We start from the raw sequence: 45,680 nt of genomic DNA on the forward strand, positions 1-45,680 counted from the left end.
AATGAAGATTTAACCTCTATTATCAGTGTCTTGCAGGATATTACACAGAAAATGCTTGGATTTAGGTGCGAAAGTTAAGTTAACTATAAAATAAACGATTAGAAGAAATGACATAACAAAACAGAATATCCAATAAATTACATAACGGAAAATTATCGGCTATCCTTTCTTGTTCCCATGTTTTACATGTAAATTTATACATCAGCTTATGTGTTTGTTGTTGATATATATGTATGCATCCCCATGCACAGAATAGGAACGAGTTAAATCGCGGGTTAATATTTCTAAAGATATCTGTTATGCTCAAAAAACAAATATGCTATAATACAAAAAACAAAGGAAGGTAAATGGCAGTAGTAAAACAAGAAGCACAAAAGATGATTCAAAATCTTCCTAATAATTGTACTTATGAAGATATCCAATACCACCTTTATGTTGTAGAAAAAATCAAAAATGGAATTAGTCGTGCAGAGAATGGTGAAACTTCATCACATCAAGATGCAAAAGGAAGAATGACTAAATGGCTTTCAAACTAGAGTGGTCTGAAGAGGCTTTAGAAGATATTGAGTCTATTGCCACTTACATAGAAAAAGACTCCCCTTTTTATGCAAAATCTGTTATATCAAAGTTTTTTGAAAAAGCTGAAATTTTAAAAGATTTTACAGAGCTTGGTCGAGTTGTTCCTGAAATCAACGATAGTAACATTCGAGAAATATTTATTTATAGTTACAGACTAATTTATCAAACTAATGAAGACACAGTTCTATTTGTAGCTATAGTACATGGCAAGATACTACTTGAAAATCATCAATAAAATATAACTAAATATACATTAAAACACAAAAGTTCTACATAGCAGGAAATAAATATAGAGGAGTTATAAGATGAATATCAAACCTATTAAAGATGAACGAGATTATGCACATACATTATGTCAAATAGAAAACCTAATCGATGCAAAGCCAAATACATCTAAAATGGATGAATTAGAAGTATTTACAACTTTAGTTGAAGCTTTTGAGGAACAACAATTACAAGCTAGAAGCTCCAGACCATATTGAAAGTCTTTTTCTTGATTATAAAACTGACTGTGCTTAAATTTCTACAAAATACTACAAAAATTAAATAGGAAACATATATGTTCATTTACGACTCTGTACAAAAAACAAAACGCGAGTTCATCCCATTAGAAGAGGGTAAAGTTTCTCTGTATGTTTGTGGTCCAACGGTTTATGATGATGCTCACTTAGGTCATGCTAAATCAGCTCTTGTTTTTGACCTACTTACTCGCGTTTTATCTGCCAATGGTTACGATGTTACTTATGCAAGAAACATCACTGACATAGATGATAAAATCATTAAAAAAGCGCTAACTCTTAATCAAGATATTAAAGAGATTACAGACTTTTATACAGCCGCATTTCATAAAGAGATGGATGCACTTGGTGTAGGTCGTCCAGACATAGAGCCAAAAGCAACAGAATCTCTAGAAGCAATGCACGAGATGATGCAAAAACTTATAGATTCAGGTCATGCTTACGCCACAAAAGATGGTGATGTTTACTTTGACACATCGAGTGATAGCGAGTATCTAAGTCTCTCTAAACGCCATCAAGACGAAGACGATAAACAAGAAAGAGTCGCTTCTTCTTCTTTAAAAAAGAATCCTACTGACTTTGCTATGTGGAAGAGTGTAAAAGACGACTCTTTAACATATGAGTCCCCTTATGGAAAAGGACGACCAGGATGGCATCTAGAGTGTTCTGCTATGATAGAAAAACACCTCGCACAACCTAACACTGCGTTTGCTGTAGATATTCACGGTGGAGGAGCTGACTTACTGTTTCCTCATCATGAAAATGAAGCAGCACAAACAAGATGTTCTTCAAACCATGAACTTGCAAACTACTGGATGCACAATGGTTTTGTAAACATTGACGGGGAAAAAATGTCTAAGAGTTTAGGGAACAGTTTTTTCATTAAAGACGCTCTTAAGGAGTATGATGGAGAAGTACTGCGTTTTTACCTTCTCAGTACTCATTACCGTTCAAACTTTAACTTTAACAGTGAAGACTTAAGCACTGCAAAAAAAAGACTTGACAAGATTTACAGACTTAAAAAACGTCTTTTTGGTTTAGCTGAAAACTCTGAAACAACTCCATTTAGAGATGAACTTCTCAAAGTCTTAAGTGATGACATGAATGTCTCTGCAGCACTTGCTCTCATCGATGAGATGATTTCAAATGCAAATGAAACTTTAGACACAGCGGGAAAGCATAAGGTTCTTAAACGCGAGACCATTTCTAACCTCGCTTACATAAACTCTCTTTTAGGCTTTGGAGTAAAAAACCCTTTTAAGTATTTTCAATTTGGAATGAATGAAGACACTAAAGAAAGAATAGCCTTATTAATAACTAAACGTGGTGTTGCTAAAAAAGAGAAAAACTTTGAAGCTTCAGATACACTTCGTGATGAGATCTTAGCATTTGGAGTAACCCTTATGGATACTCCTACCGGTACATTTTGGGAAAAAGTGTAGTTTATGTTTCAAAAATCACTACTTAAAAATTTTATAAAATTTTTCAATACTCCAAATTCAAATGATGTCATTAAACTAATTACAAAAAATAAATTTATAGCAGAAGATGCAAATGGTGCTGAGTTTATAACTCTATTATCACAAATGTTAAATTGGACTAATTGTATCAGAGAAGTTAAAAACGATACAGATATGAAGAAAGCTGATGGTGTTGTTTATAATGAAAATAATGAGCCAATAGCAATTATTGAGCTAAAAAGCAGTGATAAAAAAATATCAAACAGAGACATAATTGCCCAAGGGTTTAGATATAAAAATGAAAAATCTACATGTAAATATGTGATAGTTTCAAACTTTTAACAACTAGATATCTATAGTGAAAGTAGTGATGTTTACTTTAGTTTAGATATGACATCTGCACAGAGTTACGCTACTCTTTATGCTCTTCTAAATCAAACATCATTAGAAACAAATGAGATAGCAAGACTCAAAAAAATCTCAAAATCTCAAGAAGAGATAACAAAAGAAGTTTATAAAGAGTATAGTAGTTTTAAACTAAAGCTTTTAAATAATCTCATAGAAAACAACAAAGACCTATCTCGTTAGGGCACATCTTTGAACAATCTTTAAACGACTTAGAGAAGATAAAAGAGTCTCTTTTTGAAGGACATAGGATAGTAAACACTAGAAAAAAAGATGGTGTTTTTTATACTCCTAAGTTTATAACTGAGTACATCATAAACAACACCGTAGCCAAACTTTGTGAAGAGAAAAAAGAAGAACTTTCACTAAATGTAGAGATAAAAGACACAAAAAAAGCAAACGCAGGACTTTTTGACTACCACGGCATAGACAAACAGATAATCGAAAAGAATCTTTTTGGAGTAGATATAAATGGGGCAAGTGTAGGTATAGCAAAGCTCTCTTTATGGCTTCAAACTGCTAAAAGAGATAGACCTCTTAGTAATCTGATGGGTAACATTAAAAGTGCAAATAGTTTAACAGCAGATTGGGCTAAGTTGTTTCCTGAGATTATGGCAAATGGTGGGTTTGACTGTGTTGTTTGGAATCCTCCGTATGTAAGACAAGAAAGCATAAAAGAGTTAAAACCAGCACTTAAAGAAATTTATAGTGTGTTTACTGGAACTGCTGATTTGTTTGTATATTTTTATGAGTTGGCTCAAAATATTTTAAAAACTAATGGTATGAATGGCTTCATCTGTTCAAATAAATTTTTTCGTGCAAAATATGGACAAAATTTAAGAGAGATGATTTTAAGTAAAACAACTATTAAAAGCATAGTTGATTTTAAGGCTGTTGTTAGCTCATCATCTTTATTTTCCATTGATAATCAAAAATCTTATTTATTAGATACAAGTTGGTTTATAGATAAAGGAGATAAATTTTTACTAGCTTGTTTAAATTCTAAAGTTGTTTGGTATTATTTAAAGTTTATTACTTCTACTTTAGGAAATGCTTCTTTACGATTGAAAAAAATATTTATGGAAAAACTACCAATCCCAAACATACCAAAAGAAGAACAAAAACCATTCATAACCCTAGTAGATACAATCATAGAATCAAAAGAAAAAATAGTAAAATTCAATAAACACTTTGATAACCTAAACGCCGTTGATAAGATAGAGATAAAAGAAGAGATAGAAAAGCTAGAAACTTTGGTTTTAAATAGTGTAAATGAAATTGACAGTTTAGTTTATGAGCTTTATGGCTTAAATGGTGATGAAATTAAGATTGTGGATGATGCAAGATGAAACAATCCGAGCGATTAGATTTAATTAATAGTATAGCCTATAATTTACAAGAAATAATGACATTTACGAATATTAAAAGTTACTTTGGAGGATTTAATATAAATTGCATAAATCATACTCCTAGTTTTAATAGTAAAAGAGTTTTTATTCAAGAGGTTTTAGCTAATGAAACAAGTGATTTAATCTCTAAGATAGCTAGAGATTTAGGTTTAATTAAACAAGTGGTTAATAAAAATATAGAAGTGTTTGTATCAAAAAAATTTAATGAATGTATTACCGAAGATAATGAAGAATATATAGCTAATTATTTATTTCAATATATGAATGATAAAATATCATCTAATAATTCTTATGGCGGTCATTATAATGCTCATGAAAGTAAAGAATTACTTAATACAATAGAATTAAAAGATAAATTCCAGCAAGTTTTTAAAAATACAGGATATGCTTTTGTTATAGATACAGAGTATCTAAAAGTAATTAGTGAATGTGAACAGTTTTTAGTAAAAAGTGGTGGAAGTAGCATACCAGATAATTTTAATAAAATTAATATTATTGAAGATAGACCTATTATAAACTTATTAGACTTATCAGAAGAAATTCAAAAAGAAGTATCAATAAATATTGAAGAGCAGAATATTAATAAAACAAATACAAATAAGCCTAAAAATAAAGTTTTTATTGTTCATGGACATGATGATGCAACAAAACAGGAAGTAGCTAGATTTATTGAGAAAATTGGACTAGAATCAATAATATTACATGAACAAGCAAGTATGAATAAGACTATTATAGAAAAAATAGAACATTATACACAAGAAGCTGATTTTGCCATCATTTTATATACTCCTTGTGATAAAGGAAGGGGAGCATTAGAAACTAATATTGAAGCAAGAGATAGAGCAAGACAAAATGTGGTCTTTGAACATGGTTATTTAATGGCAAGAATTGGAAGAAAAAATGTCTGTGCATTTGTAAAAGGGAATATAGAGACACCTAGTGATATAGCTGGTATTGTTTATACACCTTTAGATGAATTTGGTGGATGGAAAAATAAATTAATAATGGAACTTGAAGTTTGTGGGTATGCGGTTAAATATATATAAATACCTTGTATGAATACAGACCATTCATAACTGGGATAAAATCATAAAAAGGATTAACTCATAATGCACCAATATGATAAATTGAATGAAGTAAAAAAAGAGACCCTAAAAAATAAAAGGAAATTAGGTATAAAATCGAGAGAAATATTTTGGGTTAAAATAGGACAAAATATAGGAGATGAAGAGTATGGAAAAGGCGATATGTTTTCAAGACCTATTATCGTAGTAAAGCAACTTACTGGTGATCTGTTTTTAGGTATACCTCTGACAAGCACACTCAAAAATGATGACTATTTTCATTCATTTGAATTTAGTACTAAAAAAGGAATTGTTCAAAATAGTGCTATGATTCTACAGTTAAAAGCTTTTAGTAAAAAGAGAATTACGGACAAAATAGGAAAAATAGATACAGTAGAATTTAAAAAAATTCAAGATAAATTAGTAAAGATGATTATTCCCACCTGAAAGGTGGGTGTGCCGTTAGGCGAATTGTAAAGATATTATAACATAATAAAAGTAAGATACAAAATATAAAAAAGGTCAAAAAATGAAAAAAATCATGATTACAACACTCATCCTAGTAGGAAGCTTTCTACTTGCAGATGATTCAGACATTAAAAATAAAATAGAAAATACTCCAATGCTCAAATCAATCGGTGTCAAAGTAACTAAAGTCATTACACATGATGGTGTACATCAGTTTAAAGGTGTTGTTGTAGGAAAAAAAGCTGGAAAACTTGATGGCTTTATAACAACTGACTTTAAAACACTTATAATGGGGAAAGCCTACAGTACAAAGACAGGAACTGAATTAATCATCCCTTTTGATATAGACATAAATGTACTCAAACAAATAGCAGCCTACAAAACTGGAAATGGAAAAGATGAATACTTTGTTTTTACAGACCCTGAATGTCCCTACTGTCAAAAACTTGAAAAAAAGATAGTTGCTGTGAAAAAGAATGTAACTCTCTATACAATTTTATTTCCATTAAAATTTCACAAAAATGCTAAAATTATGTGTAGATATATCTTGAGTCGAAAAGATAACAATGCAAAAGCAAATGCGATGAAAGAAATAGCAAACAAAAGTACTCAATACCAAAAAGAGAAATACTCCCAAAGCGAACGAGCAGAACTTAATAAACTTATCCAAAAGAGTTTAAATGAAGTAAACAGAATTGGTATCAATTCCACACCAACAATATTAAATGCTAAAGGTGTTCGAGTACCTTCACAAATCATAATAAAGTAGAGATTATGAACATTAGTGATATCCATAGATTTATTAATGAATCAGCTAAAGATTCAACAGAAGAATTTAAACGACTATTTCATGGTCGTGGTGGTCTATATGAGGGTTGGAAGCATCTAACAATTGACTCGATTGATGATGTTTTAAGTGTTGCATTATATTTTAAAGAATCAAGCGAGAGTGAACTACTAGATATGCTTACTGCGTTTGTTAAGAACTCTAGATATAAAACATTAGTAGTACAAAAAAGATATATGCAAGGTTCTCCAAGTGACATTCTAGTTGGTGAGTTAACTGATGATGTTTATGTCATTGAAAATGGTATAAAAATAAAACTCAACCTCCTTTCAAATAAGAACAGTGGCTATTTTCCCGATATGAAAAATGGTCGTGAATTTGTCAAAGAGAATTCAAAAGACAAACGAGTTCTTAACCTCTTTTCGTACACTTGTGCATTTTCTCTTGCGGCTAAATTTGGTGGTGCTTATGAGGTTGTTAATGTCGACATGAATAAAAATGTACTCAAAACAGGTATGGAGAATCATGCTCTAAATAACCTTGAACCAAGAGGTGTTGGCTTTCTCTCATATAACATTTTGAAATCTTTTTCTAGTCTCAGACGTAAGGGTCCATATGATTTGATTATTATTGATCCACCTACTTTTCAAAGAGGAAGTTTCGAAGCAACAAAAGATTATGAAAAAATAATCAAAAAACTTTCTCAAATAGCAAGTGAGGATTGTATTTTACTTTCATGTTTAAACTCTCCAGAACTAGAGAGTGAGTTCATTTTAAACATGATAAAAGAGTGGGCACCTGATTTTGAGTTTATCCAGAGACTAGAGAATGTAAAAGAGTTTGCAAGTGTAGATGAAAACACTAGTCTCAAAAATCTTGTATTTAAAAGAAGTATTGTAACTAAGTAATATTTGAGTATAATTAAAGAATATTAAATCACATAGGTACTTAAAAAATATGATAAATTATCAAGCTATAAAACCACTTTTATTTAAACTAGAACCAGAAACTGCACATCATGTAGTAGCATGTATACTGCGTTTACCAAATCTATGTCAACTTCCATTTAACTTCTTTTTAGAATCACACTTTATAAATGACCCTGTTTTAAAGCAAGAAATCTTTGGTCGTGAGTTTTTAAATCCAGTTGGGTTAGGAGCTGGTTTTGATAAAAATGCGACTATGATTCGTGGTATGCAAATTTTAGGTTTTGGTTTTACTGAAATCGGAACCGTCACACCAAAACCACAGGCTGGAAACCCTAAACCAAGAATGTTTCGTCACATCGAAGAAGAGACTATTCAAAACGCGATGGGTTTTAACAATGAAGGCTCAAAGAAAGTCATAAAAAGACTTAAAGAACGTTTTCCATTTAGTACACCCATCGGTATAAACATTGGAAAAAACAAACTTACACCTGAGAGTGATGCTATAAGTGACTATACACAGCTTATAAAATCTTTTGATGGTTTGGGTGACTACTTTGTTATTAACATCTCTTCTCCAAACACTCCAGGCCTCCGTGACTTACAAAATGAAGAGTTTATAACAACACTTTTTAAAGAAGCAAAAGCACTTACAAAAATGCCAATTCTCTTAAAAATAGCACCAGACATGGAAGTAGAAGATGCCGTTACTCTTACAAAGATGGCTGTTGCATCTGGAGCAGATGGAATCATCGCGACAAATACAACTATAGACTACTCTTTAGTTCCTCACCCTAAAGATATTGGTGGTTTAAGTGGAGCAGTTCTTAAAGAAAAAAGTTTTAAGATTTTTGAAGCAGTAGCAAAAGAACTTTACGGTAAAACTCTTCTTATTTCAGTAGGTGGAATTGACTCGGCTGAGGAAGCATACAAACGCATTAAAGCAGGTGCTTCACTTGTACAAATATATAGCGGTCTTGTATTTCACGGTCCCGATATGATAATGAACATCAATAAAAAACTTATAGAACTCATAAAGCACGATGGTTACGATAACATCACACAAGCCATCGGTGCTGATAGAAAACTAAGCACTAAATGCTGAGTCGTAAATGAAAATAATCTTAACAACAATATTAACCCTAGGAACACTTATGGCATCTTCTTTACCAAAATACGAAACAAAAACACTTAAAAATGGGCTACAGATAGTAGTAATTCCTCTTAAAAATGAAACTAATGTAGTTAGTACTGACATCTTTTACAAAGTTGGTAGTCGAAATGAAGTAATGGGGAAAACGGGTATTGCACATATGCTTGAGCATATGAACTTCAAAAGTACAAAGAACCTTCCAGCTGGAGAGTTTGACAAGCAAGTAAAAAGTATAGGTGGAGTAAACAATGCTTCTACTAGTTTTGATTATACGCATTACTACATCAAGTCTTCTACAGATAACCTCAAAAAGTCTATAAACCTTTACTCTGAACTTATGCAAAACCTAAAACTCAAAGATGAAGAATTTCAACCTGAGAGAGATGTTGTAACAGAAGAGAGACGTTGGAGAACAGATAACAATCCACTTGGCTTTTTATACTTTAGACTTTTTAATAATGCTTACCTTTACCACCCATACCATTGGACACCAATCGGGTTCATGAACGACATAAGAACTTGGACTATTAACGATATTAAAGATTTTCATAAGACATACTACCAACCAAACAATGCCATATTAATGGTAACAGGTGATGTAGACCCCAAAGAGGTCTTTAAGTCTGCTAAGGCCGCTTTTGGTGATATCAAAAACAATGGAAAGATTCCAAAAGTTAAATTTGTAGAGCCTGAACAAGATGGTGCTAAACGTGTTATCGTGCATAAAGATAGTGAAGTAGAAATGCTTGCTATAACTTTTCATATACCTGATTTTAAAGACCCAGACCAAGTGACACTCAGTGTTATCTCTGAAATTCTTTACTCTGGAAAGAGTTCAAGACTTTATAGAGAGCTTGTGGACAAAAAAAGTCTTGTAAATAGTGTGTATGCTTACAATATGGAAAACATAGACCCCGGTCTTTTTATATTTATGGCGACTTGTAACCCTGGTGTAAAAGCTGAGGAAGTTGAAAAAGAGATCATCAAACAGATAGAAATCATCAAAACTACAAAGGTTACAAAAGCTGAACTAGACAAGGTGAAGATAAATACAAAAGCAGACTTTATCTACTCTCTAGAGAGTTCAACAAGTGTTGCTAACCTTTATGGTTCATACTTAGTTCGTGGAGATATGGCACCACTTATGAGTTATGAAGAAGATGTTAAAAAAGTAACAGCGAAAAAAGTACAAGATATAGCAAATAAATATTTTAACTTTAACAAATCAACTACAATGATTTTAAAAAAAGGTGAGTAGGTTTTTTTAAACCTCTCTTCTGTCCACTTCTCTCTAACCTCCTCCATTACATTAAAAGATACTATTAAATATTTTTCGCTATAATTTCACACTTATTTATTAACAACTAAAGGCAAGATATGGACATAGTTACAGGTTCTTCAACCGCAATTATTACACCATTTAAAAATGGTAAACTAGATGAGCAGAGTTATGCTGCTCTCATACAACGTCAAATAAACAATGGTATGGATGCAGTCTGTCCCGTTGGTACAACTGGAGAGAGTGCAACTCTCTCATCAGATGAAGATAAAAGATGCATGCAAATCGCTGTAGAAGTTTGTAAAGGTACTAACACTAAAGTACTTACAGGTGCTGGAAGCAACTCTACTTCAGAAGCAATACTTGCTGCTAAAAATGCACAGGAGTGTGGTGTTGATGCTATATTTTCTGTTGCACCTTACTATGTTAAACCATCTCAAGAGGGACTATACCAACACTATAAAGCAATTGCTTCTTCAGTACCTGAGCTTCCTTTTATGCTTTACAATGTTCCAGGACGCACGGCAGTTGACATTAGTGCTGACACAGTTATAAGACTTTTTGACGACATACCAAATATCTATGGAATTAAAGAAGCTACTGGTTCCCTAGAGCGTACTGTTGAACTTTTATCTCGTAGACCAGACTTAAAAGTATTTTCAGGTGATGATGCTATTGACTACCCTATTCTTGCAAATGGTGGAGCGGGTATCACTTCTGTAACTTCTAACCTTATGCCTGACCTAAAATCTGAACTTGTGCGTTTAGCACTTGCTGGTGATTTTGCTGGTGCAAAAGCTATTAACGATAAACTTTACCCTCTTAACTCGGTAATGTTTTGTGAAGCAAACCCACTTCCTATAAAGGCTGCTATGTACATCGCTGGACTTATAGACACACTGGAGTATAGACTTCCTTTAACTCCTCCAAGTTTAGAAAGTATGAAAAAAATCGAAGAAGTAATGAAAAATTACGATATTAAAGGACTATAAAATATGAGCGAAAAGACAATGACTGGAAAAGTATTATTTATCTCCGGTGGTACTCGTGGTATCGGTAAAGCAATCGTTTATGAGTTTGCTTCAAAAGGCTGTGATGTTGCGTTTACTTATGCTTCATCTGCAGATACTGCAAACGAAATCGTTGCTGATTTAGAAGCTAACTATGGTGTAAAATCTCGTGCTTATAAACTAAATATTTTAGAACCTTTAACATACAAAGATGTATATAAAGAGTTTGACGAAGATTTTGATAGACTTGACTACTTCATCTCAAACGCTATCATTTCTGGTCGTGCTGTTGTTGGTGGTTTTGCTCCGTTTATGAGACTAAAGCCTAAAGGTCTTGGTAACATCTTTACAGCTACTGTTGAAGCATTTGTTGTTGGTGCACAAGAAGCTGCAAAACGTATGGAACTTACAGGTGGTGGTTCTATCATCTCTATGAGTTCTACAGGTAATCTTGTTTACACTCCTAACTACTCAGGTCACGGAACAAACAAGGCTGCAGTTGAAACTATGGTTAAGTATGCAGCTGCTGAACTTGGTGAAAAAGGTATTAGAGTAAACGCAGTAAGTGGTGGTCCAATCGATACTGACGCGCTTAAAGCATTCCCTAACTACGAAGAAGTAAAAGCAGAAGTTGTAAAACGTTCTCCACTTTCTCGTATGGGTGATGCAACGGACTTAACAGGTGCTTGTTCATTCCTATGTTCAGATGCATCTTCATGGTTAACAGGACAAGTTATCGTAATCGACGGTGCTACTTCTTTTCAATAGAACTAAAAATCTAATGGGGCTAAATATATTAGCCCTATTCCAATACCTATCACTTCTTCTTAACTTCCATAAACAATTTTTCAAATAAAACTAACTTAATCTTAAAATGGTAGAATAGTCATAATTAAATTAAGGATTTTACCATGAATAGAAGAGAAGCAATAAAACTCACAACAGTAGTGGCACTTGGCACGGCAGTCAGTCTTGATGCACATAATTCTCCTAAAAAAAACAGAATAGTTATGACTCCAAAAGATGCTAAAAACCTTACAAAAGGAGAGTTAAAACACACTCCTCAAATTACCCTAGGTCAGAAAGATTCTAAGGGTTACACTTTAGTTGAGATTACTGTTGGACAAGGTGGTATCATCCATCCAAGTACACATACTCACTGGATTGACTTTATCACATTATCTGCAAATGGCAACAAAGTCGGAACTTCAACTTTAGAAGCTGAAATCTCTCGTGGCACTGCTTCATTTAGTGTTAAACTTGATGGTGTTAAGACATTAACGGCAGAGTCAGGATGTAATCTACATGGTATATGGACAAGTAATTTAGCTCTTTAAGAGCTAAATTTTATATTTTGCCCTCCCCCTTTTTCAAACATTCACTTATAAATATAACAAACTGTCATATTATGAAGATACCTTCAAAAACTTTACTATTATTACAGATATAAAATTACGGAGTCTATTATCATGGAAGGAAAAATCATTGTAACTTATAAGGTCTTATGTAAATCAGATTTAAACAAGAGTATATCTCTCGAAGAATTACTCTCAAACGAAAAAGTTCAAAAAGTCATCAAAAGTGAATTTGCAAAAGGTTTAAGAAATATAGAATTATCTTCTTTAAATGAAAATGCATCTCTAAGAGTTGGAACCATCAAAGAACACCATACATTTGAAGTGACTAAAAATGACTTTGCAGATATATTAGCATTAGCAGAAGACGATGCAACTACTAAGAAATTATTGAAAAAAGATTGTGACAGAGTTGAATTACTTAATATAGAAACACTAGATATTTAAAAACACAAAGTTCCTCTCAAAGGCTATATTAAGAGCAAAAAGCTAAAATTAGCTATTAATTAATTAAGGAAATTTATTGTTAAACCTTCCCAATGCTCTAGCATCACTTCGTATACTCATAGCCCCTTTTATGTTCTGGATTATACTAAATCCTCAGCTTTTTACAGACAATGGTTTTGACATCACATGGAACTACTATTTCGCTTCACTATTATTTGTATTAGCAAGTGCTACAGACTTTTTTGATGGCTATATTGCAAGAGAGTGGAACCAAATGACTATGCTTGGAGCTATACTTGATCCACTTGCAGACAAGATGCTTACTCTTGCTGCGTTTATCGGTCTAATGATGATTGGAGAAGCTTCTGCTTGGGCTATTTACATCATTATAGTTCGCGAGTTGTTTATAACCGGCATACGAACCGTTGCTGTAAGTGAAGGCTTAGATGTAAAAGCTTCATGGGCAGGAAAAGTAAAAACAGTTGCACAAATGATAGCAATAGGTTTTTTACTTATGCACTGGCCTTTTGCAGACTTACTTCTTTGGTTTGCAGTTTTTCTTACACTCTACTCAGGTTTTGAGTATCTCTGGGGCTTTAGAGCATCTTTACAAAAAGGAAGTATCTAATGGGTATGGTTGTATCACTCCTGGTTCTTAGTGGACTTATCTTTTTTCATGAACTTGGTCACTATATGGCGGCTCGACTTATGGGTGTTTATGTAGAAGTTTTCAGCATTGGTTTTGGTAAAAAACTTTTTAGCTTTAGAAAGTGGGATACGGAGTGGAGTATTTCCGCGATTCCTCTTGGTGGTTATGTTCGTATGAAAGGGCAAGATGATTCTGACCCAACAAAAAAAAGTTATGATGATGACAGCTACAATGTAAAAACACCTTCGCAGAAGATATTTATACTGCTTGCTGGTCCTGCATTTAACTTTATACTTGCATTTTTTCTTTACTTTGCAATTGCCCTCGGTTCTCCACAGATTTTATCTCCAGTAGTTGGAGAAGTTGTTAAAGACTCTCCCGCGTTTATAGCAGGTTTAGAGTCTAATGACACTATAACTTCAATAAACTCTATGAGTATAACAACATGGAAAGAAATGGCGAAAATTATCGAATTTACCGAAGGTTCACTTGACCTTGAGATTAAACGCGATGGTTTTTTAGAACATAAAATTCTTACACCCAAACTAAATGAAGCACAAAATATGTTTGGAGAAATAATACAAAAAAAGATGATAGGTATAAGTTCTGCAGGAGTGATGCATCCACTAGAGCTTTCACTGAGTGAGACTTTCTCGTATGCAACTGAGCAGACTATATTTGCTTCTACTATGATATTTACCGGTGTTAAAAAGCTTCTATTTGGGGAAGTTCCGGCTAAAGAGTTAGGTGGTGTTATAAGCATAGTTAAACTCACATCTGATGCGACAGATAGTGGTTGGATGAGTGTACTTTTCTTCGCAGCACTCATAAGTGTAAACCTTGGAGTACTTAATCTCCTCCCTATTCCAGCACTTGATGGTGGACATATAATGTTCAATATTTATGAACTTATATTCAGAAGAGAAGCGAGTGAAGCCGTTATGATAAAGTTCACCATTGCTGGTTGGGTCATACTCTTTGGGCTTATGGGACTTGGACTCTTTAACGATATTAATAGATTAATAGGATAATTATGACAAAAATAGAACATAAATTATATATAGACGATGTGATACGTCGCGTTGAGACTGCGCGTTTATCTGTGAGTGGACATCTCATTGTAAAGATTGTGGCAGTGTCAAAGTACTCTACGAGTCAAGATATATCTGACCTCTATTCTATAGGTCAACGTGGCTTTGGTGAGAACAAAGTACAAGACCTAAAAAGTAAAGCATTAGAATTAGATGAACTCCCACTTGAATGGCACTTCATCGGAAATCTTCAAAAAAACAAGATAAACAATCTTTTAGAAATAGACCCTACTCTCTTCCAAGCACTTGATTCACTAGAGTTAGCTGAAGAGCTTCAAAAGAAACTCGTAGCTAAAGACATGACACTAGATTGTCTTATGCAAATAAACTCAGCAAAAGAAGAATCTAAACACGGTTTTATGCCTGAAGTTGCCCTTTCTAGTTACGAAAGTATCATTGGAAACTGTCCCAACATTAATATAAGAGGTGTTATGAGTATTGGTGCACACTCAGAAGATACTGAACTTATAAAGAAAAGTTTTATAACTACTTATGAAATATATAAACAAATTCCAAACGCAACAATTTGTTCTATGGGTATGAGTGGAGACTTTGAATTAGCCATTGAGTGTGGGTCGAATATGATTCGTCTGGGCTCTATAATGTTTCCTGATTAAGTAAATATACTAAAAATCATTTTGGAGTTCTTCAAAAAGAAGTTGGAGGGCTCATCTTTACTCATAAAGATAATAAAGATAAGTTTCAATAAATTTCAGACTTAAAAAATATTACATTTGGAGCAGTGAATAAAAAGTCTCTTGGTGGATGGCAAATGGCTTGGAAAGAGCTAGTAAACAATGGGATAGATATTAGTGACTTCAAGTCTTTAGAGTTTCAAGGTACACATGACAAGGTTGTTTATGCTGTTTTAAACAAAGAAGTAGATGTAGGTACTGTTATAGCAGCTTTTGAGACATTAAACTCTTTTGCTATAGTTAGCATGCTTTGGGTCTCTTTCATCTGTAATACATTTTTTACTGCTTTTTCTTTAAATGCTTTACTATATTTCATTGTCTTGATCCTTGATAAGATTTTATATCATAAGTTTCGGACAACTATCCTGACACAGGGGGACTACAGAGAGTGATTTTGAAAATATATAGATAATACACTAGAAACTTCTAATATCATACTTAAAACCTAAGCCGTGTAGCAAACCTATTTGACCCATTCCTTACAACTCCAAGAGGAAGTGGCCATAATGCACATATCATTTACAATTTAGTAACCCTAAAACTTTAGGGAACCATGCAAGCTGTTTCCCAAGTATACAAAGGGCTTAAATATACTATGAAGTTCAGAAATATAAAGTGTTTGTAGCCTAATTATGATAGGATAAACTTATCTAATAAAATAGAGGATGTAAAGATGAGTGATTTGATAGAAGGTTACATTGGGAAAACTACAAACGGTAAAAAAAGCCGTATACCAGCAAAACTAGACTATATTCAAAGTTTAACGGGTGGATTTTTAGCAATTTTCATGTGGGGACATATGATGATGGTTTCTTCCATTCTTGTCTCCAAAGATTTTATGTATTATGTGACAAAATTTCTTGAGGGTAGTTTCATCATAGATGGGGGAAGTCCTCTTATGGTAAGTATTTTTGTATTTATAGTTTTTGTAATTTTTGTCGTACATGCCGCTCTGGGTATGCGTAAACTTCCTTCTAATTTTAAACAGTACCAAGTCCTTAAAGCACATACAAAAAGTATTCAACATCAGGATACTCAACTCTGGGGCTATCAGGCATTTACAGGTTTTGTAATGTTTTTCTTAGGTTCTATTCACCTCTACATCATTATGACAAACTCTGCCGATATTGGACCTTATGCTTCAGCAGATAGAGTTTGGAGTGAGTGGATGTGGCCTTTATATATCGCACTTCTTTTAGCTGTAGAGTTTCATGGGACTATCGGTCTTTATAGACTCTGCATTAAATGGGGATGGTTTGATGGAAAAGACCCTCAGGCAACAAGAAAAAGATTAAAAAAAGTCAAATGGGCACTTACAGGATTTTTTCTAACTTTAGGTTTTGCTGCACTTATAGTTTACATGAAAATCGGTATGGAACATGCAGACAAAGTAGGTGAAAAATATGTACCTACTTCAATGATAAAAGAGGCTAAATAATGAAAATAACTTACTGCGATGCTTTAATAATTGGTGGTGGACTAGCTGGTCTTCGAGCAAGTCTAGCTGCACAGAAAAAAGGTTTAAATACCATCGTTTTATCTCTAGTTCCTGTTAAACGCTCTCATAGTGCAGCAGCACAAGGTGGTATGCAGGCTTCACTAGGAAACTCGAAAATGTCTGAGGGAGATAATGAAGACCTTCATTTCTCAGATACAGTAAAGGGGAGTGACTGGGGTTGTGACCAAGAAGTCGCTCGTATGTTTGTTCATACCGCTCCAAAAGCCATTCGTGAACTTGCTGGCTGGGGTGTTCCTTGGACAAGAGTAAGAGAAGGCTCTCGCGAAGCTGTAATTAATGCAAAAAAAACAACAATAACAGAAGATGCAGATAGACACGGACTCATCATGTCCCGTGACTTTGGTGGCACAAAAAAATGGCGTACTTGTTATACATCAGATGCAACAGGTCACACAATGCTTTTTAGTGTGGCAAATGAAGCACTAAAGAATGAAGTCGACATAAGAGATAGAAAAGAAGCTATAAGCCTTATACATGAAAATGAACGCTGTTATGGTGCTATAGTTAGAGACTTAATTACTGGTGAACTTGAAGCTTATATATCCAAGGCAACTTGTATCTCTACTGGTGGTTATGGGAGAATCTATAAACAGACTACAAATGCAGTTATATGTGAGGGAATGGGTGCAGCGATTGCATTAGAAACAGGAATAGCAACTTTGGGAAATATGGAAGCCGTTCAGTTTCACCCTACCCCTATAGTTCCATCGGGAATTCTTCTCACTGAAGGATGTCGTGGTGATGGTGGAATTTTAAGAGATGTTGATGGGCATAGATTTATGCCAGACTATGAACCTGAAAAAAAAGAACTTGCTTCTCGTGACGTTGTAAGTCGCAGAATGATAGAACACATCAGAAATGGCAAAGGCGTTCCCTCTCCTTATGGCGACCATATTTGGCTCGATATTTCCATTCTTGGACGTGAACATATAGAAAAAAATCTTCGTGATGTTCAAGAGATTTGTAAGATATTTAACGGAATTGACCCTGCTGAAGAAGGTCCAAAAGGTTGGGTTCCTGTTCTACCAATGCAACACTACTCAATGGGTGGGATTCGTACGAAAAAAACAGGTGAATCTCAAAAACTAAGTGGACTTTTCTCTTGTGGAGAAGCAGCATGTTGGGATATGCATGGATTTAACAGACTAGGTGGAAACTCGGTGAGTGAAACTGTTGTTGCTGGTATGATTGTTGGAAACTACTTTGCCGATTACTGCATAGACAATGAGTTAGATATCAAAACAAGTACTATTGATAAGTTTTTAGCAAAAGAAGAAAAAAACATAAATACTATTCTTTCCCTTGATGGTGATGAAAGTATTTTCAAAATAAAAGACACAATGCAAAGACTTATGGATAAAAAAGTCGGTATATTTAGAGATGGTGTACACTTAGGCGAAGCGGTTGTACAACTTGAAGAGTTACTTAAAAAAACAAAAAATATCAATGTAAAATCAAAAGCAAAAGCAGGAAATCCAGAGCTTGAAGAAGCATATAGAGTTCCAAAAATGCTTAAACTTGCTTTATGTATAGCAAAAGGTGCCCAACAGAGAACTGAGTCTCGTGGAGCACACTACAGAGAAGACTTCTTAAAACGCGACGATAAAAACTGGCTCAAACGTACACTCAGTTCTTGGCCTAATGAAAATGACACTATGCCTACAATCTCTTATGAAGATTTAGACATAATGAAGATGGAAATGCCTCCTGCATTTAGAGGGTATGGAGCAAAGGGTATGATTATAGAGAATGAGCTCTCTACGAAACGCCAAGAAGAAGTAGATGAACTTCGTGAAAAGATGGAAGAAGCAGGCAAAGATAGACACCAAATACAAGATGCTATGATGAACTTTGACCTTCCAATGAACTATAGAGAAAAAAACGAAAGAATGGGAGAAAAATAATGTCAAGAGATATAACAATATCGGTACTCAAGTTTAATCCAAGAGATGAGGACTCTAAACCAGAATTTGTAGAATACAATCTCAAAGAGACACCTGGAATGACTCTTTTTATTGCCCTTACAAAAATCCGTGAGGAGATAGATGCAGACCTTTCATTTGACTTTGTTTGTCGTGCAGGAATTTGTGGTTCATGTGGAATGGTAGTTAACGGTGTACCAACACTCGCGTGTAGAACACTTATAGAAAACTATCCTGATGGAAAACTTCAACTTATACCTATGCCTGCATTTGAACTCATTAAAGACCTTTCTGTTAACACAGGAAAGTGGATGGATAACATGTCAACAAAGGTTGAATCCTGGATAGTTTCAAATGATGAGGTTGATATCACTAAAATAGAAGAAAAAATGGATCCAGATACTGCTGATGCAGTCTTTGAGTTAGATAGATGTATAGAATGTGGAATTTGTGTAGCATCTTGTGCAACCGCTCTTATGCGTCCTGACTTTGTAGGGCCTGCTGGACTTAACCGTATAGCAAGGTTTTCTATTGACCCAAGAGATAAACGCACAGATGATGACTTTTATGAACTCATTGGTGATGACAATGGTATTTTTGGTTGCATGTCACTACTTTCATGCGAAGATCATTGCCCTAAACATCTCCCTCTACAGAATAAGATTGCCTACCTTAGAAGAAAACTTGTCTCTGTAAAATGAGTCTAAGGTATGAGTTTAACTTCTAACTACTTTTTACTATATCATGGAATCAACCTTAAAGATGGCTCTTGTGATATACAAATAAACACTAGTACCAATGATGACTTTTTTACAAGTTTAGCCATTATATTGATAGTGTTTAGAAAAGATTTTGAGAAGTTTACTATCTTAAAATCTTTTCTTGTCTTTTTTGAGACTTTAAATATTCCTGTCCCACGGACAATTGAAGAACTTTACTCCATACAAAATTCTATTACTAACTATCTCGAGTCCAATACTACACAAAAAAATATTGATATATTAAATAATACATTTAACCACCTAAAAGAAGAATCTATTTTAAACTACGATAATCATAAAAAAATCCTTTCACTTTTTGAGAAAGTTTCCTTTCCAATAATTACAAAACAAATAACAAAACAAAATAACTTCTCTTTTAAAGATAAAAAAAAAAGAGTTACATTACTCATAGAAGAATTTCAACGACAAGTAAAGGATAAAACAAAAGACGATGAGCTCCAAGAGATACATAAGTACTTAGAGGCACAAAAGTTTTCCATTGGTGTAACAGGTGTCATAAACGCAGGAAAATCAACCCTTCTCAATGCTCTTTTAGGAAAAGAACTTCTAGGGAGTGCAGTCATTCCAGAAACACTCAACCTGACCCTTATAAAATATGCTTCAAAGGAAAATGCAAAGGTTTTTTACTGGAGTAAACAAGAATATACTGAAATATTTGGTGAGACTTCAAATGAGTGTATACAAGAGAGCCCGAGAGAACAAAACATAGAAGTTAGCGAACTTTCTACATACACATCTGCAAAGAGTGAAAAAAAAGTTTCACAATTTATAAAGTATGTAGAGCTTGGTGTAGACCTCCCCTTTTTAAGCAATGGTGTAGAGATAGTAGATACCCCAGGTTTAGATGACCCTGTTGTTAAACGCGAAGAAGTGACAAAAGAGTACATCAGCCGATGTGACATGATGTTACACCTTATGAATGTTTCTCAAAGTGCTACAAATAAAGACGTTGAGTTTCTCATAGATGCTCTCTTATACCAAAACATCTCCAAGCTTTTAGTCGTCATAACAAGAGCCGATACAGTTGGTAAAAAAGAGTTGGACGAAGTCATACACTACACCAAAGAGTCTATAAAACAAGAGTTAATCAGACAAAACAAAAACTCGAAACTTGACTTCATACTTGATACAATAGAGTTTATCCCTATCTCTGCATATATGGCTTTAAATCATAGAATCGGGAAAGAGCAAGAAGCACTAGATGCAGGGTACACTCTAGAAGATACAGGAATACTTGAAATAGAAAAGTACCTCAATAAAAATCTATTTGGCTCTTCAAGTGTCAAGGGCGAGCTCATCATAAAGTCTGCTCTCTCACAAATAAAGCATAGCATAGATCAAGAAAGTCAAAGACTTCACTTTGAACTGCAGATGAGTTCAAAATCCCAAGAAGAACTAGAGCTAGAGTTAGTAAACTTGAAAGCTAAACGCGAAGAAGAAGAGAAACATATATTTGAAAAACTCGAGAACTTAGAGTATGAAAACAAAAGAACACAAGAGTATTTACACTCACTTCAAAACTTTTTAAAGAGTGAACTTCTTGAGCTACAGACAACCATAAGACAAAGAGTTGTCACAGATGTAAGATACTCTCTTGAACAGACAAAAAAAGTCCCTCAAAACTCTAGAATAACTTCTATTGTAGAGACTGCATTTAAAGATGGCATCATAGACATCGTAAGAGACTACAGATATAAACTCATCAAAAAGCTACAGCTTTTAACGCAGAGTGATGTAGATAAAAGTTATAAAGAGTCCATAAAACATGGGTTTTTAGTGATGAGTTTAGAACCACTTTTACAAACTCTTGTCAGCTTTACTTCAAATGCAAGACTAAAATCCATTAATGACTTAGACATACAGATAAACACAAGACTCAAAGAGTACTTTTCTAACATTGAAAATAAAATATATACAAGAGCCGAGTCATTGGCACAAGTGCTTATTCAAGAATTTTTTCATTCTTTAAAAGAACCTCTACTTCAGATAAAAGAGAAACTTGCACAAGATGAAGAGAGTTTGAGTAAGTACTTACAAACAAATAGCTTATCAAATGCAGTTGAGCATTCATTAGATATCCATGAAAAGATAAAAAGCCTTGAATTACTCAATGAAAAGATAGAGGTGATGCAATAATGAATCAAATATCACCTCTTTTAAGTAGTTTCGTTGATGAGTATAAGCAAGAGCACCAAACACAAGATGTCATCTATGAAAATTCCCTAGTTGGTGATATAAAAAAGATAAGCGACAAACTTCTTGATGAACGATTCCTTCCCTCTTTACAACTAAAACAGATACTTGATAAACAGATACGTCGTGCAAGGTATCCAATTGAAGTGGCTATAACAGGTCAGTTCTCATCTGGAAAGTCTACCTTTTTAAACGCCTTACTTAGTAAAGACATACTCCCAACTGGTATAACACCTGTTACTTCAAAAGTGAACTTCATCAACTATGGTGAGGAGTATAAACTAAAAATCACCTATCATTCAGGAGCGCAGGAGTACCACTCCATAGAGAACATTTCAAAGTATACAGACCAAAGAGTTCAAAATATAGACAACATAAAGTACCTCACCATCTATGCACCCATGGAGATACTAAAAGACATATCTTTTGTTGATACTCCAGGTTTAAACTCTCAGTCACTTCATGACACACAAACTACAAAAAACATACTCAGAGATGTTGGTGGAATAATCTGGTTGAGCATGATGGACAATGCTGGGAAGTTAAGTGAAAAAGAGATTTTAGATGAGTATATGCCTCAGTTTAAAACAAAATCTCTCTGCGTTTTAAATCAAAAAGATAAGTTTACAGAGGAGCAGATAAATACGACTCAAAAGTATGTAGAAGATAAGTTTAGCAACTACTTTGTTCAAGTAACCGCAATCTCTTCAAAAATGGCACTTGATGGACGAGTGGATGAGCAATCAACACAGATAGACAACTCCATCGAGTCTCTCATAAAAAAGTTTAGTAGAAACATCAAAGAAAATGTAAATGAGAATAACTTGGAGTTTTTCAGCAAGGACTTTTCTACATTTCAAAAAGAAATACATAAGATCAAAGAACAAGATATAAGCCAAAACGCACAACTCATAAAAGAGTCTAACATACAAGAAGTTTTGGAGTTTATAAATACTGTCATGAGACCAAATGCAAATCGTTCCAAAGAGTTTGCAATCAAAAAAGACATAAAAAACATGTGTGGCATCTTGTCAAATGAATATCAAGCGATGATAGCAGTTTATACCTCACTAAAAACAATACTGGGGTCACAAGAAGAACCTACACTGCTCGCGTTTGATGAGATAAATAGACAATACTCTCTAGAACTAGAAAAGATTTATAAGTACATAGAAGAGATACTACAAAAAATAGCACAAGAAATTTATGAAAATATAAATGAACAAATGTCAGAACGCTATGAATCTTCAAAAGCCCTCTTTAGTCAAAAGCATAAGTTTGAAAAGTTTGACTACTCCACCTTTTACATAGATAGTGATACCATCTTTAAAAATCTTTTTTACGATAATGATAGACTTAAAAAAATGCTCAAACGCTCAATGAAACTACTTCAAACTGTTGAGGATGATATCAACACTGCGTTTGAGAGTATTTACTTCAACATAGAAAAAAAAGTGGTCTCTTGGCAAAGTCGCTATGAACTCATAAAGAAAAACAGAGAAATATCTTCGGACTTAGAATTTGCCAACATAAGAAAGTTTGCTTCACAAACGCATGAAAACATTCTCAACTCTTACCATATAGCGATGCTTCAAGACATAGGAAGTTTAAAAGAGAAAAATGCACACTTTAACGCCCTCCTCTCATATTCAAATGAGCAAAAAGTTCAAGCAACTCTCATGTACTTTGAACAACAAATCCAGCAATCTCAAGAATTACACACATCTGACCCCTCTAGGTTTAATATTCAGAGACCTAGTGAAGATGAAATACTTCATAAACTCAAGGATAGTTACTCCTTTCATATGATAGAAGAGTTTTTAAACACTAAGCGCAACTACCTATTTAAAGTTATAAAAGCATCTAAAGAGAACTATGAAGCTATAAACAAAGGAAAAAAAGAGTTTTTAGATGAAAGAGTAAAGCCTTATGAAAAGAAGTTGATTGTCTTAGGAGATATAAAAGTTAGTATAAAGTAAGACTTGGGATTAATCATGGAGTATATAAACTAATAGGGAGTACTCTCTTTTTTACAAGAAACACAAGAACTATTACCCTAGAAAAATTAATTTACTGGTCTGAAAAAAGGGAACCATTATACTATCGTTTTGTACTCTCCATTTTTAATCCCTATATCTTCATCTTTTTATTCTAACATCTTGGAATTAAAAAATAAGATTTACTGGTTAATCTTTAGGGGTTCATTATAGCTTTTAATGATTCCATCTTTACAATATACTGTTTTATTTTTTTGTTTTTTCAACATTAAATCAAAATTATTTTTATGTGCTTCTTTTCTATCTGTTCTGTCATGATTTAAATGAATTAAATTAGCAGCATACCTGCAAGATTTATTTTTTACACCTATAGAATTTAGTCTCCATTCCACATCAATATCATCAGCGATATCACCACTTGGATATGACTCGTCAAATCCATTTATTTTCAACATATCACTTTTAAAAGCAGAGAAGTTACATCCTACTAAAGTTTTTTTCCTATCAAGTAATTTTATGAGTAATACATATAAAATATTTTTTGGAGATAGATAAATTCCCTGTTCAATATGTCGAGCACCATCTGCTTTAAAACGACTCCAAAAGCTAAAAAAATCTTTTTCAATTTTTGTAATACTTAGTACTTTTTCTCTTAACTGCTGAGTCATCATATCCCCAGTATTTACTCTTCTTCCACACAGAACATTATTTGGTTCACTTAATTTCACATGTCCATCCACAAAAGTACTATAAGGTAAACAATCTCCATCAAAGAAAATTAGGTATTCTCCTTCACTAAGTAATATTGCAGCATTTAATGCTCTTGCTTTTTTCCATCCTTCATCTTTTTGAGAGTGATGTTTTATAACAAAACTAGAACTATATCCCACTAGAAAATCACTCACTTCCTTCGAGTCATCATCTTCTGCGACAAGAACTTCAAAGTTTTTATATGTCTGCAACTGCAAAGCATCGAGTATTAAACGAAGTGCTTCAACATCCTTATATGTAGGTATAATAACTGTTACTAGCATACTAACTCATTTTGAAAAATTTCCGCTAAAGCTTGAAACTGTTTTTGACTATTAAACAGTCTCAAGCTTTTTTTCTGTCCCTTTGCTCTGATATTATCCAAAAGAAGAGTATCCCGCATCAGTAATTCTAGCTTATTCGCCAAGTCTTCAGAGTCTTGTGATTTAAATAAAAGTCCAGTCTCTTTATCATCAATTATTTCAATAACACCACCAGTATCAGCACCTACTACTGCACATTTATGCATCATCCCTTCTACTAGAACTAAACCAAATGTCTCTCTTTTTGAAGCGAGGACTATAACATCGCACAACTGATAAAAATCACTTGGGGCATCCATAAAACCTAAAAAAGCCACATTACTTTCTAACTCTTTATTTCTTACATTTACCTGTAAGGATTCTAAATAACTATCTTGCATAGCGTTTCCAACGAAGTAAGCATTTACATTTAAGCTTCTTTCTTTAAGAAGTTCTATTGCTTCTATTAAAAGATACTGGCCCTTATCTCTATTAATTCTTCCAACCATACCTATATTAAATCCTTGTGAATTAAAACCAAGTCTTTTTTTTAAACTTATTTTTTCATTTTCACTTAAAAATTTATTTACTTTTGCCCCAGGGTAAAGAGAAAAAACTTTTGGTCTAATATCATTAGGAATAAATCTCTCTATTTGTTCTTGAACTTGCTTCGTTACGGATAACATCATGTCAACTTGTCTATATAAAAAACGATGATACAAGTCATCTTTAAATCTTGTCATTGTCATATGTCTACTTTGGACAATTTTTGGTTTTCTTTTTGAAATCAGTTTAGCTAAAACAGCTAAAGGCAAATCTTTTGTCCAGTGAATATGAACAAGTTCTACACAATTATTATCTATTATTTTAGCAATCTTTTTTGCACTTAGATAGATAGAAAACTTTGACTTACTATGTACTTTTAAATAGTTTTCATCCACTAAATACTCTTCAAGTTTAGATTTTTCATTAATAATGGAAATCACATTAAAGCAAGAACTTAAGAATTTTGCGGCTTCTGCCATATACAATTCTAGCCCGCCTAAGTCAGGAGACATGCAAAGTTCTATAATTGTTTGTTTATTTACATCTTTTTTCATTAAACTACTTTATTCTCTTTTTTACTATCTCATCTTTATCCACATAAAGTTCCAAGTAACCAGCAACACCACACAAGTCTTTTCCACATACAACATATTTATTTTCATCATGTTTCATATTTGAGATATCATATCCTAAGGTTGTTGCCACTTGTTTAGATATCTTATAGTGAGATGTGTATTTGCTATTTACTTCTTTTTTGAACCTATTATTTACATTTAATGTATATACAAAATATGGTACTTCATAATTTGAAGCTAACTTCAAATTTCCATGTCCACGATGAGTTTCAATTCCTTCCCCATGATCAGATGTAAAAAAAACATATGTAGGTTTTTTTGTTTTATTCTCTAATGTCTTTATTATTTTAGTGATTATGTAATCGGTATATAGAATACTGTTTTTGTAACTATTTCTATCATATTTATCATCTTTATTTGATTTGAACTTTGCAAACTCTTTTGGATATCTTAACTCATATGGAGAGTGTGAACCTATCTGATGTAAAACAATAAAATTAGACTTTTTAAAATTTACATTTTCAAGTCTATCCACTAGCACCTCATCTAAAGCATTCTTTTTCAATTCGTGAGTATCATCTGTTCCATCCATATAATTATCTACCGCATTTAAACAAAGGTAACTTTTAATATATGCTAAACCTATTTGACTCTGCGAACTATAAAAGTAGGTCTCAAAACCATTATCTTTAGCCATTTTAAAAAGACAAGTATTTGTACTTATAATTTGTTCTGTACTGTCAGGTTCATATAAAATATTAAAAAATGAGGGAAGTGCCACATCTGTCACGATACCAGAAGTGAAAGCTATTTGTTTAAAAAAGTTTTTATCTGTACTCAATTTATCTAAGTTTGGGGTGGTGATATCTTGCTCCCCGAAAAGTGACATTTTAGAATGTGTTAAAGATTCTCCCATTATAACGACTATGTTAATATCAGGTGTTTTTTCAATAATAGTTGGTGTTTTTACTATATTTTTAGATAAATTACCTGTTCCAAATAATTTTTGAGGAGCTATTCTTCCAAGGAAGTATCCCATCGTTTCAACACCATTAACGATAGCCGAAACTTCTATGTTTGGCCTTGCACCTTTTTTTGATTCTTTTTTGACATAAACTCGCAAAGGAATAAATAATAAAAACAATATCATAACAAATGAAAGGTATTTCAAAGTAACTCTTTGATTATTTAATTTTTTTAGTAAGAAAAAAACAATAAGACTTGTGGGTAACATTATTAAAATAGGAATAACTGTAATTTCTAAAACTGTACTAAAAGTATCTAATGTTTCCGTAAATTTAGTAAATAATAGAAGATATTCTAATGGAAATATCCAAGTGCCATAATAGTTAAAATGCAAAAATTGCATAAACATAAATATAAGTATGAAGGTAAAAAGTCCTTGTATTGCTTTTTTACTTACTAATAATAATAGAGTAAAAGATATTGCAAACTGAACAATTACTTTATGCGAATCAAGGTTAAATACTAGAAGAGGATTACTCAATCTAAAAAGTTGTTCTGCAATGAGGAGAAAAAGGCTAGTCGAACTAGCAATAATAAAATTATTTTTTATTTTTATTAAAAAATTATTTATCATTTGCTTCTATTTCTATCATAAGAGCATATTTCATATAAGAGCTAAATGCAGATATAACTGCGACATTCCATCCATTTACACCATGAAACAAGCCACCTTTAAGGATAAGACCCTTAAAAAGTGCTCCTGCCCCATGCAATAAAGGGTCTAGTTTAGAAGCACGTTTACCATCTTCATATGAAATCCGAGCTCCACGAGTTATAAACTTATGGGAGGTCTTTATCATCTGTGAATAGTTGTCATATGAGTAATGGAGCATATCTGCTTTTAAATCACATACATTATCAGTATCAACCTTAGCATGACCACCAACTGTTGAATAAGAACAAAGTTTTCTATTATAGAGTCTCGTAACTCTATCTGGGTACCAAAGCTTTATAAAATTTTTACCTACATATGTTTTGCGGCTAAAACTATAAGCAGCATAATTTGTTGTTTCTAAATTAATGTTTTTAATCTCTTTAAGTGCATTTAAGTCAAGTCTCTCATCGGCATCTATACTTAAAATCCAATCATACTTTGCCAATGGTGCCCCAAATGCTTTTTGTACCCCATCTCCAAGATACTTTTGCTCTACAACTTTAGCACCTAAAATGAGTGCAATTTCACGAGTTCTATCATTACTTAAAGAGTCAACAACAAGTACCTCATCACATACTTCCTGAACAGACTTTATGACATCTTCTATATTATTTTCTTCATTTAAAGTAATTATATTTGCTGTTATTTTCATTTTATACTTCTATATTACTATTTTCTAAAGATTTCTTTTCTAACTCACTCTGATATGCGATTATACTTAACAATATAAAGAATATTACATATACATAATTCAAAGGTTTCAAGGACAATGTTTTATTTGCGAAGGATACAAAGAAGAGTGTAAGAAAAATGCTTAAAGATATGTAGAAATATAGACCTTTGTCTTTTAATTTATAAATTAACAATACAACAGCTGAAAAAATCAAAATATATCCAATAAAACCATATGCCGTTAATATTTCCATATGCTCACTATGAAAATGTTTAATTACTACAGCTTTATACTCTTTATCTGCTTTTTCCATCTCTACTAACTTATGTCTATTATCCGCAGGACCCATACCAAGGAAGAAGTTATCTTTGATGATTTCGATTCCTGCCTTGTTAAAATATAGTCTTGCACCAAAAGAACCCGAATAAGTATGATCATTATTTATACTTTTTATTTCTGTTACAGCAGTATTAAATCTATCGATCATTTTTTCATTTTGAGAAAAGATAAATACTATGCCTATTAAAACCGAAAGACTTATTAAAATAAGCTTTTTACTTTTCATAGAGAACATTACTACAAAAATAAAAAAAATTAATAAAAATGCTAATTGAGCTGTTCTACCATTGTTTACTAACAAGGCTAACAATGACAAGAAAGCTGCAAGTATAAATAATATTTTTTCTTCTTTTAGCTTTGAATAAAATACAAAAAATAACGAAGAAAAGAAAGTTATTACCATATATTGAGTAGAAATTGAGTATCTTAAAATTCCTCTTGGATTCAGTGATGAGCTTCCAGCTATTGTAATCAAATCAAAATAAATTATGATACTAAATATTGAATAAGCGGTAAAACTCATAAGTACTACCTTAATTGCTGTTAATGCTTGCTCTTTATTTAAAGATATTAATAACGCTGTAGCAAAAAGCATTTCATACTTATGAAAATTAAAGACTCTTTTAAAGCCTTCAGAAAAAGAGTCACTCCAAAAAACAGCTATTAAACAAAATAAGACAAAAGATATCCACAATAATAAAGGTTTAAATTGCCATAAAATTTTAATTTTTTCAAAAATTACAACTTTATATTTAAAAAATCCCCAAATAACAAGAATTATAGAAAAAAATGCAACCTGAGACTTAATCAAATTCCAAGGAGTTAAAAATAAAAATAGATAGACAAATAAAATATATTTATCTTTATTGACAAAATAGTTCTTTATGGTGTTGTTCATTCTAATCCTCTATATGTTATAAAGATAATAATAACTAACAACTTCATAAAAGTAGATTAATTACAACTCACATTAACACTCTTATTTATTATTAATGATATAATGACAAATAAGATACAAAATTAAGATTAATTACAATTAGGAAAGAGATGAAAATATTAGTAACTGGTTGTGCTGGATTTATTGGTTATTTTTTGACCAAAAGATTACTTCAAAGAGGCGACACTGTTATTGGTATTGATAATTTAAATGATTACTATGATGTAAATCTAAAATATGGTAGATTAAATGAACTAGGTGTTCAAATATCTACACAAGATATTTTTTCTAAACAAGAATCTGTAAAATACTCGAATTTTTCATTTAACAAAATCGATATCTTTGATACAGAAGCTATAGATAATATCTTTAAAGAGGAACAATTTGATGCAGTATGTAACCTCGCGGCACAAGCTGGTGTAAGATACTCCATAGAAAACCCTCATGTTTATATAGAAAGTAATATTTTGGGGTTTTTAAATATACTTGAAGGTTGTAGAAACCATAATGTTAAAAATTTGTGTTTCGCCTCGAGTTCATCTGTTTATGGTTTAAATAAATCTCAGCCTTTTAAATCAAGCGATACTACGGATCATCCTGTAAGCCTATATGCCGCTACAAAAAAGTCCAATGAGATGATGGCACATAGTTATGCTCACCTCTATGGAATACAAACTACCGGTGTTAGATTTTTTACAGTATATGGACCATGGGGAAGACCAGATATGGCACCTGTACTTTTTACTGATGCAATACTTAATAATAGACCAATTCAGGTATTTAACAATGGAGAGATGAGTCGAGACTTTACCTATGTAGAAGATATAGTCGATGGCTTAATTAAGATAATTAATAATCCGTCTTCTATAAACCCTAATTGGGATGCCAATAATCCAAGACCGGATAGTTCTTCGGCAGCATATAAAATATACAATATTGGCAATAATAAAAGTGTGAAACTCCTTGACTTCATTAAAACAATTGAATTGCACCTTGGAAAACAAGCGCAAAAAGAGATGCTTCCTATGCAGGATGGAGATGTAAAGTCAACATTTGCTGATGTTAGTGGATTAGTCAATGATTTTAATTATAAACCATCAACTGATATTAATGAGGGAGTCGAAAAGTTTATAAAGTGGTATAAAGAATTTTATAACTTTAAAGAAGAAAAATGAGAATCGTTACTGTAGTAAAAAGCCTTCAAATAGGAGGAATGGAAAGAGCTGCTATTAACCTAGCAGACACATTTGCAAATGAAGGCCATGAGAGTCATTTAATATATTTTAAATCAAAAAAAAGACTGCTATCTCCTAATGAAAAAGTGAAAGTGCATCTCTTCAATCTTGAACAAATACTAAAATTTACTATTCTTGGTGCAATATTAAATTTATTTTCAAAGTTAATTAATGGTATCGCTAGACATAGTTATTTTTATTTTCAAGGTCTATTACTTACACCTATATTCAAGTATAAACTTAATAAATTAGAAAAAAGGAATGGAGAATTCGATTTAATAATCATAAGAGGTCAAGGTACTTTTGAAATGATTTGGCCTTACAACAGTAACAAACTAATCATTCAGCAAGTTAATGTACTACGAAAATACGAAACACCTCTTAACAACTTTTTCAGAAAGACTATATTTTCTAATAAAAATATAGTCTGTAATGCTCCTGCCGTTTTTAGAGAATTACAAAAAGACTTTGATGAGAGTAATGTTCATCCAAAAACTCTAAAAGTAATTCCAAGTCCTATAAATAAAGAGTTAATTCAAAAAAAATCTCTCGAATATATCCCAGATATTAATGAAAAGTACATTATTAATGTCGGAAGACTTGAATCTGTAAAAAATGTATCTTTATTAATAGAATCATTTGCATATGCAGTTGAAAATTTTGATTTTGATTACAGCCTTGTTATTGTTGGTAGTGGTAATCTACTTGAAAACTTGCAAAGCTTATCCAAGCAATTAAATATTGAAGATATAGTACACTTTACGGGTATATTACCAAACCCATACCCGTGGATTAAACATGCAGAACTTTTTGCTTTTACATCAAAAAATGAAGGATTGCCTAATGTTTTACTAGAATCTTTATCCTGTAACACAAATATTATCTCAACAAAAGGTCGTGGTGGGACACTTGATATCATGAGTGGAGATTTAAAAAACAATCTAACCTCCTTTGATGTTAAAGAATTTGCAAGTAAAATGGTTGAAGTTTTAAAATCAGAGAGTACTACTGACTTCGATAAACATTTACTTGAATACACCCCATCTTCAGTAGTTGAAAAATATTTAGAATATATTAAAAAGGTTAAATTTGTCATACAAACTACAAATAAATAAAAAATATAAAAACTTTGAACATGAATTAATAAATATACAAAAAATATTTACTACAGCTGATGAAACTATTCACAAAGCCAGAAATGAACTAAAAATAATAGAAATAAATGGTCTCAAATGTGTTGTTAAGTCATTTAAAATTCCTCATCTTATTAATAGAGTTGCTTACACTTATTTTCGTGATGGTAAAGCAAAAAAATCTTTTAATAATGCCCAAAAACTAAGCGAGCTCAATGTCAACACTCCAGAGCCAATCGGTATTATTGAATTTTTTAATTTTGGTCTACTTAACAAGAGTTATTTTATATCACTCTATGAACCATATAACTTTACAATAAGAGAAGTCTTTCATCATAAAGTCGAAGATACACAAGAGATATTAAAACAATTTACAAGATTCACATATGAACTTCATAAAAAAGGTGTTTGGCATGTTGACTATTCCCTTGGCAATATCCTTATCACTAATACTAATGATACTTTTAAGTTCTCATTAGTAGATATAAACCGAATGCAATTTAAAGAGATATCAGCAAGTGAAGGATTAAAAAATTTTAATAAGTTTTGGGTAAAAGAGAAAAATGATTTAGTAATTATTGCAAAAGAGTATGCTTCTCTATCTAGTTTCGATGAATCTACTGCTATCCAAATAATTCAAAGTGAGGCTCAGAAATTAGAAAAAAAGGTAAATCTGAAACGAAGAATAAAAGCTAATATATAACCTTAATTTTAACTATCGCTATTAAATATATCACGAGTATATACTTTATCTTTTACATCGTTTAGTATATCTTCAAGTCTGTTTGCTACTATAACGTCACTCATCTTTTTGAACTCTTCTAAGTCTTTTATGACTTTAGAGTGAAAGAACTCATCTTCTTGCATTACAGGTTCATATATGACAACTTCTATACCCTTTGCTTTTATGCGTTTCATGATGCCTTGGATGGCACTTGCTCTGAAGTTGTCACTTCCTGACTTCATAACTAGTCTGTAAATTCCAACTACTTTTGGACTTCTCGCGATGATACTATCTGCTATAAAGTCTTTTCTAGTACTATTTGAGTCTACTATTGCACCTATAATGTTACTTGGTACATCTTTGTAGTTAGCTCTGAGTTGTTTCGTGTCTTTAGGCAGGCAGTATCCACCATAACCAAAACTCGGGTTGTTGTAGTGGTTACCTATACGAGGATCTAGTCCTACACCGTTAATGATATCTTTTGAATTAAGTCCATGAGACTCTGCATAAGAATCTAACTCATTAAAGTAAGATACTCTCATCGCTAGATAAGTGTTAGAGAAAAGTTTTACAGCTTCTGCTTCTGTAGAATCTGTCAGAAGTATGTCTATGTTCTCTTTTATAGCACCCTGTGCTAAAAGGTTTGCAAATGTCTCAGCTCTTTCACTCTTTTCACCAACTATAATTCTACTTGGGTAAAGGTTATCATGAAGTGCTTGACCTTCTCTTAGAAACTCAGGAGAGAATATAATGTTAGTAGTGTTGAACTTTTCGTTTATACTTTTAGTATAACCAACTGGTACTGTAGACTTTATCACCATAGTAGCATTTGGATTTATTTCTAGTACATCTTTTATGACTATTTCTACAAGAGAAGTGTTAAAGTAGTTTGTTTCAGGATCATAATCAGTAGGAGTTGATATTATTACAAAGTCTGCATTTTCATAAGCTTCTTTTTTTTCTAGTGTAGCTTTGAAGTTTAGTTTTTTAGTAGCTAAGTAGTTGCTTATCTCTTTATCTTCGATAGGAGATATTTTATTGTTTAGCATCTCCACTTTTTCAGGAATAATGTCAAGGGCTACTACTTCGTTACCTTGTGCTAAAAGTATTCCGTTTGATATACCAACATAACCTGTTCCTGCTACTGCTATTTTATACTTTTTCATTAAAATAAAATCCTTACATAACTTTCAAATGATTGTACTTTAGCTTTGCTTTATACAATATATAATAAGCGAAAATCATTAGTTTGTTATTAATTTAAGCTTTACCTCTTCAAAAATATCATCGCGTTTGATATCATCACTTGGTAACATAAAATGAGTTTGTAAGTTCTCATCACCAATACCTTTCCAACGAGAGGCACTAGCAAATCTAGAATCTCCGAAAAAAGTCAAAGTGGGAGTACCTACCAAAGAGGCTAAATGGTATGTTCCAGTTGACGTACTCACAAAAAGTTTAAACTTACTAATGAGCTTTGCGAAGTAAATGAGTCCATCAAGAGAAAAGTAAAACACTACACCCAAGCCTCTTAATCGTATCTGCATCTCTTCATAGAGTTTTTTCTCATCTGGTCCAAACGTAAGAACTACTTGGTACTTTTTTTCTTTTAAAACGCTTCGTATTAAACTCTCATATTCTGCTGTATTCCAGTTTGCATCAGAAGATCCGCCAAAACCTATGTGAAACGCCATGACATCTTTTTGGAAGTCATTGTTAATACGAAAAACATCATAAACTTTAGCTGTGTCATCAAGTACTAAAAGTGGTTGAGGGTACTCTAGATTTATATCCGGAAAAAGTACTTTTGTAAGTTCTAAGTTATACTCAAACTCTGCCATTTTTACTTCACTACGTTTTTGCTTCACTCGCGAAGTATAAAAAAATTGTGCTATTTTTGTTGCAGGTGCTATTCGAATTGGGATTCTTGCTAAAAATTGTGCAAATGCAACTCTCGTGTTTGAAAAAAGAGTTATAGAAGCATCTATATTATGTTTTTTCATCTCTAGGGAGAGTTCTTCAACTGAACTCTCAGGATTGTCTATTATAACCTCATCTATAAAGTCACATTTTCTTGCTAATGCTTCATTAATTTTTGAAATACAAGCTACAATCTTATTGTTTTTATTATGATGTTTGAGAACATACATAGCTGGAAGTGCTGTTATAAAATCACCTAGTTTATCGTTCCGAACTACAAGTATATTCATATTATAAAATTCCCAAAATTTAATTATTATATTTTACCTTAAAATGGCTATAATTGCACTTATGAAAGTACCTTTTAGATGGGATGATTATTCCGACCAACCAGCACTACTTAAAGATAAAGAGTATAAAAAAAAGATGCGTAAACGCGAGTACTTTTCTCTTTTAAAAACATTTCTCACAGCAGTTATTGTCCTTCCTATTTCTCTTGTAGCTATGCCCTTTGTTAAACGTAAACATATAAAATCAGAAGACTTTTTTTCTATGGGTGTTGACTTTGAGCGAGAGGAAGAACATACACAAGCTCTTTTAGATGAACTAGAAGTAAAAAGTATTTTAGTGCGTTTTAAACTTTGGGAAATGGATTCCCTTGTGAACTTAAAACAATTTCTCATAAAAAATAGCGATAAAAAAGTCATACTTAAAATTTTACAAGACAGAGAAAACATTGAAGATTTAGAACTTCTAAAAACTAACCTAACAACACTATTTAAAGAACTAGAGACTCATGTAGATATTTTTGAGATTGCTTCAACCATTAACCGTTCTAAATGGGGTTTCTTTTCAGTAGACGAATATAACCGTTTTTACCAAGTCGCATTTGATTTAAAAACCACTATGTTTCAAAATATAAAACTCATAGGAAGTGGTGTTATAGATTTTGAGTATCATTACACTGCTCACACACTCTTTAACGCCTTTAAGTACAAGTACAATGGTATTTCTTCATTACTCTATGTAGATAGACGCGGTGCTCCTGAAAACATGCAGTTTATCTTTTCCCTAACAGATAAAATCGCTTGGTTAAGCACAATGGTATGGTTAAGCCCAAAAACTACAAATGAACTCTACATTACAGAAGTGAACTGGCCTATTTCTAACACTGCACCCTATGCTCCGACAAGTGAACATGAATGTGTAAGTGAAGAGTTATATGCTAACTATATGTTACGCTATCATCTTCTAGCCTTTGCTTCACAACAAGTAGAATCTCTCTCTTGGCACCAGCTTATAGCTCCTGGATATGGACTAGTTGACAACCGTAAAAACATAAAAAAAAGAGCTGCGTTTACAACTTACAAGTATATGTATAAAAACCTCAAAGATGCTCAGTTTTTAAGAATGGATATTAAACGCGATTACTACATTCTTCAATGTTTAGTTGATAACAAACTCCTTCAAATTCACTGGTCACTCAAAGAAACAACTCTCAAAAATGAAGACTTTTTTACAGTTTACTCGAGAGATGGTGCACTTATAAAAGATCCAATACTTACAATAGGCTCTTCACCTCTATATATCCATATAAAAGATGCAAAGTAATGTACTTTCTTACTAAAAAATATTTAAATATTCATGGGATCATCTGGCTTTTATTCTTTGCTCTCTCTCTTCTTTTTATATTAGAACCACAACTAGATATCTATGTAACAAATCTCTTTTATGATGGAAGTAGTTTTCCACTAGACAAGACACTCTTTGAAAGAATCTTTTATCACTCAGTCCGTGTTATGACTGCGTTTATGATACTTTACTATCTGCTTTCACTTATCTATTACACTTTTACTAAGAAAACATTTTTTAGCATTAGTAAAAAAGTGCTTCTTTATATATTTTTAGTCTATTCTATTGCGCCAGGTTTAATTGTAAACTCGCTCTTAAAAGAGAATTGGGGAAGAGCTAGACCGGCAGAAATAGTACAGTTTGGAGGAACAAGAGAATTTACACCTGCATTTATTCTTTCCAACCAAAAAGGAAACTCTTTTAGTTCTGGACATGTTGCTTCTGCATTTTCTGTACTTGGCTTTGTGCTTTTAGCAAAACGGAGAAAAAAACTCTATATGTCACTAGCTCTCTCATACGGTGTAGCTGTAAGCTTTGCTAGAATAATCGCAGGTGGTCACTTTTTGAGTGATGCTTTAACCTCATTTTTTCTCGTCTGGATTTTTTCTCATATTTTCTATAAACTTATATTTAAAAAAGAGTCTACCTTATGAAAATACTAGTAATTTTACCAAACTGGCTGGGTGATGCTATTATGGCAACACCAGCAATAGAACTCCTAAGTAAACACTATCCAAATGCAAGCTTTACATTTGTTGGAAGTTATGTAAGTATAGAAGCACTTAAATACCATCCACTTTGCGAAAAAGCCATTGTTGATGAGACAAAAAAAGCACCATCGCGCTTACTGGCTACTTACAAACTAGCCAAAGAACTTGGTGAGTTTTCTTTAGCGATTACTTTTAGAAACCAACTCCATTCATCTCTACTACTGCGTTTAACAAAAACTGTCATCTGTTTAGCTAAAAGCTCATGGCACTCAAGACTTCTACTTTCACACACTCCTCATATAAAAGCAGATAGACATTTAGTAGAACAATATAGTAAACTAGCAATGATAAATAGTGATAACTTTGATGGAGAGTCACCAAAATTAAAACTATACATAGAAGCTAAAAAGTTTGCTAAACCCACTCTTGGCATAAATGCTGGGGCAACTTATGGGAGTGCTAAACGCTGGTATCCTGAAAGTTTTTCAGAGGTGGGTGCTTCTTTTAGCAGTGAGTATAACATTATAATTTTTGGTGGACCTTCTGAAGTAGAGATGGCTCAAGAGATAGAGGATCACCTTATAACAATGGGTGTTAAGAATTACACAAACCTAGCTGGAAAAACCAATATAAAAGAACTTTGTGTAAGTATAGGAGGATGTTCTCTCTTTGTCACAAATGATAGTGGACCAATGCATGTAGCTGCTGCTTACAATGTTCCAACTGTTGCTATTTTTGGACCAACAAAATACACAGAAACATCACAATGGAAGAATAAAAAAAGTTTGATTGTAAGGCATGAAATGGAGTGTAGTCCATGCATGAAACGCGAGTGTCCTTTAGGACATCACGATTGCATGAAAAGTATCACTTCAGCTGAAGTAATTACAAGTATTAAAAGCTTACTTTAAATCCAGCAAACCACGATGTATTGTAGTTAATCATACTTGACTTGTCTGCTTTATACGTAGTGTTTATTTTTCTAAAGCCTATTGTTACGGCTGCATTTTTTATAATTTCTACATCGTAACTTACTCTATACTCAAGAAAATCTTTTCCTTCACTAAAACTCAAAGACTGTGGGGCATAATAGACTGAGCCATTTAAAGTCATTGGAATTAATTCTTTTGCAGGAATCGTATATGCAAATTCTATTCCTAAAGGGAGAGAAGAGAAGTCTTCTGTATAGTTAAACTTAACACCCAATCCAAGCTTCATTCCATTATCTCCAATTTTATTCATAATAAGAAAATTAACTTCTGAGTATGGTTCAATTGTCGCATTTGAATCAGAGTTTACTTGGTCAGCATTTAGAAACTTTGCACCTAGAAACATAGTATTTGGTTCTATCGTATCATTAAATTGACCTAGATCAAACTTAGCACCTATTTCTAAATCTCTTTCGTTTATATTTAACTCACCTAAGTGCATAGCGAATGCTCCAACACTAAGTGTAGTTATGAGTAGTAGTTTGTTTAACATGATTTTCCTTGAATCTTTTCTATCGTTTTTGTTGTACTTTTACCATCAACAAAATCAACAAGTTTTAACTCACCAGCAAATTCTGTTCCGACAACCTCTTTCCCTTCATAATCTCCACCCTTTACCAATGTTTCTGGTTTAATCAATTTTATCAGATCAATCGGAGTATCTTCAGAAAATGGCACAACAAAATCAACAGCTTCTAAAGCAGCTAGTAAGTAAGCTCTATCTTCTGCTATATTTACAGGGCGAGTTGGACCTTTTAAACGCGATACAGATGCATCAGAGTTCAATCCAACTATAAGTATGTCTCCAAAGCTTTTAGCAATTTGAAGGTACTTAACATGTCCAACATGCAGTATATCAAAACAGCCATTTGTAAAGACTACCTTTTTACCATTGTCACGGTAACGTTTAACTAAGGCTTCAATATCTTTAAAGCTTTTAATGTGTGCATCTGAAGTACTTTTGTGTAAAGATGCTTCATACTCTTCTATCTCTTCTATGTTTACAGTAGCACTACCTATCTTTCCAACTACAACACCCGCAGCAAGATTGGCAAATGCAGCACTTTCTTGTATACTTTTTCCTGCAGAAAGAGCAAATGCTATAGAAGCTATAACCGTATCTCCTGCTCCAGTTACATCAAAAACTTCTTTAGCGACAGTTGGGAAAACTTCTACTTCATTATCTAAGGTAGCGATTCCATCTTCAGAAAGAGTTATAAGAGAAATGCCTAAGTCACACTCACTTTTAAGTTTTAACAGTACTTCTTTAAGTGTTTTTTCATCATTAATTTCTATATTTGTCGCAAGAATTGCCTCTTTTTTATTTGGTGTTAAAAGATAAGCCCCGCGGTACTTTGAAAAATCACTCCCCTTTGGATCTACTAGTACCTTTACATCAGCACTTTTGGCCAAAGAGATAATTCCCTGACATAATGCATCGGTTAATACACCTTTCCCATAGTCAGATAAAATCAACATATTATAAGAGTTTATTGTACTACTAAGTGCTTCAAGTATTTTACTAACAGAAGTATCTGTAATATTATTTTTGCTCTCTTTATCATATCGTAGTATCTGCTGACTCACTGCTATAACACGACTCTTTTTAGAAGTCTTTCTTTCATTTTGAGTAATTATATTTTGAGTATCAACACCAATAGTTTGTAACATACAAAGGAGTTCTTTACCATTGTCATCATCACCTATTACACTACTTACACTTACATTGGCACCCAATGCCTTCAGGTTGTTTATAACATTACCTGCTCCACCTAAAACCGTCGTCTCTTTTGCTATATCTACAACTTGTACTGGTGCTTCAGGACTAATACGTTCACAAGAACCCCAAAGGTAATGGTCTATCATCAAGTCACCAACAACTAAAATATTTGGTTGTGCCTCTTTTAAAACATTCATTTATTTCACTTCTGCTTCGTATATGCGTTTTATCTCACTTACATATGCGCTTATTCCATCTTCCATCTCATAAGCAGGTTCATATCCTAGAGCATCTCTTGTAGTTGTTATATCTGCCTCTGTATGAAACTGATATGAACCAATAAAAGGATTGGGAATATATTCACAGGTTAGAGTAGTGCCTAGTTCCTTTTGTAGTATGTCTACAATATCTTGAAAGCTTCTCGCCTTTCCTGTTCCAACATTATAAATACCACTTTGCTTAGGTTCCATCGCTTTAACATTCGCTTGAATTATATCTCCGATATAGATAAAGTCACGAAGGATTTTATCACTATCTTCAAAAAGTTTAGGATTTTTTCCACAAAGTATTTGATGACCAAACTGTAGAACCATAGAAGCAGTTGTATTTTTAAAGTACTCACCTGCTCCATAAACATTGAAGTAACGCAGTCCTACTATACTAATGTCACTTGATTTTATATACTCACGGCTTAAGTGGTCCATAGAAAGTTTAGAAAATCCATATACATTTTGAGGTGCTTCGCGACCTACTCTTTGTGGTGACTCTGCATTACCATATGTTGCTGCTGAAGAAGCATATATCATATTTGCATCATGTGCTACAGCTAGGTCCAGTAAATCTTTATATGCATTAACATTTGTTTTTATCATTAAGTCTTGCTCTTGAGCCGTAGTATCACTAATTGCCGCTTCATGAAAAATATAATCAAATTTATAATTTATTTCTAAATCAAGTAGTAGATCTTTATCGTTAATATCTCCACTAATTATCTCACCTGTAAAGCCTATGAGATTTTTAAAGTGACCAAAACTCTTTAGGTTACCATTTGAGAGTGTCTCTCCACTTCTAAAACAGTCCAATATTACAACTTTTGCATCAGGATGGTTCTCCTGAAAGTAAAATGCTAAATTAGAACCTACAAAACCGGCTCCACCTGTTATTAATATTGTTTTATCTTTTAAATCATTATCTATGTATCTCATATTCACATCCACACTATATTTATTTAAATATAATAATACCTTTTAATTCATTAACAAGTATTTAAGACACAAAACATTATAATGTATCCAAACATTAAAATCAAGGAAATAAAATGAAAAAAATAGTAATCACTACTCTTGTAACTCTAGGCCTAGCATCTACTTTAACTGCTGGTGTAATCGCTGGTAAATGTGTTGGTTGTCATGGTGCAGATTGGTCTAAAAAAGCAATGGGGAAATCTAAAGTTGTTTCAGAAATGACTCATGCTGATATCGCTGCAGCTCTTAAAGGTTACAAAGCTGGTACTTACGGTGGACCAATGAAAGGTCTTATGAAAGGTCAAGTTGCTTCATATTCTGATGCTGACTTAGATGCTTTTGCAGCTACTATAGGTAAATAATTCGAGGCTAAAGCCTGATGTAGAAATTAACTAAATTAATTTCTACACTTTACTTTACTATAGAAATCACCTTTATCGGTGCTTTCTATACTTACTCTGGTCTATAATCTCTTTTAGACTTTCTCTTTTTCTCTTCATTTACTTTAGCATCATTTAAATCTTCTTCATTATCAAACTTAGTTGCATTTAAAAATTTCTCTTCATCATCAAACTGTCCATTATTTACAGCCCACATAAATGCAAATAGTGCAAGTCCTCCTAAAAAAAGAGAACCACCTAGCATCATAGTAATAATCCAATTATCCATTTTTAACTCCTTGTCCATTTATATTTTATGCGTAGTGAATTTCCAACTACTAAAAGTGAGCTAGCACTCATCGATAGAGCGGCAATCAAAGGAATGATAAAACCACCCATTGCTAAAGGTATAGTGATAGCATTATATAAAAATGACAGAGCAAAATTTTGTTTTATAAGATTAAAAGTAGTATGAGATATTTTAAAAGCATCATCTAAAGATATAAGAGTATCATTTAAAAGAACTATATCACTTACTTGAACTGCTATATCACTTCCACTTCCCATTGATATTCCAATATCTGATTTTGCTAGAGCAAGTATATCATTTACTCCATCACCTACCATTACCACAACCTTATCATTTCTATGCAACTCATTTATAAATTCTAGTTTATCTTTCGGAGAGAGAGAATAATTTACATTTTGTATTCCTATCTTTTTAGCTACATTATAAGCACTTTTTTTATGGTCACCTGTAAGCATGATAGTCTCGATATTTTGCTTATTTAGATGTTGAATTAATTCACTTGCACCTTGTCTTATTTTGTCTTGTAATTCATAAGTAGCAACAACTTCTTTATTAATAGCAAAATAGAAAATAGAATTTTCATTTTCATGCTCACATTCAATATTATATTCATTCATTAAGTCTTTGTTACCACCGAGAAGCAGGTTTCCATTATGTTCTGCAAGTATACCCTTCCCTGGAATCTGTTTAAATGTACTCAAAACATTCTCATCTAAAATACCGATGTATTTAGTAATTCCTTTAGAGATAGGGTGATTAGATCCTTTAACTAGCGAAAACAATAAACTCTTGTCAAACTCCCTGTAAATCTTTTCTTGAACTACTTCAGGTTTTCCAATAGTTAAGGTTCCTGTCTTATCTATAACAAGTACATTTGCTTTAGCCATAGTTTCTATATGAGCAGCCTCTTTAAATAGTATCCCTTTTTTAGCACCTAAGTTTATTCCTACTAATGTTGCTACAGGTGTTGCAAGACCTAAAGCACAAGGGCAAGCAATTATAATAACAGAGATTCCAACCATCAAGGATTCTTCAAATCCATAATCTAGTAATAACCAACTTATAAATGTCAGTAAAGATAAGAATAAAATAACAGATGAAAAATGTTGGGATAGTTTATTAGCCAATTGTTCTATCTTTGGTTTTTTGTTTATGGCATTCTCAAGTAAAGAAACAATAGTCGAAAGAGTTGAATCTTTAAAATTCTTTGTAGCAGCATAGTGTATATCAGCATCAATACTAAGAGTTCCACTAATAACTTTTTCACCTTTACTCTTATATATAGGTTCACTTTCCCCAGTTAAACTAGACTCATCAAAGAATCCTTCACCCTTAAGTATCTCACCATCAATAAGTAACTTTTCACCAGAGGAAATAACAATAGTATCTCCAACATGAACTTCTTCAAGCTTAATGAAAGAACTTTTAGAATTCTTAAACACTTTGACTTCACTTGCTAAATGTTCACAAAGCATATCAAGACTATCTGCTGCATTTTTTTTACTGAGAACTTCTAGAAATTTTCCTATTAGTATAAAAGTTATTATCATACTTACAGAGTCAAAGTATGCTTCACCATGTTCTGTAATTGTTATATAAATAGAATAAATGTATGTTAGCAAAGCTCCTGTTGCTACAAGAAAGTCCATATTTAAGACCTTGTTCTTTAGCCCATAGTATGCACCTCTAAAAAATACCCAACCGCTATAAAAAAGTACCGGTGTTGCTAAAATTCCTTCAGTAATATTGAGAGTATTCTTTATATCTTGATCAATACCTGTAAAATATCCAGCATATTGAGCTACTGCAATCCACATAATATTCATCGATGCAAATATTGCAACTGACATTTTTAAATAGTAATTTTTTCTTTCTTTATTTACTTTAATCTCTTGTATAGAAGTATCATAAGGATAAGCGTTATACCCTACAGAACGTATAGTATCTATAATTTTAGATAGCTTTACTCTTTCATCTAACCAAACTACATGTGCTTTGTTGTTTGTAAAGTTAATATTAACTTCGATAACACCGTCTAAGATATGAAGTACTTTCTCATTTAGCCAAATGCAGGCAGAACAGTGCATCCCTTCAACTATTAAAGAAATTTCGCTCAGTCCATCACTTGTTTCTTTAACAAACTTACTATAAAAAGCATCTGAATTATAATTAGAAGAGTCTTCATATTGATCTTTAGGAGGTGACAACTTAGTATTTCCACTTTTATCATAAAATGAATCTAATCCTTCATCAGACAAAAGATGATAAACTCCTTGGCATCCTTTACAACAAAAGTAATTCCCATTTTCTTTTATCATAACAGATGGAGAGAAATCTAAATGACAATGAGAGCAGCTTACAGTGCTAGACAAGTTCAAACTTTCCTAGTTCTCTATTCTTTTTTAGTTTATTCCTTTCTTTTATAAAACCATTCATACAAATGTAAACACCTTTCGTAGGCAAAGAATTTATAAAACCTAAAGAAAGACCAATATTAAGAGTTGCTTCTATATTATCTATTTCAAAGGGTTTCATAGCCCCAGTTAAAACAATAGTTCTATTATCAAAAATCTCATCTAAAAATTCAGCAGTTTTATCCATTGTATCCGTACCGTGAATTATTATAAATTTATCTTCATCCGAATTATGAATGATATTAGCTATAGTTTCTCTATCTTTTTCATTCATATCAAGACTATCTTTATAGCAAACACCCGCAATCTTATACTCATATTTTACACTTTGTAAAATTGTATCGACTACCTTATTATCAAATGGTATTTCAAGTTCACCATTTAGTTTATTATAGCGCTTATTAAATGTACCACCACAGTTTAAAATCAACATATTTTTATTTCCATATCTCACTAAGATTTGAAACTATTTTTGTAGCTTTTGAATTCATAGTTTTCTTTGATTCATCAAAAAGATAAGATTCTCTTAAACCTGCATTTAGTCCAGCTTCAACATCTCTTTCTTTATCACCTATAACAATTGAAGAAGACAAGTCTATATCAAAATCTTTTTGAGCATCTAAAAGCATTCCAGGATTTGGCTTACGACAATCACATACAGAAGATATTGATGGATGGTGTGGGCAATGATATACATAAGAAATTTTAATTCCATTTCTTATAAACTCATCAAGCATCCAAGTAGTAAGTTTTGAAAAATCTTTTTCAGTATAATATTTTCGTGCTATACCCGATTGATTAGTTACAACAATAATAATATAGCCTAAATCAATATAATGTTTACAAAGATCAAAAATACCATTAATGAATTCAAAGTCATCTATTTTATAGAGATAATCTTTTTCAACATTTATCACACCATCTCGGTCTAAAAATAGAGCTTTATTCATCAATTAAGAGCTAACACCATCAGCAAATATCTCTTTCTCAATAATATCACAAAGGATATGACCAATTAAAATATGAGATTCTTGAATACGTGGTGTAGCGTTAGATGGAACAATTAAAGATATATCAGCAAGTTTTGCCATCTCTCCACCATCACAACCAGTCAAAGCAACCGTTGTAATATTTTTTTTCTTTGCAGATTCAAAAGCTTTTATAATATTTACAGAGTTACCAGAAGTTGATATACCTATAAAAATATCTCCCTCTTGTCCCATACCTTCTAGTTGACGAGAAAAAACTTGATCGTAACCATAATCATTACCAATTGCAGTTAGATTTGAGGTATCTGTAGTAAGTGCCAAAGAAGGAATAGAAGGTCTGTCAAAACCATAACGTCCAACAAGTTCAGCTGCTATATGTTGAGCATCTGCAGCACTACCACCATTGCCAGCCAAAATAGTTTTTTTATCTCCACGATAAAGTGCAACACACATTTTCGCAACATTTTCAATATTGTTTAATAATTCTTCATTCTCATAAATAGCTTGTTTTGTTTCAAAAGATTTTTTTATCTGATCTTTAATATATTCTCTCATATAACATCCTAAAATAGTATATAAAATAATATCATATAAATAATAATAATTAGATTTTTGTAGTAGTAAAAGTCAAGTAAATTTTGTAATAATAAAAGTAATTAGGGAGTAAATAAAGAAGTAAAAAACAACCAACTAGGCAGCGACCTACATTTCCAATCCTGAAAGGATAAGTATTATCAGCGATGAGGGGCTTAGCTTCTGGGTTCGGAAT

The 45,680-nt window shown here is 32.5% G+C and carries 48 protein-coding genes; 33 read left to right on the top strand and 15 right to left on the bottom strand.

All coding sequences use genetic code 11. The annotated features are described in order from the left end of the window. The first annotated feature begins 347 nt into the window (after nt 1-347). From HOG88_RS09415 to HOG88_RS09540, 26 genes are all read left to right on the top strand, one after another. Complete coding sequence (locus HOG88_RS09415) at nt 348-536, top strand: hypothetical protein (RefSeq protein WP_295005529.1); 189 nt, start codon at nt 348-350, stop codon at nt 534-536. Then, the gene (locus HOG88_RS09420; protein ID WP_295005531.1) at nt 521-814 is read left to right on the top strand and encodes a type II toxin-antitoxin system RelE/ParE family toxin; all 294 of its coding nucleotides are present in this window, start codon (nt 521-523) and stop codon (nt 812-814) included. Before HOG88_RS09415 ends, HOG88_RS09420 begins: the two co-directional genes overlap by 16 nt. A 70-nt stretch (nt 815-884) precedes the next feature. Continuing rightward, nucleotides 885-1,061, top strand: coding sequence for a hypothetical protein (locus tag HOG88_RS09425; RefSeq protein ID WP_295005533.1), 177 nt, complete (start codon nt 885-887; stop codon nt 1,059-1,061). 77 nt (nt 1,062-1,138) lie between these two features. Beyond that, on the top strand, nt 1,139-2,539 hold the full coding sequence (gene cysS, locus HOG88_RS09430) for a cysteine--tRNA ligase (RefSeq protein ID WP_295005535.1): 1,401 nt from the start codon (nt 1,139-1,141) through the stop codon (nt 2,537-2,539). A 3-nt stretch (nt 2,540-2,542) separates the two neighbouring features. Beyond that, entirely contained in the window at nt 2,543-2,899 is a 357-nt protein-coding gene (locus HOG88_RS09435; protein WP_295005537.1) for a type I restriction enzyme HsdR N-terminal domain-containing protein, read from the top strand. Between the two features lie 48 nt (nt 2,900-2,947). After that, complete coding sequence (locus HOG88_RS09440; RefSeq protein WP_295005539.1) at nt 2,948-3,145, top strand: hypothetical protein; 198 nt, start codon at nt 2,948-2,950, stop codon at nt 3,143-3,145. A gap of 68 nt (nt 3,146-3,213) precedes the next feature. Then, nucleotides 3,214-4,311: an N-6 DNA methylase gene (locus HOG88_RS09445; protein ID WP_295005619.1), complete on the top strand. Its 1,098-nt coding sequence runs from the start codon at nt 3,214-3,216 to the stop codon at nt 4,309-4,311. Then, nucleotides 4,308-5,417, top strand: coding sequence for a nucleotide-binding protein (locus HOG88_RS09450; RefSeq protein WP_295005541.1), 1,110 nt, complete (start codon nt 4,308-4,310; stop codon nt 5,415-5,417). Before HOG88_RS09445 ends, HOG88_RS09450 begins: the two co-directional genes overlap by 4 nt. A gap of 63 nt (nt 5,418-5,480) precedes the next feature. Beyond that, entirely contained in the window at nt 5,481-5,882 is a 402-nt protein-coding gene (locus tag HOG88_RS09455) for a type II toxin-antitoxin system PemK/MazF family toxin (protein WP_295005543.1), read from the top strand. 82 nt (nt 5,883-5,964) lie between these two features. Continuing rightward, nucleotides 5,965-6,672: a thioredoxin fold domain-containing protein gene (locus tag HOG88_RS09460; protein WP_295005545.1), complete on the top strand. Its 708-nt coding sequence runs from the start codon at nt 5,965-5,967 to the stop codon at nt 6,670-6,672. Between the two features lie 5 nt (nt 6,673-6,677). Continuing rightward, nucleotides 6,678-7,598, top strand: a complete 921-nt coding sequence (locus tag HOG88_RS09465; RefSeq protein WP_295005547.1) for a class I SAM-dependent methyltransferase — start codon at nt 6,678-6,680, stop codon at nt 7,596-7,598. A gap of 49 nt (nt 7,599-7,647) precedes the next feature. Next, on the top strand, nt 7,648-8,721 hold the full coding sequence (locus HOG88_RS09470) for a quinone-dependent dihydroorotate dehydrogenase (RefSeq protein ID WP_295005549.1): 1,074 nt from the start codon (nt 7,648-7,650) through the stop codon (nt 8,719-8,721). Nucleotides 8,722-8,728: 7 nt separating this feature from the next. Next, nucleotides 8,729-10,027 (top strand): pitrilysin family protein, encoded by a 1,299-nt coding sequence (locus HOG88_RS09475; protein WP_295005551.1) that lies wholly within the window; start codon nt 8,729-8,731, stop codon nt 10,025-10,027. Between the two features lie 119 nt (nt 10,028-10,146). Next, entirely contained in the window at nt 10,147-11,040 is an 894-nt protein-coding gene (dapA, locus tag HOG88_RS09480; protein WP_295005553.1) for a 4-hydroxy-tetrahydrodipicolinate synthase, read from the top strand. 3 nt (nt 11,041-11,043) lie between these two features. Then, complete coding sequence (locus HOG88_RS09485; RefSeq protein ID WP_295005555.1) at nt 11,044-11,826, top strand: enoyl-ACP reductase; 783 nt, start codon at nt 11,044-11,046, stop codon at nt 11,824-11,826. Between the two features lie 143 nt (nt 11,827-11,969). Continuing rightward, nucleotides 11,970-12,395, top strand: a complete 426-nt coding sequence (locus HOG88_RS09490) for a desulfoferrodoxin family protein (RefSeq protein WP_295005557.1) — start codon at nt 11,970-11,972, stop codon at nt 12,393-12,395. Nucleotides 12,396-12,527: 132 nt separating this feature from the next. Next, entirely contained in the window at nt 12,528-12,860 is a 333-nt protein-coding gene (locus HOG88_RS09495) for a hypothetical protein (protein WP_295005559.1), read from the top strand. 76 nt (nt 12,861-12,936) lie between these two features. Further along, nucleotides 12,937-13,488 carry a CDP-diacylglycerol--glycerol-3-phosphate 3-phosphatidyltransferase gene (pgsA, locus tag HOG88_RS09500; RefSeq protein WP_295005561.1) on the top strand — a complete coding sequence of 184 codons (552 nt, stop codon included), beginning with the start codon at nt 12,937-12,939 and terminating at the stop codon, nt 13,486-13,488. Then, nucleotides 13,488-14,540 (top strand): RIP metalloprotease RseP, encoded by a 1,053-nt coding sequence (gene rseP, locus HOG88_RS09505; protein ID WP_295005563.1) that lies wholly within the window; start codon nt 13,488-13,490, stop codon nt 14,538-14,540. Before pgsA ends, rseP begins: the two co-directional genes overlap by 1 nt. A gap of 2 nt (nt 14,541-14,542) precedes the next feature. Further along, entirely contained in the window at nt 14,543-15,217 is a 675-nt protein-coding gene (locus HOG88_RS09510) for a YggS family pyridoxal phosphate-dependent enzyme (protein ID WP_295005565.1), read from the top strand. 92 nt (nt 15,218-15,309) lie between these two features. Further along, a complete protein-coding gene (locus HOG88_RS09515) occupies nt 15,310-15,687 on the top strand; it encodes a PhnD/SsuA/transferrin family substrate-binding protein (protein ID WP_295005621.1) in 378 nt (125 codons plus the stop codon). A gap of 281 nt (nt 15,688-15,968) precedes the next feature. Then, the gene (locus tag HOG88_RS09520; RefSeq protein WP_295005567.1) at nt 15,969-16,733 is read left to right on the top strand and encodes a fumarate reductase cytochrome b subunit; all 765 of its coding nucleotides are present in this window, start codon (nt 15,969-15,971) and stop codon (nt 16,731-16,733) included. Further along, on the top strand, nt 16,733-18,718 hold the full coding sequence (locus HOG88_RS09525; RefSeq protein WP_295005568.1) for a fumarate reductase flavoprotein subunit: 1,986 nt from the start codon (nt 16,733-16,735) through the stop codon (nt 18,716-18,718). The genes HOG88_RS09520 and HOG88_RS09525 overlap by 1 nt, the downstream gene beginning before the upstream one ends. Further along, nucleotides 18,718-19,437, top strand: coding sequence for a fumarate reductase iron-sulfur subunit (locus HOG88_RS09530; RefSeq protein WP_295005570.1), 720 nt, complete (start codon nt 18,718-18,720; stop codon nt 19,435-19,437). Before HOG88_RS09525 ends, HOG88_RS09530 begins: the two co-directional genes overlap by 1 nt. Nucleotides 19,438-19,446: 9 nt before the next feature. After that, a complete protein-coding gene (locus tag HOG88_RS09535; protein ID WP_295005572.1) occupies nt 19,447-21,654 on the top strand; it encodes a dynamin family protein in 2,208 nt (735 codons plus the stop codon). Further along, nucleotides 21,654-23,690 (top strand): dynamin family protein, encoded by a 2,037-nt coding sequence (locus HOG88_RS09540; protein ID WP_295005574.1) that lies wholly within the window; start codon nt 21,654-21,656, stop codon nt 23,688-23,690. Before HOG88_RS09535 ends, HOG88_RS09540 begins: the two co-directional genes overlap by 1 nt. A gap of 200 nt (nt 23,691-23,890) precedes the next feature. Here the strand turns inward: HOG88_RS09540 and HOG88_RS09545 are convergent, their stop codons facing one another. Genes HOG88_RS09545 through HOG88_RS09565 form a run of 5 tightly spaced genes read right to left on the bottom strand, consistent with a single transcriptional unit; the run spans nt 23,891 to nt 29,472 of the window. After that, nucleotides 23,891-24,742, bottom strand: a complete 852-nt coding sequence (locus HOG88_RS09545) for a glycosyltransferase (protein WP_295005576.1) — start codon at nt 24,740-24,742, stop codon at nt 23,891-23,893. After that, a complete protein-coding gene (locus HOG88_RS09550) occupies nt 24,736-25,860 on the bottom strand; it encodes a glycosyltransferase family 4 protein (protein WP_295005578.1) in 1,125 nt (374 codons plus the stop codon). The genes HOG88_RS09545 and HOG88_RS09550 overlap by 7 nt, the downstream gene beginning before the upstream one ends. Before the next feature lie 4 nt (nt 25,861-25,864). Beyond that, nucleotides 25,865-27,481: a phosphoethanolamine transferase gene (locus HOG88_RS09555; RefSeq protein ID WP_295005580.1), complete on the bottom strand. Its 1,617-nt coding sequence runs from the start codon at nt 27,479-27,481 to the stop codon at nt 25,865-25,867. Next, nucleotides 27,471-28,214 carry a glycosyltransferase family 2 protein gene (locus HOG88_RS09560; RefSeq protein ID WP_295005582.1) on the bottom strand — a complete coding sequence of 248 codons (744 nt, stop codon included), beginning with the start codon at nt 28,212-28,214 and terminating at the stop codon, nt 27,471-27,473. Before HOG88_RS09560 ends, HOG88_RS09555 begins: the two co-directional genes overlap by 11 nt. A 1-nt stretch (nt 28,215) precedes the next feature. Next, nucleotides 28,216-29,472, bottom strand: coding sequence for an O-antigen ligase (locus tag HOG88_RS09565; RefSeq protein WP_295005584.1), 1,257 nt, complete (start codon nt 29,470-29,472; stop codon nt 28,216-28,218). A gap of 149 nt (nt 29,473-29,621) precedes the next feature. Between HOG88_RS09565 and HOG88_RS09570 the strand changes: the two genes are divergently transcribed. The 3 genes from HOG88_RS09570 to HOG88_RS09580 are packed head-to-tail and all read left to right on the top strand — an operon-like array spanning nt 29,622 to nt 32,582. Continuing rightward, nucleotides 29,622-30,686 (top strand): NAD-dependent epimerase, encoded by a 1,065-nt coding sequence (locus HOG88_RS09570; protein ID WP_295005586.1) that lies wholly within the window; start codon nt 29,622-29,624, stop codon nt 30,684-30,686. Further along, nucleotides 30,683-31,861: a glycosyltransferase gene (locus HOG88_RS09575; protein WP_295005588.1), complete on the top strand. Its 1,179-nt coding sequence runs from the start codon at nt 30,683-30,685 to the stop codon at nt 31,859-31,861. Before HOG88_RS09570 ends, HOG88_RS09575 begins: the two co-directional genes overlap by 4 nt. Further along, nucleotides 31,836-32,582, top strand: a complete 747-nt coding sequence (locus HOG88_RS09580) for a lipopolysaccharide kinase InaA family protein (protein WP_295005589.1) — start codon at nt 31,836-31,838, stop codon at nt 32,580-32,582. Before HOG88_RS09575 ends, HOG88_RS09580 begins: the two co-directional genes overlap by 26 nt. A gap of 8 nt (nt 32,583-32,590) precedes the next feature. Here the strand turns inward: HOG88_RS09580 and HOG88_RS09585 are convergent, their stop codons facing one another. Together HOG88_RS09585 and HOG88_RS09590 are read right to left on the bottom strand one after the other, a co-directional pair. After that, nucleotides 32,591-33,769, bottom strand: coding sequence for a nucleotide sugar dehydrogenase (locus HOG88_RS09585; RefSeq protein WP_295005591.1), 1,179 nt, complete (start codon nt 33,767-33,769; stop codon nt 32,591-32,593). 78 nt (nt 33,770-33,847) lie between these two features. Beyond that, entirely contained in the window at nt 33,848-34,813 is a 966-nt protein-coding gene (locus HOG88_RS09590; RefSeq protein ID WP_295005593.1) for a glycosyltransferase family 9 protein, read from the bottom strand. A 43-nt stretch (nt 34,814-34,856) separates the two neighbouring features. Between HOG88_RS09590 and HOG88_RS09595 the strand changes: the two genes are divergently transcribed. The 3 genes from HOG88_RS09595 to waaF are packed head-to-tail and all read left to right on the top strand — an operon-like array spanning nt 34,857 to nt 37,776. Beyond that, the gene (locus HOG88_RS09595; protein ID WP_295005595.1) at nt 34,857-36,134 is read left to right on the top strand and encodes a glycosyl hydrolase; all 1,278 of its coding nucleotides are present in this window, start codon (nt 34,857-34,859) and stop codon (nt 36,132-36,134) included. Further along, a complete protein-coding gene (locus HOG88_RS09600) occupies nt 36,134-36,808 on the top strand; it encodes a phosphatase PAP2 family protein (protein WP_295005597.1) in 675 nt (224 codons plus the stop codon). The genes HOG88_RS09595 and HOG88_RS09600 overlap by 1 nt, the downstream gene beginning before the upstream one ends. Beyond that, nucleotides 36,805-37,776: a lipopolysaccharide heptosyltransferase II gene (waaF, locus tag HOG88_RS09605; RefSeq protein WP_295005599.1), complete on the top strand. Its 972-nt coding sequence runs from the start codon at nt 36,805-36,807 to the stop codon at nt 37,774-37,776. Before HOG88_RS09600 ends, waaF begins: the two co-directional genes overlap by 4 nt. Here waaF and HOG88_RS09610 read toward each other — a convergent pair. The 3 genes from HOG88_RS09610 to rfaD are packed head-to-tail and all read right to left on the bottom strand — an operon-like array spanning nt 37,760 to nt 40,779. Continuing rightward, the gene (locus tag HOG88_RS09610) at nt 37,760-38,347 is read right to left on the bottom strand and encodes a YfaZ family outer membrane protein (protein ID WP_295005601.1); all 588 of its coding nucleotides are present in this window, start codon (nt 38,345-38,347) and stop codon (nt 37,760-37,762) included. The genes waaF and HOG88_RS09610 overlap by 17 nt on opposite strands. Continuing rightward, complete coding sequence (gene rfaE1, locus HOG88_RS09615; RefSeq protein WP_295005603.1) at nt 38,341-39,771, bottom strand: D-glycero-beta-D-manno-heptose-7-phosphate kinase; 1,431 nt, start codon at nt 39,769-39,771, stop codon at nt 38,341-38,343. The genes HOG88_RS09610 and rfaE1 overlap by 7 nt, the downstream gene beginning before the upstream one ends. Next, a complete protein-coding gene (gene rfaD, locus HOG88_RS09620) occupies nt 39,772-40,779 on the bottom strand; it encodes an ADP-glyceromanno-heptose 6-epimerase (RefSeq protein WP_295005605.1) in 1,008 nt (335 codons plus the stop codon). Between the two features lie 113 nt (nt 40,780-40,892). Here rfaD and HOG88_RS09625 point away from each other — a divergent pair, with 113 nt between their 5' ends. Beyond that, nucleotides 40,893-41,180, top strand: a complete 288-nt coding sequence (locus HOG88_RS09625; protein WP_295005607.1) for a cytochrome C — start codon at nt 40,893-40,895, stop codon at nt 41,178-41,180. Between the two features lie 91 nt (nt 41,181-41,271). Here HOG88_RS09625 and ccoS read toward each other — a convergent pair whose 3' ends face one another. From ccoS to HOG88_RS09650, 5 genes are read right to left on the bottom strand one after another with little or no spacing between them, the layout of a single operon-like run. Continuing rightward, on the bottom strand, nt 41,272-41,487 hold the full coding sequence (gene ccoS, locus HOG88_RS09630) for a cbb3-type cytochrome oxidase assembly protein CcoS (RefSeq protein ID WP_295005609.1): 216 nt from the start codon (nt 41,485-41,487) through the stop codon (nt 41,272-41,274). 2 nt (nt 41,488-41,489) lie between these two features. Further along, entirely contained in the window at nt 41,490-43,880 is a 2,391-nt protein-coding gene (locus HOG88_RS09635) for a heavy metal translocating P-type ATPase (protein WP_295005611.1), read from the bottom strand. Next, complete coding sequence (locus tag HOG88_RS09640) at nt 43,873-44,355, bottom strand: asparaginase domain-containing protein (protein WP_295005613.1); 483 nt, start codon at nt 44,353-44,355, stop codon at nt 43,873-43,875. Before HOG88_RS09640 ends, HOG88_RS09635 begins: the two co-directional genes overlap by 8 nt. A gap of 4 nt (nt 44,356-44,359) precedes the next feature. Next, nucleotides 44,360-44,872 (bottom strand): D-glycero-beta-D-manno-heptose 1,7-bisphosphate 7-phosphatase, encoded by a 513-nt coding sequence (gmhB, locus tag HOG88_RS09645; protein WP_295005615.1) that lies wholly within the window; start codon nt 44,870-44,872, stop codon nt 44,360-44,362. A gap of 3 nt (nt 44,873-44,875) precedes the next feature. Then, on the bottom strand, nt 44,876-45,466 hold the full coding sequence (locus HOG88_RS09650) for an SIS domain-containing protein (RefSeq protein WP_295005617.1): 591 nt from the start codon (nt 45,464-45,466) through the stop codon (nt 44,876-44,878). Nucleotides 45,467-45,680 lie beyond the last annotated feature (214 nt).

The organism is Sulfurimonas sp., assembly GCF_018698455.1.
In the GTDB taxonomy this organism is placed as follows: Bacteria; Campylobacterota; Campylobacteria; order Campylobacterales; family Sulfurimonadaceae; genus Sulfurimonas.

What these genes read in the sequence shown, in the direction of transcription:
- HOG88_RS09550 (WP_295005578.1), bottom strand. Translation starts at nt 25,860, where the DNA reads ATGAAAAAAGATGTAAATAAACAAACAATTATAGAACTTTGCATGTCT.
- HOG88_RS09590 (WP_295005593.1), bottom strand. Translation starts at nt 34,813, where the DNA reads ATGAATATACTTGTAGTTCGGAACGATAAACTAGGTGATTTTATAACA.
- HOG88_RS09510 (WP_295005565.1), top strand. Translation starts at nt 14,543, where the DNA reads ATGACAAAAATAGAACATAAATTATATATAGACGATGTGATACGTCGC.
- HOG88_RS09465 (WP_295005547.1), top strand. Translation starts at nt 6,678, where the DNA reads ATGAACATTAGTGATATCCATAGATTTATTAATGAATCAGCTAAAGAT.
- HOG88_RS09525 (WP_295005568.1), top strand. Translation starts at nt 16,733, where the DNA reads ATGAAAATAACTTACTGCGATGCTTTAATAATTGGTGGTGGACTAGCT.
- HOG88_RS09420 (WP_295005531.1), top strand. Translation starts at nt 521, where the DNA reads ATGGCTTTCAAACTAGAGTGGTCTGAAGAGGCTTTAGAAGATATTGAG.
- HOG88_RS09555 (WP_295005580.1), bottom strand. Translation starts at nt 27,481, where the DNA reads ATGATAAATAATTTTTTAATAAAAATAAAAAATAATTTTATTATTGCT.
- HOG88_RS09540 (WP_295005574.1), top strand. Translation starts at nt 21,654, where the DNA reads ATGAATCAAATATCACCTCTTTTAAGTAGTTTCGTTGATGAGTATAAG.
- cysS (WP_295005535.1), top strand. Translation starts at nt 1,139, where the DNA reads ATGTTCATTTACGACTCTGTACAAAAAACAAAACGCGAGTTCATCCCA.
- HOG88_RS09545 (WP_295005576.1), bottom strand. Translation starts at nt 24,742, where the DNA reads ATGCTAGTAACAGTTATTATACCTACATATAAGGATGTTGAAGCACTT.
- ccoS (WP_295005609.1), bottom strand. Translation starts at nt 41,487, where the DNA reads ATGGATAATTGGATTATTACTATGATGCTAGGTGGTTCTCTTTTTTTA.
- HOG88_RS09475 (WP_295005551.1), top strand. Translation starts at nt 8,729, where the DNA reads ATGAAAATAATCTTAACAACAATATTAACCCTAGGAACACTTATGGCA.
- HOG88_RS09450 (WP_295005541.1), top strand. Translation starts at nt 4,308, where the DNA reads ATGAAACAATCCGAGCGATTAGATTTAATTAATAGTATAGCCTATAAT.
- HOG88_RS09460 (WP_295005545.1), top strand. Translation starts at nt 5,965, where the DNA reads ATGAAAAAAATCATGATTACAACACTCATCCTAGTAGGAAGCTTTCTA.
- HOG88_RS09570 (WP_295005586.1), top strand. Translation starts at nt 29,622, where the DNA reads ATGAAAATATTAGTAACTGGTTGTGCTGGATTTATTGGTTATTTTTTG.
- HOG88_RS09530 (WP_295005570.1), top strand. Translation starts at nt 18,718, where the DNA reads ATGTCAAGAGATATAACAATATCGGTACTCAAGTTTAATCCAAGAGAT.
- rfaE1 (WP_295005603.1), bottom strand. Translation starts at nt 39,771, where the DNA reads ATGAATGTTTTAAAAGAGGCACAACCAAATATTTTAGTTGTTGGTGAC.
- HOG88_RS09595 (WP_295005595.1), top strand. Translation starts at nt 34,857, where the DNA reads ATGGCTATAATTGCACTTATGAAAGTACCTTTTAGATGGGATGATTAT.
- HOG88_RS09560 (WP_295005582.1), bottom strand. Translation starts at nt 28,214, where the DNA reads ATGAAAATAACAGCAAATATAATTACTTTAAATGAAGAAAATAATATA.
- HOG88_RS09575 (WP_295005588.1), top strand. Translation starts at nt 30,683, where the DNA reads ATGAGAATCGTTACTGTAGTAAAAAGCCTTCAAATAGGAGGAATGGAA.
- HOG88_RS09565 (WP_295005584.1), bottom strand. Translation starts at nt 29,472, where the DNA reads ATGAACAACACCATAAAGAACTATTTTGTCAATAAAGATAAATATATT.
- gmhB (WP_295005615.1), bottom strand. Translation starts at nt 44,872, where the DNA reads ATGAATAAAGCTCTATTTTTAGACCGAGATGGTGTGATAAATGTTGAA.
- HOG88_RS09640 (WP_295005613.1), bottom strand. Translation starts at nt 44,355, where the DNA reads ATGTTGATTTTAAACTGTGGTGGTACATTTAATAAGCGCTATAATAAA.
- HOG88_RS09415 (WP_295005529.1), top strand. Translation starts at nt 348, where the DNA reads ATGGCAGTAGTAAAACAAGAAGCACAAAAGATGATTCAAAATCTTCCT.
- HOG88_RS09470 (WP_295005549.1), top strand. Translation starts at nt 7,648, where the DNA reads ATGATAAATTATCAAGCTATAAAACCACTTTTATTTAAACTAGAACCA.
- rseP (WP_295005563.1), top strand. Translation starts at nt 13,488, where the DNA reads ATGGGTATGGTTGTATCACTCCTGGTTCTTAGTGGACTTATCTTTTTT.
- HOG88_RS09485 (WP_295005555.1), top strand. Translation starts at nt 11,044, where the DNA reads ATGAGCGAAAAGACAATGACTGGAAAAGTATTATTTATCTCCGGTGGT.
- HOG88_RS09455 (WP_295005543.1), top strand. Translation starts at nt 5,481, where the DNA reads ATGCACCAATATGATAAATTGAATGAAGTAAAAAAAGAGACCCTAAAA.
- HOG88_RS09425 (WP_295005533.1), top strand. Translation starts at nt 885, where the DNA reads ATGAATATCAAACCTATTAAAGATGAACGAGATTATGCACATACATTA.
- HOG88_RS09600 (WP_295005597.1), top strand. Translation starts at nt 36,134, where the DNA reads ATGTACTTTCTTACTAAAAAATATTTAAATATTCATGGGATCATCTGG.
- HOG88_RS09650 (WP_295005617.1), bottom strand. Translation starts at nt 45,466, where the DNA reads ATGAGAGAATATATTAAAGATCAGATAAAAAAATCTTTTGAAACAAAA.
- dapA (WP_295005553.1), top strand. Translation starts at nt 10,147, where the DNA reads ATGGACATAGTTACAGGTTCTTCAACCGCAATTATTACACCATTTAAA.
- HOG88_RS09495 (WP_295005559.1), top strand. Translation starts at nt 12,528, where the DNA reads ATGGAAGGAAAAATCATTGTAACTTATAAGGTCTTATGTAAATCAGAT.
- waaF (WP_295005599.1), top strand. Translation starts at nt 36,805, where the DNA reads ATGAAAATACTAGTAATTTTACCAAACTGGCTGGGTGATGCTATTATG.
- HOG88_RS09585 (WP_295005591.1), bottom strand. Translation starts at nt 33,769, where the DNA reads ATGAAAAAGTATAAAATAGCAGTAGCAGGAACAGGTTATGTTGGTATA.
- HOG88_RS09440 (WP_295005539.1), top strand. Translation starts at nt 2,948, where the DNA reads ATGACATCTGCACAGAGTTACGCTACTCTTTATGCTCTTCTAAATCAA.
- HOG88_RS09610 (WP_295005601.1), bottom strand. Translation starts at nt 38,347, where the DNA reads ATGTTAAACAAACTACTACTCATAACTACACTTAGTGTTGGAGCATTC.
- HOG88_RS09435 (WP_295005537.1), top strand. Translation starts at nt 2,543, where the DNA reads ATGTTTCAAAAATCACTACTTAAAAATTTTATAAAATTTTTCAATACT.
- rfaD (WP_295005605.1), bottom strand. Translation starts at nt 40,779, where the DNA reads ATGAGATACATAGATAATGATTTAAAAGATAAAACAATATTAATAACA.
- HOG88_RS09520 (WP_295005567.1), top strand. Translation starts at nt 15,969, where the DNA reads ATGAGTGATTTGATAGAAGGTTACATTGGGAAAACTACAAACGGTAAA.
- HOG88_RS09490 (WP_295005557.1), top strand. Translation starts at nt 11,970, where the DNA reads ATGAATAGAAGAGAAGCAATAAAACTCACAACAGTAGTGGCACTTGGC.
- HOG88_RS09625 (WP_295005607.1), top strand. Translation starts at nt 40,893, where the DNA reads ATGAAAAAAATAGTAATCACTACTCTTGTAACTCTAGGCCTAGCATCT.
- HOG88_RS09535 (WP_295005572.1), top strand. Translation starts at nt 19,447, where the DNA reads ATGAGTTTAACTTCTAACTACTTTTTACTATATCATGGAATCAACCTT.